The 57186-nt window shown below is 74.5% G+C and carries 55 protein-coding genes (2 of these 55 cut by a window edge); 12 read left to right on the forward strand and 43 right to left on the reverse strand.

Annotation, left to right across the window (positions count from 1 at the left end; translation table 11 throughout):
• The 5 genes from I598_RS05135 to I598_RS05155 form a co-directional block, all read left to right on the forward strand.
• On the forward strand, nucleotides 1-440 hold the 3' portion of the coding sequence (locus I598_RS05135; protein ID WP_068201858.1) for an AzlC family ABC transporter permease. It extends 274 nt beyond the left edge of the window; only the last 440 of its 714 coding nucleotides appear in the window; its start codon lies off the left edge, out of view; the stop codon is at nucleotides 438-440.
• Entirely contained in the window at nucleotides 437-757 is a 321-nt protein-coding gene (locus I598_RS05140) for an AzlD domain-containing protein (RefSeq protein WP_068201860.1), read from the forward strand. Before I598_RS05135 ends, I598_RS05140 begins: the two co-directional genes overlap by 4 nt.
• Before the next feature lie 2 nt (nucleotides 758-759).
• Entirely contained in the window at nucleotides 760-1962 is a 1203-nt protein-coding gene (locus I598_RS05145; RefSeq protein ID WP_232314267.1) for an MFS transporter, read from the forward strand.
• 23 nt (nucleotides 1963-1985) lie between these two features.
• Complete coding sequence (locus tag I598_RS05150) at nucleotides 1986-2492, forward strand: GNAT family N-acetyltransferase (protein ID WP_068201863.1); 507 nt, start codon at nucleotides 1986-1988, stop codon at nucleotides 2490-2492.
• Between the two features lie 109 nt (nucleotides 2493-2601).
• Nucleotides 2602-4902, forward strand: coding sequence for an aryl-beta-d-glycosidase (locus tag I598_RS05155; RefSeq protein WP_068201865.1), 2301 nt, complete (start codon nucleotides 2602-2604; stop codon nucleotides 4900-4902).
• A gap of 71 nt (nucleotides 4903-4973) precedes the next feature.
• Here the strand turns inward: I598_RS05155 and I598_RS05160 are convergent, their stop codons facing one another.
• Nucleotides 4974-5609 carry a TetR/AcrR family transcriptional regulator gene (locus I598_RS05160; RefSeq protein ID WP_068204965.1) on the reverse strand — a complete coding sequence of 212 codons (636 nt, stop codon included), beginning with the start codon at nucleotides 5607-5609 and terminating at the stop codon, nucleotides 4974-4976.
• A gap of 152 nt (nucleotides 5610-5761) precedes the next feature.
• On the opposite strand from I598_RS05160, the gene I598_RS05165 reads away from it, so the two are divergent.
• The gene (locus I598_RS05165; RefSeq protein ID WP_068201867.1) at nucleotides 5762-7027 is read left to right on the forward strand and encodes an MFS transporter; all 1266 of its coding nucleotides are present in this window, start codon (nucleotides 5762-5764) and stop codon (nucleotides 7025-7027) included.
• A complete protein-coding gene (locus tag I598_RS05170) occupies nucleotides 7027-8913 on the forward strand; it encodes a glycoside hydrolase family 3 protein (RefSeq protein ID WP_068201869.1) in 1887 nt (628 codons plus the stop codon). The genes I598_RS05165 and I598_RS05170 overlap by 1 nt, the downstream gene beginning before the upstream one ends.
• Before the next feature lie 25 nt (nucleotides 8914-8938).
• Here I598_RS05170 and I598_RS05175 read toward each other — a convergent pair whose 3' ends face one another.
• Nucleotides 8939-9805 carry an HdeD family acid-resistance protein gene (locus I598_RS05175; protein ID WP_068201871.1) on the reverse strand — a complete coding sequence of 289 codons (867 nt, stop codon included), beginning with the start codon at nucleotides 9803-9805 and terminating at the stop codon, nucleotides 8939-8941.
• Nucleotides 9806-9907: 102 nt separating this feature from the next.
• Here I598_RS05175 and I598_RS05180 point away from each other — a divergent pair, with 102 nt between their 5' ends.
• Nucleotides 9908-11110, forward strand: a complete 1203-nt coding sequence (locus I598_RS05180) for an MFS transporter (RefSeq protein WP_068201873.1) — start codon at nucleotides 9908-9910, stop codon at nucleotides 11108-11110.
• A gap of 67 nt (nucleotides 11111-11177) precedes the next feature.
• Nucleotides 11178-11693: a hypothetical protein gene (locus I598_RS05185; protein WP_068201875.1), complete on the forward strand. Its 516-nt coding sequence runs from the start codon at nucleotides 11178-11180 to the stop codon at nucleotides 11691-11693.
• A gap of 29 nt (nucleotides 11694-11722) precedes the next feature.
• Here I598_RS05185 and I598_RS05190 read toward each other — a convergent pair whose 3' ends face one another.
• From I598_RS05190 to I598_RS05250, 13 genes are all read right to left on the reverse strand, one after another.
• Complete coding sequence (locus tag I598_RS05190) at nucleotides 11723-12184, reverse strand: hypothetical protein (protein ID WP_068201876.1); 462 nt, start codon at nucleotides 12182-12184, stop codon at nucleotides 11723-11725.
• Nucleotides 12181-12906: a 4-hydroxy-tetrahydrodipicolinate reductase gene (dapB, locus tag I598_RS05195; protein ID WP_068204967.1), complete on the reverse strand. Its 726-nt coding sequence runs from the start codon at nucleotides 12904-12906 to the stop codon at nucleotides 12181-12183. The genes I598_RS05190 and dapB overlap by 4 nt, the downstream gene beginning before the upstream one ends.
• Before the next feature lie 38 nt (nucleotides 12907-12944).
• Entirely contained in the window at nucleotides 12945-14285 is a 1341-nt protein-coding gene (locus I598_RS05200; protein WP_068201879.1) for a M16 family metallopeptidase, read from the reverse strand.
• An 8-nt stretch (nucleotides 14286-14293) separates the two neighbouring features.
• Complete coding sequence (locus tag I598_RS05205; RefSeq protein ID WP_068201882.1) at nucleotides 14294-16534, reverse strand: polyribonucleotide nucleotidyltransferase; 2241 nt, start codon at nucleotides 16532-16534, stop codon at nucleotides 14294-14296.
• A 209-nt stretch (nucleotides 16535-16743) separates the two neighbouring features.
• On the reverse strand, nucleotides 16744-17013 hold the full coding sequence (rpsO, locus tag I598_RS05210) for a 30S ribosomal protein S15 (protein ID WP_068201884.1): 270 nt from the start codon (nucleotides 17011-17013) through the stop codon (nucleotides 16744-16746).
• 156 nt (nucleotides 17014-17169) lie between these two features.
• Complete coding sequence (locus I598_RS05215; protein WP_068201886.1) at nucleotides 17170-19212, reverse strand: peroxidase family protein; 2043 nt, start codon at nucleotides 19210-19212, stop codon at nucleotides 17170-17172.
• A gap of 295 nt (nucleotides 19213-19507) precedes the next feature.
• A complete protein-coding gene (locus I598_RS05220) occupies nucleotides 19508-20494 on the reverse strand; it encodes a bifunctional riboflavin kinase/FAD synthetase (protein WP_068201887.1) in 987 nt (328 codons plus the stop codon).
• 85 nt (nucleotides 20495-20579) lie between these two features.
• Nucleotides 20580-21527, reverse strand: a complete 948-nt coding sequence (gene truB / locus I598_RS05225; RefSeq protein ID WP_068201889.1) for a tRNA pseudouridine(55) synthase TruB — start codon at nucleotides 21525-21527, stop codon at nucleotides 20580-20582.
• An 83-nt stretch (nucleotides 21528-21610) separates the two neighbouring features.
• Nucleotides 21611-22042, reverse strand: a complete 432-nt coding sequence (gene rbfA, locus I598_RS05230; protein ID WP_068201890.1) for a 30S ribosome-binding factor RbfA — start codon at nucleotides 22040-22042, stop codon at nucleotides 21611-21613.
• 80 nt (nucleotides 22043-22122) lie between these two features.
• A complete protein-coding gene (gene infB / locus I598_RS05235) occupies nucleotides 22123-24990 on the reverse strand; it encodes a translation initiation factor IF-2 (RefSeq protein ID WP_068201892.1) in 2868 nt (955 codons plus the stop codon).
• Nucleotides 24991-25168: 178 nt separating this feature from the next.
• Nucleotides 25169-25516, reverse strand: coding sequence for a YlxR family protein (locus I598_RS17355; protein WP_083972901.1), 348 nt, complete (start codon nucleotides 25514-25516; stop codon nucleotides 25169-25171).
• A 54-nt stretch (nucleotides 25517-25570) separates the two neighbouring features.
• Nucleotides 25571-26608, reverse strand: coding sequence for a transcription termination factor NusA (gene nusA, locus I598_RS05245; RefSeq protein WP_068201896.1), 1038 nt, complete (start codon nucleotides 26606-26608; stop codon nucleotides 25571-25573).
• 2 nt (nucleotides 26609-26610) lie between these two features.
• Nucleotides 26611-27132 (reverse strand): ribosome maturation factor RimP, encoded by a 522-nt coding sequence (locus tag I598_RS05250; protein WP_068201899.1) that lies wholly within the window; start codon nucleotides 27130-27132, stop codon nucleotides 26611-26613.
• A 159-nt stretch (nucleotides 27133-27291) separates the two neighbouring features.
• Between I598_RS05250 and I598_RS05255 the strand changes: the two genes are divergently transcribed.
• Nucleotides 27292-28431 carry a DUF4439 domain-containing protein gene (locus tag I598_RS05255; protein ID WP_068201900.1) on the forward strand — a complete coding sequence of 380 codons (1140 nt, stop codon included), beginning with the start codon at nucleotides 27292-27294 and terminating at the stop codon, nucleotides 28429-28431.
• A 7-nt stretch (nucleotides 28432-28438) separates the two neighbouring features.
• Here I598_RS05255 and I598_RS05260 read toward each other — a convergent pair whose 3' ends face one another.
• The gene (locus I598_RS05260) at nucleotides 28439-30268 is read right to left on the reverse strand and encodes a proline--tRNA ligase (RefSeq protein ID WP_068201902.1); all 1830 of its coding nucleotides are present in this window, start codon (nucleotides 30266-30268) and stop codon (nucleotides 28439-28441) included.
• 116 nt (nucleotides 30269-30384) lie between these two features.
• Between I598_RS05260 and I598_RS05265 the strand changes: the two genes are divergently transcribed.
• Nucleotides 30385-31314, forward strand: coding sequence for an Fpg/Nei family DNA glycosylase (locus I598_RS05265; RefSeq protein WP_068201904.1), 930 nt, complete (start codon nucleotides 30385-30387; stop codon nucleotides 31312-31314).
• Nucleotides 31315-31335: 21 nt separating this feature from the next.
• Here I598_RS05265 and I598_RS05270 read toward each other — a convergent pair whose 3' ends face one another.
• The 11 genes from I598_RS05270 to rpsB all read right to left on the reverse strand — a co-directional run bounded on the left by I598_RS05270 (nucleotide 31336) and on the right by rpsB (nucleotide 42082).
• On the reverse strand, nucleotides 31336-32262 hold the full coding sequence (locus I598_RS05270) for a GNAT family N-acetyltransferase (protein ID WP_232314268.1): 927 nt from the start codon (nucleotides 32260-32262) through the stop codon (nucleotides 31336-31338).
• 11 nt (nucleotides 32263-32273) lie between these two features.
• Nucleotides 32274-33413, reverse strand: a complete 1140-nt coding sequence (ispG, locus tag I598_RS05275) for a flavodoxin-dependent (E)-4-hydroxy-3-methylbut-2-enyl-diphosphate synthase (protein ID WP_068204968.1) — start codon at nucleotides 33411-33413, stop codon at nucleotides 32274-32276.
• A 100-nt stretch (nucleotides 33414-33513) separates the two neighbouring features.
• Complete coding sequence (locus I598_RS05280) at nucleotides 33514-34779, reverse strand: M50 family metallopeptidase (RefSeq protein ID WP_083973540.1); 1266 nt, start codon at nucleotides 34777-34779, stop codon at nucleotides 33514-33516.
• 99 nt (nucleotides 34780-34878) lie between these two features.
• Nucleotides 34879-36048 (reverse strand): 1-deoxy-D-xylulose-5-phosphate reductoisomerase, encoded by a 1170-nt coding sequence (gene dxr / locus I598_RS05285; protein ID WP_068201909.1) that lies wholly within the window; start codon nucleotides 36046-36048, stop codon nucleotides 34879-34881.
• Nucleotides 36049-36139: 91 nt separating this feature from the next.
• On the reverse strand, nucleotides 36140-36691 hold the full coding sequence (locus tag I598_RS05290) for a DivIVA domain-containing protein (RefSeq protein WP_068201910.1): 552 nt from the start codon (nucleotides 36689-36691) through the stop codon (nucleotides 36140-36142).
• Entirely contained in the window at nucleotides 36688-37782 is a 1095-nt protein-coding gene (gene rlmN / locus I598_RS05295) for a dual-specificity RNA methyltransferase RlmN (protein ID WP_068204974.1), read from the reverse strand. Before rlmN ends, I598_RS05290 begins: the two co-directional genes overlap by 4 nt.
• A gap of 102 nt (nucleotides 37783-37884) precedes the next feature.
• Nucleotides 37885-38715 (reverse strand): phosphatidate cytidylyltransferase, encoded by an 831-nt coding sequence (locus tag I598_RS05300; protein WP_068201912.1) that lies wholly within the window; start codon nucleotides 38713-38715, stop codon nucleotides 37885-37887.
• Nucleotides 38715-39272 carry a ribosome recycling factor gene (gene frr / locus I598_RS05305; RefSeq protein ID WP_068201914.1) on the reverse strand — a complete coding sequence of 186 codons (558 nt, stop codon included), beginning with the start codon at nucleotides 39270-39272 and terminating at the stop codon, nucleotides 38715-38717. The genes I598_RS05300 and frr overlap by 1 nt, the downstream gene beginning before the upstream one ends.
• A 44-nt stretch (nucleotides 39273-39316) precedes the next feature.
• Nucleotides 39317-40081: a UMP kinase gene (gene pyrH, locus I598_RS05310; protein WP_083973542.1), complete on the reverse strand. Its 765-nt coding sequence runs from the start codon at nucleotides 40079-40081 to the stop codon at nucleotides 39317-39319.
• A gap of 159 nt (nucleotides 40082-40240) precedes the next feature.
• On the reverse strand, nucleotides 40241-41080 hold the full coding sequence (gene tsf / locus I598_RS05315) for a translation elongation factor Ts (RefSeq protein WP_068201915.1): 840 nt from the start codon (nucleotides 41078-41080) through the stop codon (nucleotides 40241-40243).
• A gap of 81 nt (nucleotides 41081-41161) precedes the next feature.
• Nucleotides 41162-42082: a 30S ribosomal protein S2 gene (rpsB, locus tag I598_RS05320; protein ID WP_068201918.1), complete on the reverse strand. Its 921-nt coding sequence runs from the start codon at nucleotides 42080-42082 to the stop codon at nucleotides 41162-41164.
• Nucleotides 42083-42555: 473 nt separating this feature from the next.
• Here rpsB and I598_RS05325 point away from each other — a divergent pair, with 473 nt between their 5' ends.
• Complete coding sequence (locus I598_RS05325) at nucleotides 42556-43110, forward strand: M23 family metallopeptidase (RefSeq protein ID WP_232314269.1); 555 nt, start codon at nucleotides 42556-42558, stop codon at nucleotides 43108-43110.
• A 17-nt stretch (nucleotides 43111-43127) separates the two neighbouring features.
• Here the strand turns inward: I598_RS05325 and I598_RS05330 are convergent, their stop codons facing one another.
• From I598_RS05330 to I598_RS05405, 16 genes are all read right to left on the reverse strand, one after another.
• Entirely contained in the window at nucleotides 43128-44072 is a 945-nt protein-coding gene (locus I598_RS05330) for a tyrosine recombinase XerC (protein ID WP_068201922.1), read from the reverse strand.
• 62 nt (nucleotides 44073-44134) lie between these two features.
• Nucleotides 44135-45406 carry a DNA-processing protein DprA gene (gene dprA, locus I598_RS05335; RefSeq protein ID WP_335583277.1) on the reverse strand — a complete coding sequence of 424 codons (1272 nt, stop codon included), beginning with the start codon at nucleotides 45404-45406 and terminating at the stop codon, nucleotides 44135-44137.
• Nucleotides 45399-46937, reverse strand: a complete 1539-nt coding sequence (locus tag I598_RS05340; RefSeq protein ID WP_068201923.1) for a YifB family Mg chelatase-like AAA ATPase — start codon at nucleotides 46935-46937, stop codon at nucleotides 45399-45401. Before I598_RS05340 ends, dprA begins: the two co-directional genes overlap by 8 nt.
• Nucleotides 46937-47290 carry a YraN family protein gene (locus I598_RS05345; RefSeq protein WP_068201925.1) on the reverse strand — a complete coding sequence of 118 codons (354 nt, stop codon included), beginning with the start codon at nucleotides 47288-47290 and terminating at the stop codon, nucleotides 46937-46939. Before I598_RS05345 ends, I598_RS05340 begins: the two co-directional genes overlap by 1 nt.
• Before the next feature lie 139 nt (nucleotides 47291-47429).
• Nucleotides 47430-47729 (reverse strand): DUF2469 domain-containing protein, encoded by a 300-nt coding sequence (locus tag I598_RS05350; RefSeq protein WP_068201927.1) that lies wholly within the window; start codon nucleotides 47727-47729, stop codon nucleotides 47430-47432.
• Between the two features lie 7 nt (nucleotides 47730-47736).
• A complete protein-coding gene (locus I598_RS05355; protein ID WP_068201929.1) occupies nucleotides 47737-48555 on the reverse strand; it encodes a ribonuclease HII in 819 nt (272 codons plus the stop codon).
• Complete coding sequence (gene lepB / locus I598_RS05360; RefSeq protein ID WP_083972905.1) at nucleotides 48552-49349, reverse strand: signal peptidase I; 798 nt, start codon at nucleotides 49347-49349, stop codon at nucleotides 48552-48554. The genes I598_RS05355 and lepB overlap by 4 nt, the downstream gene beginning before the upstream one ends.
• Nucleotides 49350-49477: 128 nt before the next feature.
• The gene (gene rplS / locus I598_RS05365; RefSeq protein ID WP_068201931.1) at nucleotides 49478-49828 is read right to left on the reverse strand and encodes a 50S ribosomal protein L19; all 351 of its coding nucleotides are present in this window, start codon (nucleotides 49826-49828) and stop codon (nucleotides 49478-49480) included.
• Nucleotides 49829-50071: 243 nt separating this feature from the next.
• On the reverse strand, nucleotides 50072-50887 hold the full coding sequence (gene trmD / locus I598_RS05370) for a tRNA (guanosine(37)-N1)-methyltransferase TrmD (protein ID WP_068201933.1): 816 nt from the start codon (nucleotides 50885-50887) through the stop codon (nucleotides 50072-50074).
• Nucleotides 50888-50889: 2 nt separating this feature from the next.
• Entirely contained in the window at nucleotides 50890-51444 is a 555-nt protein-coding gene (gene rimM / locus I598_RS05375; protein WP_068201935.1) for a ribosome maturation factor RimM, read from the reverse strand.
• 112 nt (nucleotides 51445-51556) lie between these two features.
• Nucleotides 51557-51796 carry an RNA-binding protein gene (locus I598_RS05380; protein ID WP_068201937.1) on the reverse strand — a complete coding sequence of 80 codons (240 nt, stop codon included), beginning with the start codon at nucleotides 51794-51796 and terminating at the stop codon, nucleotides 51557-51559.
• Nucleotides 51796-52212 carry a 30S ribosomal protein S16 gene (rpsP, locus tag I598_RS05385; RefSeq protein ID WP_068201939.1) on the reverse strand — a complete coding sequence of 139 codons (417 nt, stop codon included), beginning with the start codon at nucleotides 52210-52212 and terminating at the stop codon, nucleotides 51796-51798. The genes I598_RS05380 and rpsP overlap by 1 nt, the downstream gene beginning before the upstream one ends.
• A gap of 189 nt (nucleotides 52213-52401) precedes the next feature.
• A complete protein-coding gene (locus tag I598_RS05390; RefSeq protein WP_068201942.1) occupies nucleotides 52402-53514 on the reverse strand; it encodes an amidohydrolase family protein in 1113 nt (370 codons plus the stop codon).
• A gap of 37 nt (nucleotides 53515-53551) precedes the next feature.
• Complete coding sequence (gene ffh, locus I598_RS05395) at nucleotides 53552-55177, reverse strand: signal recognition particle protein (protein ID WP_068201944.1); 1626 nt, start codon at nucleotides 55175-55177, stop codon at nucleotides 53552-53554.
• Between the two features lie 45 nt (nucleotides 55178-55222).
• Complete coding sequence (locus I598_RS05400) at nucleotides 55223-57088, reverse strand: [protein-PII] uridylyltransferase family protein (RefSeq protein WP_068201946.1); 1866 nt, start codon at nucleotides 57086-57088, stop codon at nucleotides 55223-55225.
• Nucleotides 57089-57094: 6 nt separating this feature from the next.
• Nucleotides 57095-57186: the final stretch of a P-II family nitrogen regulator gene (locus tag I598_RS05405; protein ID WP_068201948.1), read on the reverse strand. It continues 247 nt past the right edge of the window; only the last 92 of its 339 coding nucleotides appear in the window; its start codon lies beyond the right edge, outside the window — the gene reads right to left on this strand; it ends in the stop codon at nucleotides 57095-57097.

Below are 57186 nucleotides of genomic sequence, written 5' to 3' on the forward strand. Positions count from 1 at the left end.
CCCCCCTCCTCGACGTGCGCGGGTGGCGGCGGCTCGCCGCCGCCCAGCTCACCATCGACGAGTCGACCGCCGTCGCCGTCGGCCAGCGCGACCCCCGCGCCACCCGGGCCGGGTTCTGGGTGACCGGCCTCGGGGTCTTCGTGCTGTGGAACGTGTTCACGCTCGTCGGGGCGCTCGCCGGGGACGCCCTCGGCGACCCGCGCGCCTGGGGCCTCGACGCCGCGGCGGCCGCCGCGTTCCTCGCGCTGGTCTGGCCGCGGCTCGCCGGGCGGCGTGCCCAGGGCGTCGCAGCGCTGGCCGCCGCCGTCTCGCTCGCGCTGGTCCCCCTCACCCCGGCCGGCATCCCCGTCCTGGCCGCCGCCGCGGTCGCGATCGTCGTCGGTCTCGCCACCAGCGGTCCCCCGAGGGCCGGTCGGACAGCCACCGGAGGTGCCCGATGACCCCCACCGTGCTCTGGGTCTGCGTGCTGGTGTCGTCGCTGCTCGCGTTCGGCCTCAAGCTCGCCGGCCACCTCGTGCCGCAGCACTGGCTCGCCACCGAACGGGTGCAGCGCACCTCCACGCTCGTCACCGTCGCGCTGCTCGTCTCGCTCGTCGTCGTCCAGACCTTCGCCGACGGCCAGGCCGTCGTCGTCGACGCCCGCGTGCCCGCCCTCGCGGTCGCGGCCGTCGCGCTCGCCCTGCGGGCGCCGTTCCTGCTCGTCGTCGTGCTCGCCGCGGCCACCGCGGCCGGCCTGCGCGCCCTCGGCTGGGGCTGACGGTGGTCGCGCGCGCCCGCTGGGCGCTCATGGCGCAGTTCGCCTTGTTCGGCGTCCTCGGGACGTCCTGGATGAGCCGGCTGCCGTCGATCCGCGCCGACCTCGGGCTCACCGCGGGAGAGCTCGGCGCGCTGCTGGTGGTCGGCGGCGCCGGCACCCTGGCCGCCGTCACCGTGACCGGCGTCGTCGTGGCCCGGCTCGGCAGCCGCACCACCCTCGTCGTCGCCACGGCGGGCAACGTCCTCGGGTTCGGGCTGCTCGCCGCCGCGACCCTCACCGGCGAGGTCGCGCTCTTCGCGGTCGGCGCCTGCGTGAACGGCATCTGCGGAGCGCTCGTCAACGTCCCCATCAACATCAACGCCGCCGCCGTGGAGCGCGCCGTCGGCCGCGCCGTCCTCCCCCACTTCCACGCCGCGTTCTCCGTCGGCGCCGCCGCCGGGGCGCTCGTGGCGGCCGCGTTCGCGTGGACCGGCACACCGGTCGCGGTCCAGCTCGCCGTCGTCACCGGTGTCGTCACCGTGGCCCGGCTGCTGCTCGTGGTGCCGGCCACGGCCCTCGGACCCGAGCGGACCGGTTCCGGGCCGCAGGCCCACCGGGGCGCCGGCGCCCGCGGTGCGCTGGGGGCGTGGCGCGAGCCGCGGACCCTGTTGGTAGGCCTCGTGCTGCTCGCGGCCTCGTTGTCGGAGGGTTCGGCCGGGACCTGGCTGGCCCTGGCGGTCGTCGACGGGTTCGACGCGCGCGAGTCCCTCGGCGCGGTGGCGTACGGCACCTTCGTGGGCGCGATGACCGTGGTCCGCTTCGCCGGCACCGGGCTCATCGACCGGTTCGGCCGGGTGGCCGTCCTGCGCGCGTCGGGCGCCTCCGCCCTGGTCGGGCTGCTGCTGTTCGGGCTCGCGCCGACCCTGCCGCTGGCCTGGCTCGGCATCGTCGCGTGGGGGTGCGGCGCCGCGCTGGCCAACCCGATCGCGATCTCCGCCGCGTCCGACGACCCCGTGCACGCCGCGGCCCGGGTGGCCGTCGCGTCGTCGTTCTCGACCGTCGCGATGCTCGCCGCGCCGCCCCTGCTCGGCCTGCTGGCGGACACGGTCGGCGTGCGCACCGCGCTGCTCGCCATCACCGGCGCCGTCGTCCTGAGCCTGGCCCTCGCCGGACAGGTCCGGCCCCCGACCGGCCGCCCGGACCCGGCACCGCGCACCGGGGCCTGACCCGCTGCCCCTAGGGTGGGCGCATGGCACTGTTCCGCGAGACGGCCGACGTCTCCGTCCGGCCCGCCGTCCCCGGCGACGAGGACGCCGTCACCCGCGTCCAGGTCGACGCCTGGCGCGCGACCCACGCCGGGACGCTCGGCGGCGCGACCGACCTGCTCGACGTCGACGTCATGCGGACGCGCTGGCACGACGCGATCACCGCGCCACCGGGACCCGGCTTCGCCGTGCTGGTCGCCCTCGACGGGAACCGCCTGGTGGGCTTCGCCGCCGTCGGGCCCGGCCAGCTCCTCGCCCTCGAGGTCGACCCCGCCGAGCGCCGGTCCGGCCACGGCTCGCGCCTGCTCGCCGCGGCCGTCGACCGGCTGCGCACCGACGGTGCGGAGGACGTCGTGACCTGGGTCCTGGAGGGCGACGTGGCCCGCGAGCGCTTCCTCGGCGAGTCCGGGCTCGGCCCGGACGGCACCGAGCGGGCGCTCGCGACCGGGGTGCGGGACGTCGTCGAGCGGCGCTGGTCCGCGACGATCTGACGCGGGCCGTGAGCCGCGCTGCCCGGGCCCGGCCCGACACTTACCTACCATCCGGTAAGAATTGAGCTAGGCTCGTCGTCGGAAGACCCCGACGCGAGGAAGTGCACCCATGACCGCCCTGCAGGAGACCCCCCCGACCCTCACCTCGACCCTCGACGTCGAGCGCGTGCTCGCCGACCTCACCCTCGAGGAGAAGGCCTCCCTGCTCTCCGGGCAGGACTTCTGGCACACCCAGGCCGTCGAGCGCGACGGCACGGTCGTCGTCCCGGCCGTCATGGTCACCGACGGCCCCCACGGGCTGCGCAAGCAGGAGGCGAGCGCCGACCACCTCGGTCTCGGCGGCAGCGTGCCCGCCACCTGCTTCCCCACCGCCACCGCCCTCGGCTCGAGCTGGGACCCCGGGCTGCTGCGCCGGGTCGGCGAGGCGCTGGGCCGCGAGACCCGGGCCCACGACGTGGCGGTGCTGCTCGGCCCCGGCGTGAACATCAAGCGGTCCCCGCTGTGCGGCCGCAACTTCGAGTACGTCTCCGAGGACCCCGTCGTCGCGGGGGACCTCGGGGCGGCGCTCGTCCAGGGCATCCAGTCCCAGGGGGTCGGCACGTCCCTCAAGCACTTCGCGGCCAACAACCAGGAGGCCGACCGCATGCGCGTCTCGGCGGACGTCGACGAGCGCACCCTGCGGGAGATCTACCTGCCCGCGTTCGAGCGCGTGGTCACCCAGGCCCAGCCGTGGACCGTGATGTGCGCCTACAACAAGGTCAACGGCGTCTACGCCTCCCAGCACGACTGGCTCCTGACCAGCGTCCTGCGCGACGAGTGGGGCTTCGAGGGCCTGGTCGTGTCCGACTGGGGCGCCGTGCGCGAGCGCGTCGCCGGCGTCGCCGCCGGGCTCGACCTCGAGATGCCCGCCAGCGGCGGGCGCACCGACGCCGAGGTGGTCGCGGCGGTGCGCGCCGGCGAGCTCGACGAGGCCGTGGTCGACCGGGCCGCACGCCGCGTCCTGCACCTCGTGGCCCGGTCGCTGCCCGCCCTGACCTCCACCGACGCCCGCACCGTCGACGTCGACGCCCACCACGCCCTCGCCCGCGAGGCCGCCGCCGCCGGCACCGTGCTGCTGCGCAACGACCCCGTCGACGGCTCCCCGCTGCTCCCCCTCGCCGGTGACGTCGCCGTCGTCGGCGAGCTCGCCCGGACCCCCCGCTACCAGGGGGCCGGGTCCTCGCAGGTGAAGCCCACCCGCCTCGACGACGCCCTCACCGCCCTGCGCGGGGCCCACGGCGAGGTGCCGTTCGCCCCCGGCTACACGGTGGCCGAGGGGCCCGCCGACGAGCGGCCCGCCGAGGCGCTCGTCGCCGAGGCCGTCGAGGTCGCCCGCGCCGCGGGGACCGTCGTGGTGTTCCTGGGCCTGCCCGCCGCGTACGAGTCCGAGGGCTACGACCGCGACCACATGGACCTGCCCGCCGACCAGGTGGCCCTGCTGCGCGCCGTCGCCGCGGCGAACCCCCGCGTGGTCGTGGTGCTCAGCGGCGGGTCGGTCGTCTCGGTGTCGCCGTGGCAGGACGACGTCGCGGCGGTCGTCGCGGGCTGGCTCGGTGGCCAGGCCGGCGGCTCGGGCGTCGTCGACGTCCTCACCGGCGCGGTGAACCCGTCCGGGAAGCTCACCGAGACGATCCCGCTGCGCCTGGAGGACAACCCGTCCTTCGGCAGCTTCCCGGGCGAGCTCGGCCACGTCCGCTACGGCGAGGGGCTGCTGGTCGGCTACCGCTGGTACGACGCGCGTCGCGCCGAGGTCGCCTACCCGTTCGGGCACGGGCTGTCGTACACCACCTTCACCTACGGCGACGTCGTGGCCGAGGTCACCGGTGCGGGAGCGCAGGCGGGCGTCCGCGTCCGCGCCCGGATCACCAACACCGGCGCCCGCGCCGGCGCCGAGGTCGTGCAGGTGTACGTGGGCGACCCCGAGTCCCAGGTCCAGCGCCCGGTCCGCGAGCTCAAGGCGTTCGCCAAGGTCGACCTGGCCCCGGGCGCGAACGAGGTCGTGACGTTCGACATCGACGCCCGCGACCTGTCCTACTGGCACCCGGTGCTGCGCCGCTGGGTGGTCGAGGGCGGCGAGTTCGTCGTCGCGGTGGGGGCGTCGTCCCGCGACCTGCGCGGCGAGGTCCGGGTGCAGGTCGAGGGCGAGGACGTGACGCTCCCGCTCCACGAGCTGTCGACCTTCGGCGAGGCCCTCGCCCACCCGGTGGTGGGCGGCGAGCTCCGGGCGGCCCTGGAGGCGAACCCGGTCGACCCCGGTCTGCTCTCGATGGCCACGGACATGCCGCTGGCCGTCATCGCGGACTTCGGCATGGCGGGGCTGGACCGCGCCGGGCTCGAGCACCTGGTCGAGGCCGCCGGCGCGGGCCGCTGACCGCACCCGCCCCGCGCCCACGCACGACGGCCGCCGCCCCCTCTCGGGGCGGCGGCCGTCGTGCGTCCCGCTCAGGCGGTGTCCCGGCCCCTGTCGGTGTAGACCATGGCCAGGAAGGCCTCCAGGTCGGCGGCCATGTCGACACGGTCCCCCTTCGGGCGGTCCAGCGAGTACAGCCACTGCACCTGCAGCCCGTCCATGAGCGCCACGATCGCGCGCGCCGCGGCGGCGGGCTCCACCCCCGGTCGCAGCCGCCCCTCGGCCGCGGCCCGCTCCAGGTCGGCCCTCGAGTCCGCCAGCGTGGTGGCATAGCGCCGCGCGAAGTACTCGTGCGCCGGGTGGTCGGGCGACGTCGCCTCCGCCGCCAGGACGGCGAAGACCTCGACGATCGGACGGCGCAGGGCGTTGCGCCGGACCAGGCGGACGAGCGACTCCGGCACCGACCTCCCCTGCTCGCGGTCGTCCTCGATGTCGGCACGGTCCACGGCGTCGCGGTGCTCGAGCACGGCCTCCAGCAGGGCGGCCTTGGTCGGGAAGTGGTGCAGGAGCCCGGGGTGGGAGATCCCCACGCGTCCGGCGATCTCCCGCAGGGAGGCGCCGTGGTAGCCGGTCTCGGCGAACAGGCCGATCGCGGCCTGGAGGATCTCCTCGCGCTTCGCGCGCCCCTTGGCGTAGCCGCGCCGGGCGGCGTCGGTCGTGGCGGTCATGCCCCCCATTGTCGCCCCACCGGGCCCGGTCGGGGGCCGTTGACGTGCAGGGTTGGCGTGAGACCTACCACTTGGTAACCTTTCGCTACCTACCACTCGGTAGGTATTGGTCGGTCGCGCAGAGCTGCGCGCCTCACCTCACCGGAGACCTGATGAGCCTGTCGCCCACCACCCCGAGCACCACCGGCGCCCCCACGCGGACGCCGGCGCGCTACGTCGTCGGCGTGAGCACCGCCGCGTTCGGCGTCTACTTCGCCCTCTTCACCCCCGTGATGGTGGCGATGGCGTTCAAGATCCAGCACATCGACCCCGAGAACGCCGTGGCGAGCCTCGGCCTGGTCCTCGGTGCCGGCGCCGCGTTCGCCCTCTTCGCGAACCCCCTGTTCGGTCGCCTCTCCGACCGATCCACCGCCCGCTGGGGCAAGCGACGCCCGTTCATCCTCGGGGGCACGCTCGTCGGCGCCGCCGCGCTCGTGCTCATCGGTGTCACCACGTCGGTGCCCGTCGTGCTCGTCGGCTGGTGCCTCGCCCAGGCCGGCCTCAACGCGGCGCTGTCCGCCGTCGTCGCGACGCTGCACGACCAGGTCGAGCCCGCCGGGCGCGGCAAGGTCTCCGGCCTCATCGGCGTGGGCACCCCGCTGTCCATCCTCGCCGGGTCGGTCGTCGCCAACGCGATCGCCTCCGACGTCCTGCGCTTCGCGATCCCCGCCGGAGTGGCCGTCGTCCTGGCCGTCGTGTTCTGCCTCGTGCTCGACGACAAGGTCCGCACCGTCCCCCCGGCGGAGAAGTTCGGCGTCAAGGAGTTCTTCGGCTCCTTCGTGTTCGACCCCCGGCGCAACCCGGACTTCGGCTGGACCTGGCTGACCAAGTTCCTCGTCATGTTCGGCTACGCCGGCATCGCCACCTACCTGCCGTACTACCTGACCTCCGACTTCGGCCTCGCGGAGCAGGAGGCCACGGGCGTCATCCTCACCGCCAACCTCGTGTCGACCGTCGCGATGGTCGTCTCCAGCCCGCTCGGCGGCCTGCTCTCCGACCGCATCGGCCGCCGCAAGCCGTTCGTCACCGCCGCCGGCCTCGTCATGGTCGTCGGCCTGCTGCTCCTGGCCCTCGCGCCGTCGATCCCCGTGCTGGTCGTCGCCCAGGGGATCATCGGCCTCGGCGCCGGCGCCTTCCTCTCGGTCGACCAGGCCCTCGCCACCCAGGTGCTGCCGAACCCGGAGGACGCCGCCAAGGACCTCGGCGTGCTCAACATGGCCAACGCCCTCCCCCAGTCCATCGCCCCCGCCATGGCACCCGCCGTCATCGGCCTCGGCACCGCCGCGGGCCTCGGCGGCTACACCACCTGGTACCTGTTCGGGGCGCTCGTCGCCCTCTCCGGCGCCGTCCTCGTCCACCGCATCAAGGGAGTCCGCTGATGACGACCACCGACCTCGGGCCCACCGCCCTCGACGCCGTGCCCGACGACGCCGCCTACCGGGACCCCGCGCGCCCCGTCGACGAGCGCGTCGCGGACCTCCTGGCGCGCATGACGCTCGCCGAGAAGGCCGGCCAGCTCTTCCACACCATGATCGAGGTGGGCCCGGACGGCGCCCTCGCCGAGGGCCCGTCGGCGATGGGCGTGCCCTCCACCACCGACATGCTGCTCGACCGCCACCTGACGCACTTCAACGTGCTGGCCGCCCCGGCCACCGCACGCGAGCTCGCCGCCTGGCACAACCGGCTCCAGGACCTCGCCGCCACCACGCGGCTCGGTATCCCCGTGACCGTGTCGTCCGACCCGCGCCACGCGTTCACCGACAACCCCGGCACGGCCCTGCTGTCCGGACCGTTCTCCCAGTGGCCCGAGACGCTCGGCCTCGCCGCCACGCGCGACGAGCGCCTCGTCGAGGAGCACGCCGACGCCGCCCGGCGCGAGTACCTCGCCGTCGGGATCCGCACCGCGCTGCACCCGCAGGTGGACCTCGCCACCGAACCGCGCTGGGCGCGCGCCAACGGCACCTTCGGGGAGGACGCCGCCCTCACCGGCACGATGGGCGCCGCCTACGTGCGCGGCTTCCAGGCCGGCGGCGACGTCGCCCGCGAGGCGGGCCTGGACGGCACGTTCGGCGCGGCGTCCGTCTCCACCATGACGAAGCACTTCCCGGGCGGCGGTCCGCAGCTCGACGGCGAGGACCCGCACTTCGCCTACGGGCGCGAGCAGGTGTACCCCGGCGGGCGCTTCGCCGAGCACCTGGCACCCTTCGTCGAGCTCCTGGCCGCCGGCACCCGGCAGATGATGCCGTACTACGGCATGCCGGTGGACCTCGTGGTCGACGGCGAGGAGATCGAGCCCGTCGGGTTCGGCTTCAACCGCCAGGTCGTCACCGGGATGCTGCGCGAGCAGCTCGGGTTCGACGGCATCGTCTGCACCGACTGGGGCCTGGTCAACGACGCCGAGATCCTCGGCCGGCCGTTCCCCGCCCGCGCGTGGGGCGTCGAGCACCTGAGCCCGCTCGACCGGCTCGCCCGGATCCTCGACGCGGGCGCCGACCAGATCGGCGGGGAGGCCTGCCCGGAGCTCGTCGTCGAGCTCGTCCGCACCGGCCGGGTCGCCGAGTCCCGGATCGACGCGTCCGTGGCGCGGCTGCTGCGCGAGAAGTTCGTGCTCGGCCTGTTCGACGAGGCCCGCACCGTCGACGTCGACGCCGCCGAGCGCGTCGTGGGGCACCCCGACCTCGTCGCCGCCGGGCGCCGGGCGCAGTCCCGCGCCGTGACGGTGCTGGCCACCGCGAGCGCCGGGCCGGCGGCCCTGCCGCTCGCACCGGGCCTGCGGGTCTACGTCGAGGGCGCCGAGGCGGACACCCTGCCGGGCGCGACCCTGGTCCCGAGCCCCGCCGAGGCCGACGTGGCGATCCTGCGCCTCAAGGCACCCTTCGAGGAGCGCGGGCCCGGTTTCGAGAGCTTCTTCCACGCCGGCTCGCTCGACTTCCCCGCCGAGGTGGTCGAGCACGTCGCCGAGGTCGCCGCCGCGGTGCCGACCGTCGTCGACGTCTACCTCGACCGTCCGGCGATCCTCGCGCCGCTCCTGGGCGCGCTCGGCGCGCGCGGCACGCTGGTCGTGGACTTCGGGGCCTCCACCGCGGCCCTGCACGACGCCCTCACCGGCCGGGTCGCCCCCGAGGGTCGGCTCCCCTTCGACCTGCCCCGGTCGTCCGCCGCCGTCGTCGCGTCGCGTGCGGACGTGCCGTTCGACACCGAGGACCCGTTGTTCCGGTTCGGCCACGGCCTGACGCCGGGGTCGCCCGCCCCCGCGGCGGGGTGATCCCCACCCGGGCCGGGGCGCGGCGTCACACGGTGCCGCGCTCCCGCCCGGACCCGTCCTCGCCGGAGGTCGTGGGCGGGGTCGCCGCCGACGGCGAACCCGCCGCCTCCGGCGCGGCCACCGTTCCCCCGGCGACGGCGACCGTAGCGCCCGCGGCGGGCACGGGACCGGTCGCGGAGGCCGGCCCCACCTGCGGGTTCGCCGCCCCGAGCACGGACCCGCCGGTGACGACCACCCCGGCCCGCTCCGCCTCGCGCCGCAGCCCCTGCAGCTCCCGGGCCACGGACCGCACCGCGAACCCCGAGACCAGGTGGATCGCCCCCGCGACGAACGCGAACAGCGCGAAGACGATCGTCACCAGCCGCAGCACGTCGAACGACTCCAGGGGCCGGGTGACGAGCAGGACTCCGAACAGCGCGGCCGTCAGGCCGAACAGCACCATCCACGGCCAACCCAGGTCGCGGTTGCGCACCAGCGCGACCCCGCCGACGACCGCCGTGACGCCCAGGACGATCGCCCAGCTCGCGAGCACGTAGTAGAGCGGCGTCGCCTCCAGGTCGGGCCAGAACGCGACCGCCGCCCCGAAGACGACGTTGACGCCCGCCTGCGCGAGCCACCAGGACGACCCGTCCTGGTGCCGGTGCACCAGCCACTGCACGCACAGCAGCACCGCGTCCAGCACGAGGAACGCCCCGACCAGCAGCCGCAGCACCCCGAGCTCGCCCAGCGGCTCGATCATGAGCAGCAGGCCCAGCACCACGAAGCTCAGACCGCGCACGACCGGCAGCCACCACACGCGCCGGAACGGGTTGCGGGCCGGTTCCTCCGGCGGCGGAGCGGGCTCCCGGGGCGGCGGGGCCGCGGCGTCGGACGGTACCTCGGACTGCGTCATGCGGACCTCCTGCGCTGGGCCGACCTGCGGCCATGCTAGGCAGCGCCACCCCGGAGCGCACGCGCGCCGGACCCGCGGCGCGGCGCGTGTGAGGATGACGGGGTGACCCAGCCCCCCGCCCCCGACCACCGGACCGTGCGGGATGCCGCCGCCGGGATCGTCGTGCTCGCAGGCGCCAACTTCGTCGCCATCACCACCGAGGTGCTGCCCGTCGGGGTGCTCCCCCAGCTCGCCCGCGGCGTCGGGGTGAGCGAGGCCACGGCCGGGCTGCTGGTCACCGTCTACGCGTTCGTCGTCGCGGCGCTGGCCGTGCCGCTCACGCTCGCCACCCGCCGCCTGCCGCGCAAGGGGCTGCTGCTGGCCACGCTCGGCGTGTACGTCGCGAGCAACGTCGTCGTGGCGCTCGCCCCGACGTTCGCGGTCGTCGCGGCGGCCCGCACGCTCGGCGGCATCGGCCACGCCGTGTTCTTCTCGGTGTCGATCGCCTACGCGGCGCGCCTCGTGGGCCCGCTGCACACCGGTCGGGCGCTCACCCTCGTCACCGGCGGCGGCACGCTCGGCTTCGTCCTGGGCGTCCCGCTGGGCACGTCCCTCGGCGACGCCGTGGGCTGGCGCTGGTCGTTCGCCGTGCTCGCCGCGGTCTGCCTGGTCACCGCCCTGCTCGTCGCGCGGCTGCTCCCCGCCGTCGTGGCGCCCCCGACCGGGCGTCGCGCGCCGTCCCCGGAACGACGGGCCGGCACCACGCGCCTCGTCGCCGTCGCCACGACCAACACCGCCGTCTTCGCCGGGCAGTACACCGTCTACACGTACATCTCGCTCCTGCTGCTGGCCACCGGCCTGGGCGAGAGCCTCGTGGGGCCCGCGCTGCTCGTGTTCGGCGCGGTCGGGCTGGTGGGGCTCTGGGCCGCCGGCCGGTTCCTCGACCGCAGGCCGCGCGACCTCACCGTCATCACCCTCGCCGTCGTCGTCGGCTCGCTCGTCGTCGTCGGCCTCACCCTGCCGGCCGTCGTGCCGGTGCTCCTCGCCAGCTGCGCCTGGCTGGCGGCGTTCGGCGCGCTGCCCGCCACGTTCCAGGCGGCGGCGCTGCGCACCCGGGGGGCGGGCGCCGACGTCGTCGGCGCCGTCGTCAACAGCACCGCCAACCTCGGCATCGGCGTGGGAGCCGCCGTCGGGTCGGTCGTCGTCGCGGCCGCGGGTCCCGCCGTCCTCTCGCTCGTCGGCGCCGGCGTCGTCACGGTCGCCCTCGGCGTGGTCCTCGTCGCGCGCGGCGCGTTCCCCGCGCAGCCCGACCGCCCGGCCGGGTGAGCCGCGCGTTCGCCGATGGTAACGAGTCGGTGACGACGCGGAAGCACGACCCTGGCACCCTGGGGACATGGGCCACGGCCATGCGGTGCGGCAGGAGCGCCGGCACACGACCACGATCGTCACCGACTACTTCGCAGCGCCGACCGATGCGCTGGCGGCCACTGTCGTGCACACCGAGGACGGCCCGTCGACGCCCGCCCGCGGGTCCGGCGAGCCCCTCTTCGACACCGTGCGCATGCCGTCCGTCGAACCGTTCGTCATGCTCGGCTCCCTCGCCGAGGCGGTGTGCCGCCGCCCGTACGGCGAGGTGACGGCGGACCCGCGCCACGGGTTCCTCGTCGGCGGGCAGGACGACGGCCCGTTCGTCGTCGCGGTGTCCGGCGAGCTGTCCGCCCGGCTCGCGGCGTCGGCACCGCACGAGCTGGCCGAGGCCGCCCGTCGGTGGGCGGCGGGCCGGGCCCTCGACGAGCCCGGGTCCCAGCGGCTCGCCACCGCCGTCGTCGCGCTCGGCGAGCTCGCCTGGCGGGCCGCGGACGTGCGGCACTCCCTGTACTGCTGGGCGAAGCTCCCCGGCCCGGGCTGAACGGACCCGGAAGCCGCACCGGGTCGCGGTCAGGCGGTGAAGAGCCCGGACGCCTTGCGCAGCGCCGCTCTCGCCCGCCGCCGGTCACCGGCCGCGTCGTAGGCGAACGCCAGGTGGTACCAGGCCTGCCAGCTCTCGGGGTCGGACTCGACCGCCTCGCGCGCCGGGCCGAACGCGTCGTCGGCGGCCGACCGGTCGATCCGGCCGCCCGGCGAGCGGGGCAGGTCGTCGACGGGCAGCTCGCCCGCCGCGGCCAGGGCGTCCGCCATGCGCTGCACCCGCGCGGCCAGCACGAACTCGCGGACGATCAGACCGACCACCAGCAGCGGGATGACCAGCACCGCCAGCCCGATGGCGACCAGCACCGGTTCGCCGGTGCGGACCATCGCGATCCCGCGCCCACCGATCGCCCAGACGTAGATCGCCAGCAGGGCGGTCACGACGACCGCCCCGAGCAGTCCTCGGGGCAGCCGCCGGCGCGTGTCGGTCACGACAGGTCCAGCACGTTCTCGAGCCCGACCGTCAGGCCCGGCCGCGACCCGACCTCGCGCACGGCGAGCAGCACGCCCGGCATGAACGACGCCCGGTCGAACGAGTCCTGCCGGATGGTCAGCTGCTCCCCCGCGTTGCCGAAGAGGATCTCCTCGTGCGCCACCAGGCCGCGCAGCCGCACCGCGTGGACGCGCACGCCGTCGACGTCCGCGCCGCGCGCCTCCCACCCGGTCTCGGTGGCGTCCGGCGACGGGCCCAGCCCGGCGTCGGCCCGGGCCGCGGCGATCGCCGCGGCCGTGTGCCGGGCCGTGCCGGAGGGCGCGTCGATCTTGTCGGGGTGGTGCAGCTCGACCACCTCGGCCGACTCGAAGTACCGGGCGGCCTTCGCGGCGAACGTCATCGCCAGCACCGCGGACAGCCCGAAGTTCGGGGCGATGAGCACGCCCTGACCGTCCGCGCGGCCGGCGTTGAGCCGGTCCAGGTGCTCCGTGACCCGGCCGCGCGACGCGTCGTCCCAGCCGGTCGTCCCGACGACGGCGTGCGCCCCGGCGTCGAGGATCGCGTGCACGTTCGCCTCGGTCACCGACGGGACCGTGAGGTCGACCGCCACCTGCGCCCCGGACTCGCGCACGCGGGCGCCCACGTCGTCGCCCGACGTGATCCGGGCGACGAGCTCCAGCCCGTCCGCGGCCTCGACGGCCGCGCACGCCTGGCTGCCCATCCGACCGGCCGCACCGACGACGGCCACCGCGATGCTGCTCACTGCTCTCCTCGAGGGTCGAAGGGGCCGACCTTGACGATGCTGCGCGGCCGCGACGCGAGGTCGGCGGCCAGGTCGCGCACGTCGTCGGCGGTCACGGCGCGGATCCGGTCGAGCGACTCGGCGACCGTCATGATCTCGCCGTGCACGAGCTCCGACTTGCCGAGCCTGCTCATGCGCGAGCCGGAGTCCTCCAGGCCCAGCACGAGGCCGCCCGACAGCTGGCCGACGGACCGCTCGAGCTCGGCAGCCGTGATGCCGTCGTGGGCCATCCGCTCCAGCTCGTCGACCATCATCGTGGTCACCTCGTCGACCTTGCCCGGCGCGCAGCCCGCGTAGAGCCCGAACAGGCCGAGCCCGCCGTGACCCTGCGCGAACGAGTACGTCGAGTACGCCAGGCCCCGCTTCTCGCGGATCTCCTGGAACAGGCGCGACGACATGCCGCCGCCGAGCACGGCGTTGAGCACCGTCATCGCGAACCGGCGGTCGTCGGTGGCGGACAGGCCCGTCGAGCCGACGACGACGTTCGCCTGCTCGACCTGGCGGTGCACGATGAGCCGGACACCCTCGGTGGGCAGCCCGTCGGTCTGGGGCTCGGACGCGCGCCGCGCCCGCGGGACGCCCGCGACGTCGAGCTCCCAGCCGCCCGCGACCAGCGCCTCGCCGACCTGCGCGACCAGGCGGTCGTGGTCGACGCCGCCCGCCGCCGCGACCACGAGGGTCTCGGGGCGGTAGTGCCAGGTGTAGTGGTCCCACACGGCGGCCCGCGGCACGGCACGGATCGTGTCGGCCGTGCCGCCGATCGGCCGGCCCAGCGCGTGGGCGCCCAGCACGGCCTCCGCGAACCGCTCGTGGACGACCTCGCCCGGGTCGTCCTCGGTCATGGCGAGCTCCTCGAGGATCACCCCGCGCTCGGTCTCCAGCTCGTCCGCGTCGAGGCGCGCCGAGGTGACCATGTCGGTGATGACGTCGACCGCCATCGGCAGGTCGTCGTCGAGCACCCGCGCGTAGTAGCAGGTGTGCTCCTTGCCGGTCGCGGCGTTGGCCTCGCCGCCCACGGCGTCGAACGCCTCGGCGATGTCCAGGGCGGTGCGCCGGGACGTGCCCTTGAAGAGCAGGTGCTCCAGGAAGTGGGTGGAGCCGTGGTGGCCGTCGGTCTCGTCGCGGGAACCGACGCCGACCCATGCGCCCACCGTCGCCGAGCGCAGGCCCGGCATCTCCTCGGTGAGCACACGGACGCCGCCGGGCAGGACGGTGCGACGGATCGTCGCACCGTCCTGCCCGGCGGTCAGCTCGGCACCCGGCTGGCCCGCTCCGACGAGCGGGAGGTGCTGGCTCATGTGGTCGATCAGGCCTCGGCGGGCTGCTCGGTAGCGTCGTCGGTGGCCGGCTCGTCCTCGGTCACGGCGACCAGCGAGAGCTTGCCGCGCGGGTCGATCTCACCGATCTCGACCTGGACCTTCTGGCCGATGGACAGCACGTCGTCGACGTTCTCGACGCGCTTGCCACCCACGAGCTTGCGGATCTGGCTGATGTGCAGCAGACCGTCCTTGCCCGGGGAGAGCGAGATGAACGCGCCGAACGACGTCGTCTTGACGACGGTGCCGACGAAGCGCTCGCCGACCTCCGGCACGTGCGGGTTCGCGATCGCGTTGATCGCGGCGCGCGCGGCCTCGGCCGACGGGCCGTCCGTGGCACCGATGTAGACGGTGCCGTCGTCCTCGATGGAGATGTCCGCGCCCGTCTCCTCCTGGATCTGGTTGATCATCTTGCCCTTGGGCCCGATGACCTCGCCGATCTTGTCGACCGGCACCTTCACCGAGATGACGCGCGGGGCGTTGGGGCTCATCTCGTCCGGGGTGTCGATCGCCTCGGCGATGACCTCCAGGATGGTCAGGCGGGCGTCGCGGGCCTGGGTGAGGGCCGCGGCCAGCACCGACGCCGGGATGCCGTCCAGCTTGGTGTCGAGCTGGATCGCCGTGACGAACTCGCTCGTGCCGGCGACCTTGAAGTCCATGTCGCCGAAGGCGTCCTCGGCACCGAGGATGTCGGTGAGCGCCGCGTAGCGGGTCTCACCGTCGACCGTGTCGGAGATGAGGCCCATCGCGATGCCCGCGACCGGCGCGCGCAGCGGCACACCGGCGTTGAGCAGCGACAGCGTCGACGCGCAGACGGAGCCCATCGAGGTCGAACCGTTGGAGCCGAGCGCCTCGGACACCTGGCGGATCGCGTAGGGGAACTCCTCGCGCGACGGCAGCACCGGCACCACCGCGCGCTCGGCGAGCGCACCGTGGCCGATCTCGCGGCGCTTCGGCGAACCGACGCGGCCGGTCTCACCGGTCGAGTACGGCGGGAAGTTGTAGTTGTGCATGTAGCGCTTGCGCGTGACCGGCCCGAGCGAGTCGATCTGCTGCTCCATGCGGAGCATGTTCAGCGTGGTGACACCCATGATCTGGGTCTCGCCGCGCTCGAACAGCGCCGAGCCGTGCACGCGGGGCAGCACCTCGACCTCGGCCGACAGGGTGCGGATGTCCGCGAGCCCACGGCCGTCGATGCGCACGCCGTCGGTGAGGACGCGCTGGCGGATGAGCTTCTTCTGCAGCGCGCGGTACGCGGCCGACAGCTCCTTCTCGCGGCCCTCGAACCGGTCGGCGAGGGCGGGGACCAGCTCCGCCTTGATCTCGTCCAGGCGGTTCTCGCGGTCCTGCTTGTCCGCGATCGCGAGCGCGTCGCGCAGCGTGGACGTGACCTCGGCCTCGACGGCGGCGAACGCGTCGTCCTGGTAGTCGAGGAAGACCGGGTACTCCTTGACGTCCTTCGCCGCCTGGGCGGCCAGCGAGGCCTGGGCGTCGCACAGCGCCTTGAGGAACGGCTTGGAGGCCTCGATGCCCTGCGCCACGACCTCCTCCGTGGGCGCGGTGGCGCCCTCGGACTTGATGAGGTTCCAGGCGTCGTCCGTGGCCTCGGCCTCGATCATCGCGATGGCCACGTCGGCGTTGCCGGCGGCGTCCTGCACGACGCGACCCGCCACGACCATGTTGAACACGGCGCGCTCGAGGTCGGAGTGCTTCGGGAACGCGACCCACTGGTCGTCGATCAGCGCGATGCGGACACCCGCGACCGGGCCGGAGAACGGCAGGCCGGAGATCTGCGTGGACGCGGACGCGGCGTTGATCGCCAGGACGTCGTACGCGTCGTCCGGGTGCATCGCCAGGACGGAGATGACGACCTGGACCTCGTTGCGCAGGCCCTTGACGAACAGGGGGCGCAGCGGGCGGTCGATGAGACGGCAGGCGAGGATCGCCTCGGTCGAGGGGCGGCCCTCACGACGGAAGAACGAGCCGGGGATGCGACCCGCGGCGTACATGCGCTCCTCGACGTCCACCGTCAGCGGGAAGAAGTCGAACTGCTCCTTGGGGTGCTTGCCGGCCGTCGTGGCCGACAGCAGCATCGTCTCGCCGTCCAGGTAGGCGGCGACGGAGCCGGCGGCCTGGCGGGCCAGACGGCCCGTCTCGAAGCGGACGGTGCGGGTGCCGAAGCGGCCGTTGTCGATAACGGCCTCGGCGAACTGGATCTCGGGTCCCTCCACGGGTGCCCTCCTTGTTCTCGAAGGCGCCGCCCGTCCGAGCGACGGTCTTCGATCGAGGCCCCCGGAGCCGTGTCCCGGCGCGAGCCGGGCGGATCGGGAGGCCACTACCGAGGACCGGACGACGGCCCGGTGGCGCGGTGTTGGTGGTACCAGGACATCACACCAGACCAGCCCGGACCCTGCGAGAGGGCCCGGGCTGGGCGGTGGTGTCAGCGGCGCAGGCCGAGGCGCTCGATGAGAGCGCGGTAGCGTGCGATGTCGACCTTCTGCAGGTAGCCGAGCAGGCGGCGACGCTGGCCGACCAGCAGGAGCAGGCCACGACGCGAGTGGTGGTCGTGCTTGTGCTCCTTGAGGTGCTCGGTGAGGTCCTTGATGCGCTGGGTCAGCATCGCGACCTGAACCTCCGGCGAGCCGGTGTCACCCTCGTGGGTCGCGTACTCGGTCATGATGGCCTGCTTGGTGGCAGAGTCGAGCGGCATGTGCTCTCCTTCGGTGTCGTTGCGCGGTGCTCCGGGACCAATTCACCGGGCGCTCTGGATCCGCGGCCGTTCTACGGCACCGTCCATGCTACCAGCGTGCCGCCCGCCGGGATCCGGCGGGCGGCACGAGGTGGCCCACGCCACAGCGCCGGAGGTTCAGTCCCCGTCGTGGCCGGCGGGCGTGCCGTCCGGCTCGGTGCGGAACGACCCGTCCGGCTGCCGGAGCACTCCCGCGAACCGGAGCAGGTCGGGCAGCGTGGTGATCATGCTCCCGTCCTCCAGCCGGACGCCGTCGGCAGGCGTCCACGGGTCCGGGGTGCGCAGGAACGAGTCGTCGTCCCGGCGCAGCAGGTAGACGAACGTCTCGGCCAGGATGCGGCTCCCCACCTCGCCGAGGAAGTTGCCGTTGCCGTGGACCTTCGCCTCCTGGAGCACGTAGAACCACAGCGGCGTGCCGCCGCGGAACGGCTCGAGCGCCGCCTCCATCGCCTCCACGCGGGCCGGCGCCGGGCCGTCGGCCGTCCCTGCGGGGAGCGCGGCCCGGCCGGTCAGCTGGTCGAAGGTCAGGGGCGTCAGACCCAGGTCCTCCGCCACCGCCTCCCCCGTCGGGACCGCCAGCATGTAGCCGCGCAGGAGGTTGCGGTGGGCGAGCTGCTTGAGCATGTCGCTCATCCGCCGGGTGATCGGGTCGCCGCTCGGGTCCTTCGGGACGAGCTCCGGGTCGACCGTGAGGCCGTCGGCGTCCACGACCGTGCCGCCGGGACCCTCGACCCAGCCCTCCTTCCATCCTTCCTTGAGCAGGGCGCGCAACCCGTCGGCGAGGAACGGGTCGATCCGGCGGGCCTTGTGCGCCCCGACCGGATCGCCCTTGTCGACGAGTCGTGACCAGTCGATCGGCCAGTTCGACGGAAGGGCGTCGAGCGGCTGGTCCGGGTCCGGTGACAGGCCGCCGCCCCCGGTGAACCGGAACAGGTCCACCAGCGACGCGAACGGCGCCACGATCGCCTCCGCGCCGAAGTTCTTGTTGTGGTCGTAGCCGTTGCGGATCTGGGAGTGCCCGAACCGGAACGCGGCCACGGCGAACTCCAGCGGCATCGAGACGCGGCGCAGCGGCCTGAACAGGAGCTGGTGCTCGTGCAGCACCTGGTCGAGCACTCCCGGCTTGGTGAGCGTCCGCAGGTAGTCGTGCAGCACCAGCCACTGGTAGTGGTGCCGCACCAGCGTGCGGGCCTCCTCGAAGACGGCTCGCCCGTCGTCGGCGAGCCACGGGCGGGTGCGGCGGACGTGGTCGACGACCGCGTTGTGGAAGCGGATGAGCGCGACGTGGAACTGCGCGACGACGAGGTTCTCGTCGTTGCGACCGTCCGGGATCTTCACCGTCCGGCGCAGCCCGGCGTTCCCGGCCGCCGTCGCCTCCTGCTCCGAGAACCTCGGCAGGTCCCGCTGGTCGTCCGTGCCGGGGTCGATCGGTTCGCCCACCGGCACCGGCGTGAGCCGACCGAGCGCGAGCTTGGCCGGGTCGGCGGTCGCGAAGGCGGTCTCGCTCCGGGTCGGCCCACCGTCCTCGCCCGGGAACCGCGGACCGCTGCCGTACATGCTGTCGATGTCGAGGCTGGGATGGCGGGCGTTGTGCAGGCCGGCGGTCACGTCGCCGGGAGAGAACACGGTGAAGGGCTCGACCACGATGTCACCGGCCGCGAGCGCGCCGAGGTCGGCGCCGTTCGTGTTGAGGGTGATGTCGTGGTCGATGAACTGGCCCCAGTAGGTGTAGACCGCCGGGACGGTCGAGTCCCCGGCGGGGTCGGGCCCGGGCGCCTCGATCATCGCCGTGCCGAGAGCCTCCAGAGCGGCGACCGTGTCGGCCTCGACCTGCGCACCGCCCGACGGCAGGTGCGCGCCCGGGAACCTGACGCGCAGGCTTCGGAAGAGGTAGTCGAACGAGGTCGTCGCGTCGAAGCGACCGGTGTCGTGGTCCTCCTGCACGCAGTACGCCGTGTCGGGCAGGAACGGGGCGTCGGAGGTCCGAGGGTCCGGCGATGCCGGCCGCGTGGTGCGGGGCTCGACGCGGCCGCCGTGGCCCACCCTGCGCACGGTGCGGCCCCGGGGGGAGCGGTTGAGGTCGACGCGGGTGTCCGGTGCGGGCGCGTCCGTGGGTGAGGCGGTGGTGTGCTGGCCGGCGCTGATGTCGTGAGCCGCCATGGCTCGTCCCTTCTCGCAAGGGCGATCGCACCGAGCTCACGCCCGGCACGAGGGGGATGCGCACGAGGTCCGGCCTCACGTGGACGACGGGGCCGGCGGTACGCAGGTGCGGCGCCCGGCTCGCCGTCGTTCGTGGGGCGTGCCGCGTCGCGACGTTCCTCGACCAGGATCACCCCGGCCCTGCCCACAGGGAACGCCACCGCCCCGACACGTGACCTCGTGCCACCAACTTCACCCGCACGGCGTGTCGCCGGTGCGGGCGTGTCGCTCCCGGCACCCGGCCCACCGGGTCGTCTCAGCCGACGTCGGCGGCCAGGATCCGGCGGGCCCGGGCGACGTCGTCGTGCATCTGCGCCACCAGGGGCTCCACGCCGTCGAACCGCAGCGTGGGTCGCAGGTGCTCGACCAGCTCCAGCACGACCTCCTCGTCGTAGAGGTCGAGGTCGCTGCGGTCCAGCACGTACGCCTCGACGCGCCGCTCGACCCCGTCGAACGTGGGGTTGGTGCCGATGGAGATCGCCGCCGGCAGCCGCACGTCCGGGTGCGCGGCGTCCGCGGCGCCCAGCTCCGGACGCACCAGCCAGCCCGCGTACACGCCGTTGGCGGGGACCATCCCCGCGATCGCGCCCAGGTTCGCCGTCGGGAAGCCGAGCTCGCGGCCGCGCGCGTCGCCGTGGACGACGGTGCCGCGCACGCGGTGCCGGCGGCCCAGGACGTCGGCCGCCTGGGCGACGTCGCCCTCGGCGAGCAGCGCGCGTGCCGCGGAGCTGGACCAGCGCTGCCCCGCGCCGTCCGCCGTGGGCAGGCACTCGCCCTCGTCGTCGATCGCCACGACCTCGAAGCCGTGCTCACCGCCGAGCTCGACCATCGTCGCGAGGTCCCCGGCGTTGTCCCGCCCGAACCGCACGTCGTGGCCGACGACGACGCTGCGGGCGCCCAGCGCTCCCGTGAGATAGCTCGTGACGAACTCGCGGGGGGTCTGCGCGGCGAAGTCGAGCGAGTAGGGCACCACCAGGACGGCGTCGAGGCCGGTCGCGGCCATGAGCTCCAGGCGGTCCGTGAGACCGGTGAGGAGCTCCGGCGCGGCCCCGGGCCGGTGCACGGTGGCCGGGTGCGGGTCGAACGTCACCGCGACGGCCGTGCGGCCGTCGGCCCGGGCGAGACGCACGAGGCGGCCCAGCACCGTCTGGTGGCCGCGGTGGACGCCGTCGAAGTTGCCGATCGTCACCACGGACGGGCCGTAGCCGTCGGGGACCTCGTCGATGTCCGTGAACACCTGCACCGGTTCGTGCTCCTCCGCTCGGGGTACGCCACGTCCGGCGCCGACCGTCCAGGATAGCCCCGGGTCGGGGCGACCACCGACGTCGTCAGGCCGGTGCCAGCACCAGCACGGGTCGCGCCAGGTGCTCGCCGCGTCGCGTCGCGTCCTCCAGGAGCGCCACGAGCGTGCCGTCCGGCCCGATCCCGGCGACCGTCCCGGCCGTGCCGGACGCCGGCACCCACTGGCCGTAGCCGAGCGCCCGGGCCTCCGGCTCCGTCAGCTCGCGCACCGGGAACGTCACCCGCGCGGCGTCCGCCGGCGGCAGCGTCGCCAACGTCCCGTCGGCGTCGGCCTGCGCGGCGAGCTCGTCGAGGGTGCGCGCGCCCGCGAGGTCGAAGCCGCCCACCCGGGTGCGCCGCAGCGCCGTCAGGTGCCCGCCGACGCCGAGCGCGGCGCCCAGGTCGCGGGCCAGCGCCCGCACGTACGTGCCGGACGACACCACGACGTGCACGTCCACGTCGAGCACCGGCAGCCCGTCGGCCGACGCCTCCCGGACGTCGAGCACGTCGAACGTGCTCACCGTCACCGGTCGTGCCGCCAGCTCGACCTCCTCGCCGGCCCGGGCACGCGCGTACGCACGCTTCCCGTCGACCTTGATCGCGCTGACCGTCGTCGGCACCTGCAGGAGGTCACCCGTGAGGACGGCGACCTCGCGGTGCAGCGCGGCGGCGTCGACCCCCGCACCCACGCCCGCCGCCGTGACGACCTCGCCCTCGGCGTCGTCCGTCGTCGTGCTCACGCCGAGCCGGATCGTCGCGTCGTACGCCTTGTCGGCCCCGACGACGTACGTCAGCAGCCTCGTCGCCCGCCCCACCCCGACCACGAGGACACCCGTGGCCATCGGGTCCAGCGTGCCCGCGTGCCCCACCTTGCGGGTCCCCGCCAGGCGCCGGCACCGCGCGACGACGTCGTGGCTCGTCCAGCCGGACGGCTTGTCGACGACCAGCAGGCCGTCGGCTGCCGTCGGGCGGCGCTCACCGCGTTGCTCGGCCATCGGGCCGCTCCTCTCGGGCACCCCGGAGCCCGGGGTCCAGGCCGCCGAGGCGTGCCGTGGACCCCGGGCTCCGGGAGGGTCGGTCAGGACTCGTCGTCGTCGTCGGCCCGGTACGGGTCGGCGTCACCGGCGAACTGCTTGCCCTCGCGCAGGGCGGCCAGCTCGGCGTCCCGACGACGGGCCTCGATCAGCGCCGCGTCGAGGTGGGCGGCGGTGTCCGGCACCGAGTCCAGGTGGAACTCGATGCTCGGCGTCAGCCGGATCCCCGTCTGCTTGCCGACCTCGGACCGGATCACGCCCTTGGCGCTCTCCAGCGCCGCGGCGGTGCCCGCCCGCTCCTCGTCGTCGCCGTACACCGTGTAGAACACCGACGCCTGCTGCAGGTCGCCGGTCACCCGCACGTCCGTCACCGTGAGGAAGCCGAGACGCGGGTCCTTGATCCGCGTGTCGAGCATGCTCGCGACGATCTCCTTGATGCGGTCGGCGAGCTTGCGTGCTCGCGGGTTCTCGTTCATCGCTCCTCCTTCTCCTCACGCCGACGGCGCCCGGCCCGACCGCTGCGGCCGGGCCGGGCGCCGTCGTCGCCCTGACCTTCTCAGGAACGCGGGATCTCGCGCATCTCGAAGGTCTCGATGATGTCGCCCTCGGTGACGTCGTTGAACGACCCGAGACCGATACCGCACTCGAAGCCCTCGCGGACCTCGGTGACGTCGTCCTTCTCGCGACGCAGCGACTCGATCGTGAGGTTGTCCCCGACGACCTTGCCGTTGCGCAGGACCCGCGCCTTGCTGTTCCGTCGGATCGTGCCCGAGCGGATGATCGAACCGGCGATGTTGCCGAACTTCGAGGACCGGAAGACCTGGCGGATCTCGGCGGTACCGAGCTGCGCCTCCTCGTACTCCGGCTTGAGCATGCCCTTGAGGGCCGCCTCGATGTCGTCGATCGCCTGGTAGATGACCGAGTAGAACTTGACGTCGACGCCCTCGCGCTCCGCCAGGTCCTCGACGCGCGGACCGAACTTCACGTTGAAGCCCAGGATCACGGCGTTGTCGACCGTGGCCAGGTTGACGTCGTTCTGGGTGATCGAGCCGACGCCGCGGTGGATGACCCGCAGCTGGACCTCGTCGCCCACGTCGATCTTGAGCAGCGCGTCCTCGAGCGCCTCGACGGCACCCGACACGTCGCCCTTGAGGACCAGGTTGAGGGTCTCGACCTTGCCCTGCTCGAGCGCCTTGGTGAAGTCCTCGAGGCTGATGCGCTTGCGGCGCTTCGCCAGGAGGGCGGCACGCTCGGCGGCCTGACGCTTCTCGGCGATCTGCCGGGCGGTGCGCTCGTCGGGCGCCACCAGGAAGTTGTCGCCGGCGCCGGGCACCGAGGACAGACCGAGGACCTGCACCGGACGGGCGGGGCCCGCCTCGGTGAGCGTCTCGCCGTGCTCGTCGAGCATGGCGCGGACACGGCCGTGGGCCGTGCCGGCGACGATCGCGTCGCCGACGTGCAGGGTGCCGGACTGGACCAGGACGGTCGCGACCGAGCCGCGACCCTTGTCGAGGTGCGCCTCGATGGCGACACCGCGTGCGTCCTTGTCCGCGTTGGCCCGCAGGTCGAGGGCCGCGTCCGCCGTGAGCAGGACGGCCTCGAGGAGCTCGGCGATGCCCATGCGGCGCAGCGCGGAGACGTCGACGAACATCGTGTCGCCGCCGTACTCCTCGGCCACCAGGTTGTACTCGGTGAGCTGCTGGCGGATCTTGGCGGGGTTGGCCCCCTCCTTGTCCACCTTGTTCACCGCGACGACGATCGGCACGCCGGCCGCCTGCGCGTGGTTGAGCGCCTCGATGGTCTGCGGCATCACGCCGTCGTCGGCGGCCACCACGAGGATCGCGATGTCCGTGACCTGCGCACCACGGGCACGCATGGCGGTGAACGCCTCGTGACCCGGGGTGTCGATGAACGTGATCGCCCGGTCGAGGCCCTCGTGCTCGGCGTGCACCTGGTACGCACCGATGTGCTGGGTGATGCCACCGGCCTCCCCGGCCACCACGTCGGTGGACCGGATCGCGTCGAGGAGCTTCGTCTTACCGTGGTCGACGTGACCCATGACGGTCACGACCGGCGGCCGCGCCACGAGGTCCTCGTCGGACTCGTCGGCCTCCTCGGCCTCCAGGTCGATGTCGAAGGACCCGAGCAGCTCGCGGTCCTCCTCCTCGGCCGAGACCATCTCGATGACGTAGCCGAGCTCGGCGCCGAGGGCCGCGAACGTGTCCTCGTCGAGCGACTGCGTGGCGGTCGCCATCTCGCCCAGGTGGAACAGGACGGTCACGAGCGACGCCGGGTTGGCGTCGATCTTGTCGGCGAAGTCGTTGAGCGAGGAGCCGTGACGCAGCCGGACGACCGTCTGGCCGTTGCCGCGGGGGACGGTGACGCCACCCAGCGACGGCGCCTGCATCTGCTCGAACTCCTGGCGCTTCGCCCGCTTCGACTTGCGGCCGCGGACGGGACGACCGCCCGCACGACCGAAAGCACCCTGCGTGCTGCCACGACCGGCACCACCGCGACCGCGGAAACCGCCGCCACCGGCCGGTGCACCGCCGGGACGCGCGCCGCCGCCGGCGGGGGCACCGCCGCCGCCGGGACGACCACCGGGACCACCCGGACGGCCACGACCGCCACCGCCGCCGCCACCGCGCGCGCCCGGAGCCGGGCGGTCACCCGGACGGGGCATGCTCGTGCGGCCCGGCATCATGCCGGGGTTCGGGCGCGGACCGCCGGGACGAGGGGCCGCCGCGGCGGGACGGGGACCGCCGGGACGAGGACCGCCCGGACGCTCGGCGGCCGGCTGGCCGCCCTCGCCGCGCTGCTGGCGCGGCATGCCCTGGTTGGACGCGTACGGGTTGTTGCCCGGACGCGGGGAACGCTGCATCCCCTGCTGCGAGGCGTACGGGTTGTTGCCCGGACGCGGCTCACGGCCGGGGCGCGACTCACGGCCGCCCTGACGCTGCTGCCCGGGCTTGGCGCCCGGCTTCGGGGCCGCGGAAGCGGCCGCCGGCTTGGGAGCGCCGCCCGGCTTCGGGGCCGCGGACTGCGCGGGGGCCGGCTGCGCGGGGGCGGCCGGAGCGCTCTTCTCGGGCGCGGGGGACTGCTCGGCCGCGGGGGACTGCTCGGCGGCCGGGGCCTTCTCCGCCGCCGGGGCCTGGGGCGCGGGGGTCGACCGGGGGCCGGGCGCCGGGGCCGCGGACTGCGGCCTCGCCGGAGCGGCCTTCGGCGCCGGCTTGGCAGCCGACTTCGACTTCTCGCCGGAGGCGCCGCCCGCCTGGACGCGGTCGCGCATCATGCGCTCGACCGGAGCCTCGAGGGTCGAGGACGCCGAACGGACGAACTCGCCTGCCTCCTTCAGCTCGGCCAGCAGGGTCTTGCTCTCCACACCGAGCTGCTTCGCCAGCTCGTGGACGCGGATCTTCGCCACATCTCTCCTGTCTCGGCCCTACCGGGACAGGCAGGACCGTCGTTAGTACCGAGTACTCATCGCTGGGGACTCATCGGGTGCCCATCGGCTTCTGACCCGCTTCCTTGTCGACGTAACTCAGGTGCGGCCGGACGTTGGCGTCCGGTCGCGACGGCGGTCGGCTCACGCCGACCAAGTCTCAACGGTCCTGACCCTCCAGATGATCCCGCACCCGCGTCAGGCTCACGGGGCCATCGGCGCGCAGCGCACGTCCGACGGCCCGCCGACGCTCGGCGAGGTCCAGGCAGGCGGGGACCGGATGGATCCATGCTCCCCGCCCCGGCAGGGTCCCCCGGACGTCCACGACGACCGCTGAACGGTCGCCCGACGTCGGGAGCACCAGCCTCAGGAGCTCCGACCGCAGGTCGCGGGCCCGGCAACCGACGCAGGTCCGCACCGGTCCCGTCGGGGACGGGGTGGTGGTGCGTGAGCGCACGGAGTCCAGGGTTCGCGACCCGGTCCCCTGCAGTCTAGCGCGCCTGTTCACGGCACTCGACCAATACTCGACCAAAATCGGGCAAACTCGACCCTCCCGGCGGTCTCAGGCGGCGTCGTCGGGCGTGCCGGCCTCGTCGCCGCCCGGCGCCTCGTCCGACCGGATGTCGATGCGCCAGCCCGTCAGCTTCGCGGCGAGGCGGGCGTTCTGCCCCTCCTTGCCGATCGCGAGCGAGAGCTGGTAGTCGGGGACGATCGCACGGGCGGCCCGCGCGTCGGCGTCCACGACCGTGACCGAGCTCACCCGTGCCGGGGACAGCGCGTGGCCGACGAACTGCGCCGGGTCGTCGCTGTGGTCGACGATGTCGATCTTCTCCCCGTGCAGCTCGGCCATCACGGCACGCACGCGCGCGCCCATCGGCCCGATGCACGCGCCCTTGGCGTTCAGACCGCTCACGTGCGAACGGACCGCGACCTTGGTGCGGTGCCCGGCCTCGCGCGCCACGGCGGTGATCTCCACCGAGCCGTCCGCGACCTCCGGGACCTCGAGCTCGAACAGCTTGCGCACCAGGCCGGGGTGGGTGCGGCTCAGCGTCACCTGGGCGCCCTTGGCGCCGCGGGCGACCTCGACGACGTAGGCGCGCAGGCGCTCGCCGTGCACGTACTCCTCGCCCGGCACCTGCTCGTGCGGCGGCAGCACCGCCTCGGTGCCGCCGACGTCCACCAGCACCACGCGCGGGTCGCGGCCCTGCTGGATGACGCCGGCGAGGACCTCGCCCTCCTTGCCGCGGAACAGCCCGAGCACCTGGTCGTCCTCCGCGTCGCGCAGACGCTGGACGATCACCTGGCGTGCGGTCGCCGTCGCGATGCGGCCGAAGTTCGCGGGGGTGTGGTCGAACTCGGGGCCGAGCTCCACGCTGTCCCGGCCCTCCGGGTCCTCGGGGTCCGGCGTACGGATCTGCTCACGCGCCCACACCGTGACGTGCCCCGACCGGCGGTCGACGTCCACCCGTGCGCTCGTGTAGGCGTCCGGGGTCCGGTGGTAGGCCGAGAGCAGCGCCTGCTCGATGGCCTCGACCAGGACGTCCAGGCTGATCTCCTTCTCGCGCTCCAGCAGCCTCAGCGTGCTCATGTCGATGTCCATCGTCAGCCCTCCTCGCCGTCGGCGGTGTCGTCCGCCTCGTCCTCGAGCCTGCGCAGCTCGACCTCGACCTTGCCCTTGCGCACCCGCGACACCGGCACCTGCGGGCCGTCCTCCAGCACTGCCGCCGGACCGTCCGCGGTGTCGACGACGTCGACCAGGCGGCCCTCGGCCGTCGAGCCGTCGTCGAGGACCAGCTTCACCAGCCGCGTCCGGGCGCGGCGGAAGTGCCGCGGCTCCGTCAGCGGTCGGGTCGCCCCGGGGGTCGAGACCTCGAGGGTGTACGCACCGGCCACCGCGTCCGTGTCGTCGAGGGCGGACGAGACCGCCTTCGAGACCTCGCCGAGGGTGTCCGAGTCCAGCGAGCCGACGACGTCCTCGTCGAGGTCCACCGTCACCCGCACCACCGTGGTGCTGCCCGTCCGGACCAGCCGGACGTCCTCGAGGTACAGGCCCGCGGCGTCCACCGCCGGCGCGACGACCGCCCGCACCCGCTCGTCCGCGGCCTGGCTCCGCCCTGCTGCCATCGCTGCCTCCCGTGGGTCTCTCCCCGCGCCGGGACGTCCCGCGGCCGGTGTGTCGTTGTGTGTCGTCCAGGGTAACGAACCCCGCCGGGCCCGCGTGCCGAACGACGCGTCCCCGCGGGTGGAGGAACGTCACACCCGGACGTGGCAAGATCAGCCACGATGGATCCGCACCGCTCCCCCGCCCGGGCTCGCCGTCGACGCGGCGCCGCGCTGGGTGCCGCCCTGCTCGCCCTGCTGCTGTCCGGGTGCGGGCTGCGGCTCGAGACGCCGCCGCCCGCCGAACCCGTGCCGGACGCCCTGGAGATCGTGCGCCGCACCGCCGTGTCGGACGCCCTGTACGTCGCCGACCAGGCGGACGCCGCGGTGGCCGCGCTCGACGGTCGGCGCGCCCGCCTGACCGCCGAGCTGGAACGCGTCGCGCAGGACTCCCGGGAGCAGGCCGACGAGCTCGGCGGGCGCTACGAGTCCGGTCTCGAGGTGCAGGCACCCGTCACGGGGTCGCCGGAGCCGAGCGAGGCCCCGGTCGATCCGACGGACGTCGTCACGGCGCTCGTCGAGGCGTCGGGCCGGAGCCGCATCGCGGCCGGGACCACGGTGGACGGGCCGCTGGCCCGCCTCCTGGCGTCGGTGGGGGCCGCCCAGGCGGTCTCCGCGGCCCGTGTCGGCGACTTCACCAGCGCCGGTGCCCCGGACCCGGTCGAGCCCGTCGTGCCGGAGCCCCGGCCCGTCCCGGAGACGGCGGGGTCGGGCTCGCCGGACGCCGCCGGGGCCGCCGGGGCGCTCACGGCGGCGACCGCCGAGGACGAGGGCGAGCCGGAGGACGAGCCGACCGAGGACGTGGTGTCCAGCACGGCCCCCGACTCCGGCGAGCCGACCGTGCTGCCCACCGGCCTGACGGCCGAGGACCTGCGGGTGCTGGTGGAGTCGGAGGACTCGGTCGGGTACGCCCTGCAGATCCGGGCCGCGCTGCGCGACGGCGACGCCCGGGACCGGCTGGCGGACCGCGCCGACGAGCACAGCGCCCGGGCGCGGGACTGGGCCGTCGTCGCCGGCACCGGCGCCACCGCCGACGACCCCCGGCAGGTCGCCTACACGGTGCCGCGCGGGACGAAGGACGGTGCGCTCGTCCGTCGGGTCGAGGGCGACCTCGGCACCACCTACGCGAGCCTCGTGGCGACGACCGCGGCGGGGACCCGCACCGTCCTGGTGGACCTCCTGGTGGAGTCCGCCCTCACCCAGGACGCCTGGGGCGCCGAGCCGGTGCCGTTCCCCGGCCTGCCGGAGCAGGCCGGGGACTGAGCACCCCTCAGGAGCCGCCGAGCAGCGCCCGCACCCGCTCGGTGGCGGTGGCGACGACCTCGCCCACCGGGACCTGGACGGCCTCGCCGGCGCGCGGGCGCAGCTCCACCACGCCGTCGGCGAGACCCCGGCCCACGACGAGCAGCAGCGGCACGCCGAACAGCTCCGCGTCCGCGAACTTCACGCCCGGGGACACCTTGGGGCGGTCGTCGTAGACGACCTCCACACCCTCGGCGACGAGGCCCGCGGCGATCTGCTCGGCCGCCTCGAACACCTCGGCGCCCTTGCCCGTCGCGACGACGTGCACGTGGGCGGGGGCGACGTGGGCGGGCCAGGCGAGGCCACGGTCGTCATGGTTGGCCTCGGCGAGCGCGGCGAGCACGCGCGTGACGCCGATGCCGTAGGAACCCATCGTCACGACGGCCTGCTTGCCGTTGGGGTCGAGGACCTTGAGCTCGAGCGCCTCGGCGTACTTGCGGCCGAGCTGGAAGATGTGGCCGATCTCGATGCCGCGCGCGAGCTCGAGCGGGCCGGAACCGTCGGGGGCGAGGTCGCCGGCGCGGACCTCGGCCGCCTCGATCGTGCCGTCGCCCGTGAAGTCACGACCGGCGACGAGGTCGAAGACGTGCCGGCCCGGCGTGTCCGCCCCGGTGATCCAGCGCGTGCCGGGGACGACCCGGGGGTCGAGGAGGTAGCGGATCGCCGACCGGGTCTCCCCCGCCTCGTCGGTGACCTGCGCACCCTGCGGGCCGAGCACGCCCGGTCCGATGTACCCCTTGACGAGCTCGGGGTGCGCGGCGAAGTCCGCCTCGGTCGCGGGCTCGGCCTCGGCCGGGGCGAGGGCCGCCTCGAGCCGCTTGACGTCGACCTCGCGGTCGCCGGGCAGCCCGACGACGAGCAGCTCGCGGCTGCCGTCGGGCTGCTTGACGGCCAGGACGACGTTCTTCAGCGTGTCCGCGCCCGTCCAGGCCCGGTCCGCGCGGGGGTGGTCGGCGTTCGCGCACGCGACCAGGCTGTCGATCGTCGGGGTGTCCGGGGTGTCCTCGACGTGGGCGGCAGGCGCGTCGTCGTACGGCAGCGCGTCGGGCACCGGGGTGACGACGGCCTCGACGTTCGCCGCGTAGCCCCCGGCGGACCGGACGAAGGTGTCCTCGCCGATCGGCGACGGGGAGAGGAACTCCTCGGAGCGCGAGCCGCCCATCGCCCCGGACGTGGCCGAGACGATGACGTACTCCAGGCCCAGGCGGTCGAAGATCCGCTGGTAGGCACCGCGCTGCTTCTCGTAGGCGGCGGCCAGCCCGGCGTCGTCGAGGTCGAAGGAGTAGGCGTCCTTCATGATGAACTCGCGACCGCGGATCAGGCCCGCGCGGGGCCGCGCCTCGTCCCGGTACTTCGTCTGGATCTGGTAGAGCGCGACGGGGAGGTCCTTGTACGACGAGTACAGGTCCTTGACCAGGAGGGTGAACATCTCCTCGTGCGTGGGGGCGAGCAGGTAGTCGCCGTCCTTGCGGTCCTTCAGACGGAAGATGTTGGGCCCGTACTCCGCCCAGCGCCCTGTCGCCTCGTAGGGCTCCCTGGGCAGCAGCGCCGGGAAGTGCACCTCCTGGGCGCCGATCGCGGCCATCTCCTCGCGCACCACCTGCTCCACCTTGGCCAGCACCCGCAGGCCGAGCGGAAGCCACGAGTAGACGCCCGGCGCGGCGCGGCGGATGTAGCCGGCGCGCACCAGCAGCTTGTGGCTCGCGACCTCGGCGTCGGCCGGGTCCTCGCGCAGGGTGCGGACGAACAGGGAGGAGAGCCGCAGCAGCTCGCCGCTGCGGGGGGGCACGATCGACATGACGCACAGCCTAGCCGCGCAGGGCACGGCACCCGGACGCTCCCCGGCGGAGGTCGGTCGCCCCGACGAGCCACGGTCGGGGTGCGCCGCCGGGACGCGGACGCGAGGATGGGACGGTGCCCGAGCTCCCCGAGGTCGAGGCGCTGGTGCGGTTCCTCGGCGAGCGCACCGGCGGACACCGCGTCGTCGCCGCCGACGTCGCGCAGATCGCCGCGCTCAAGACGTACGACCCGCCCGTGCAGGCGCTCGTCGGGCGGACGGTCGTCGGGGCGGCCCGGCACGGTAAGTGGCTGGACCTCGCCCTCGCCGCGGACGGCGCCGGGCACACGGGGCCCGACCGGTCCGGAGACGACGTCCTGCACCTGGTGCTCCACCTCTCGCGCGGAGGCTGGGTGCGCTGGTCGGACCGGGCGCCCACGACACCGGTGCGGCCCCGGCTCGGCGGCAGCGGCGGCGGCCGTGCGGCGACGCTCGCCCTGCGCGTGCGTCTCGACGACGGTTCCGGCTTCGACGTCACGGAGGCGGGCACGCGCAAGCGCCTCGCGGTGCACGTGGTGCGCGAGCCCGACGACGTCGAGCAGGTGCGCACGCTCGGCGTGGACCCGCTGTCCCCGGCGTTCACCCCGGAGGCCTGGCGCGCGCTCGTGCGGGCCCGGAACCAGCAGGTCAAGGGTCTGCTGCGGGACCAGCACGCCGTCGCCGGGATCGGCAACGCCTACTCGGACGAGATCCTGCACGCGGCCCGGACGTCGCCGTTCCGGCTCACCGGGTCCATGACCGACGCGGACGTCGCCGCGTTGCGCGACGCCGTGATCGACACGCTGCGGGCGGCCGTCGAGGTGTCGGCCGGGCGGCCCGCCGCCGAGCTGAAGGACGCCAAGCGCCGGCACCTGCGGGTGCACGGCCGCACCGGTCAGCCGTGCGAGGTCTGCGGCGACACCGTGCGCGAGGTCAGCTTCGCCGACAGCTCGCTCCAGTACTGCCCGACCTGCCAGACCGGTGGCAAGCCCCTCGCGGACCGCCGGCTGTCCCGTCTCGTCCGCTGACGCCGCTCCGGCGCACCACTGTCAGAACAGGATCGTGGCGAACGTGCCGACCTGCTCGAAACCCACCCGTCGGTAGGTCGCCAGCGCCGGCGCGTTGAACGAGTTCACGTAGAGGGAGACCACCGGGGCGACCTGGCGCCGGGTGAGCTCCACCACCGCCGCCATGCCGGGCGCCGCGAGGCCCCGTCCCCGCAGCTCCGGATCGACCCACACGCCCTGGACCTGCGCCACCGGGCCCGCGACCGCGCCCAGCTCGGCCTTGAACGCGACCCGCACGGGGTCGTGGTCGTCCGGTTCGAGCCGGACGAACGACCGGTTCTCCGCGATGAGACCGCGCACCCGGGCGGCGTAGGCGCCGCCGCCCCCGCTCAGCGGCGAGTAGCCGACCTCCTCGGTGAACATGCGCACGCAGGCCGGCAGCACCAGGTCGAGCTCGTCGGGGCGCGACAGCCGCACCCCCGGGTCCGGCTCGACGTCGGGCGCACGGTCGATGGCGAGCGACGGCTGGTCCGCACGGATCTCGCGCGGCGCGGGCCACACCCGCGACAGCAGCTCCCACAGCCGCAGCACGACCTGCTGCTCGCCGACCACCGAGCTCGACCGTCGGCCGAGGCGGCGGGCCGCCGCCGCGAAGGACGCGACCGCGTCGTCACGCTCGGCGCGCCCGAGTGACGACGGCACGACGGGCACGATGTTGGCGCCGGCCCAGCACACGGCCTCGACCGGGCCCGTGCGCGGGTACCCCCACAGCTGTCCCCCGGACGCCGCGAGGCCGGCGCGCGCGGCGACCTCGACGCGCGCGGCCGCGAGCACCGACGCCACGGGGTCGGACGCGCACACCCGCCGGGCGTCCGCCAGGTCGGTCGCGCCGAGCACCCGCGCCGCGCCGCCGTCGGGTTGGTCCGCGAGCATCGCCCTGTGCCCCCAGCTCGTCGGTCGCCAGCTCATCCGCCGCCCCTTCAGGACACCGTGACGACGGGCGCTCCGGCCGCACCGCCGTCCGGCGCGGGCATCGACCCGGCGAGGCGCATCGCCTCGTCGATGAGCGTCTCCACGATCATCGACTCGGGCACGGTGCGCACCACCTCGCCCTTGACGAAGATCTGCCCCTTGCCGTTGCCCGACGCCACCCCGAGGTCCGCCTCGCGCGCCTCGCCGGGCCCGTTGACGACGCAGCCCATGACGGCGACGCGCAACGGGACCTCCATCCCCTCCAGGCCCGCCGTGACCCGCTCGGCGAGGGAGTACACGTCCACCTGGGCGCGCCCGCACGACGGGCACGACACGATCTCCAGCTTGCGCTCGCGCAGGTTGAGCGCCTGCAGGATCTGCAGCCCGACCTTGACCTCCTCGACCGGCGGCGCCGACAGCGACACCCGGATCGTGTCGCCGATCCCCTGGCTGAGCAGCGCACCGAACGCGGTCGCCGACTTGATCGTGCCCTGGAACGCCGGCCCCGCCTCCGTCACCCCCAGGTGCAGCGGCCAGTCGCCCCGCTCCGACAGCAGCTCGTAGGCGCGCACCATCACCACGGGGTCGTTGTGCTTCACGGAGATCTTGAAGTCGTGGAAGTCGTGCTCCTCGAACAGCGACGCCTCCCACACGGCGGACTCCACGAGCGCCTCCGGCGTGGCCCGGCCGTGCTTCTCCAGCAGCCGCGGGTCGAGGGAGCCCGCGTTGACGCCGATGCGGAGCGACACCCCCGCGTCGGACGCGGCACGCGCGATCTGGGCGACCTGGTCGTCGAACTTGCGGATGTTGCCCGGGTTGACGCGTACCGCCGCGCAGCCGGCCTCGATCGCGGCGAAGACGTACCGCGGCTGGAAGTGGATGTCGGCCACGACGGGGATCTGCGACTTGCGGGCGATGGCGGGCAGCGCCGCCGCGTCGTCCGCCGTCGGCACCGCCACGCGCACGATGTCGCAGCCGGCGGCCGTGAGCTCGGCGATCTGCTGCAGGGTGGCGTCGACGTCGTGCGTGGGCGTCGTCGTCATCGACTGGACGCTGACGGGGGCGCCGCCGCCCACCTCGACGTCACCGACGCGGATCCTGCGGGTCGGTCGTCGAGGCGCCAGCACCGGCGCCGGCGCGGCGGGCATGCCCAGGTTCACGGACGTCACCGACCCAGTATCGCCCGTCGTGGCCGGTGGCACACCCGCGCACACCCGATCGGCGCACGCCGTCGCACGTCCTTCACGATCAGAACAGCCGGACGGGATCGACGACGTCGGCCACCATGAGGACGGCACCCACCCCGATCAGCAGCACGAAGACGACGTAGGCGACGGGCATCATGCGCGCGACGTCCGCCGGGCCGGGCCGTTCGGCACCGCGCACCCGGGCCACCGTGCGCTTCGCGCCCTCGTAGAGCGCGTTCACCACGTGCCCGCCGTCGAGCGGCAGCAGCGGGATGAGATTGAACATGAACAGGGCGATGTTGAGCGACGCCAGCAGCATGAGCATGAGCTGCACGCGGGCGATGACCGTGTAGTCGTCGGCGCCCGCGGTGTCCACGGCGGCACGCCCCACCCCGACGACCGACATCACCGAGTCCTGCGAGCGCGGCTCGTCGGTGAACGCCTGGTAGGCGGCGTCGTAGACGCGCACCGGCAGGGTGACGATCGCCTCGGCCGTGCCGGACACCTGGAGCCACACCGCCTCCGGCACGGTGGACACCGGCAGGGGCTGCCGCTCGACCTCGGACGTCACGCCCAGCAGGGCGCCGTCGATCATCACCGGCTCCCCCGCGTCGTCCGTCACGGCGTAGCCCTGGTCGTCCGTGAGGGGACGCTCCGCGGGGGTCGGCGTGACCTCGAGGGCGACCTGCTCGCCGTCGCGCTCCACGACCATCTCGACCGTCTCGCCGGCGCGGTCGTTGACCATCCCGACGAGCTGCGTCCACTCCTCGACGGGCGCGCCGTCGAAGGAGACCACCTCGTCGCCGGGGAGCATCCCGGCCGACGCGGCGGCCGAGTCGTCGCCCACGGACTCCACCGTGGTGGTCGCCGCCGGCATGCCGATGCCCAGGAACACCACCGCCAGCAGCACCACGGCGATGACGAGGTTCATCACCGGGCCGCCGAGCATGACCACGAGCTTCTTCGGGGTCGAGAGCTGGTAGAAGGCGCGGTGCTCCTCACCGGGACGGATCTCGCTCACGCTGGCGTCCCGCGCGTCCGCCACGATGCGGGAGAAGAACCCGTCGCGCGGCCGCGTCCCCGCCGGGGCGGGCGGCATCATCCCCACGAGCCGGACGTAGCCGCCGAGCGGGATCGCCTTGAGGCCGTACTCGGTCTCGCCCTTGCGCCGCGACCACAGCGTCGGGCCGAACCCGACCATGTACTCGCTGACCCGGACCCCGAACTTCTTGGCCGGCACCATGTGCCCGACCTCGTGCAGCGCGATCGAGACCAGGATGCCCAGCACGACCACGACGATGCCGACGACAGCGGGAAGGATGTCCACGGGTCGAGCGTAGGACACCGCGGGGGCGCCCGGCACCGGTCGGGTCGACCGCCTGCGCAGATGCGGTGAAGGGTTGCGGGACGCCCCGCCCGCGCCGTCTCAGCGGGCCAGCAGCTCGTCCGCCCGCGCGCGGGCCCACCGCTCGACGTCCTCGACGACGTCCACCGTCACGACGTCCGCCGCGAGGCCCTCGTGCTCGCCCAGCACCTGCGCGACGACGTCGACGATCGCGGCGAACCCCGCCCGGCCGGCGAGGAACGCCGCGACCGCCTGCTCGTTCGCGGCGTTGAGCACCGCGGGATGGGTCGCGGACGCCGCCAGCGCCGCGCGCGCCATGCCGACGGCCGGGAAGGCGTCGTCGTCGAGCGGCTCGAACGTCCACGTGGCGGCGCGGGTCCAGTCGCAGCCCGGGACGACCGCGTCGAGCCGCTCCGGCCACGACAGCCCCAGCGCGATGGGCAGCCGCATGTCCGGGGGCGACGCCTGGGCGAGGGTGGAGCCGTCGCGGAACTCGACCATCGAGTGCACGACGGACTGCGGGTGGACGACCACCGTGACGTCCTGCGCGGGGACGTCGAAGAGCAGGTGGGCCTCGATCAGCTCTAGCCCCTTGTTCATCAGGGTCGCGGAGTTGACGGTCACCACCGGCCCCATCGACCAGGTCGGGTGCGCCAGGGCCTGAGCGGGCGTCACGTCCCGCAGCTCGGCGCGGGTCCGGCCGCGGAACGGCCCGCCGGAGGCGGTGAGGACGAGCCGGCGCACCTCGTGGCGGGCCCCGCCGCGCAGCGCCTGCGCGATCGCCGAGTGCTCGGAGTCGACCGGGACGACCTGTCCCTCGCGGGCCGCGGCACGCACGAGCGCGCCCCCGACGACGAGGGACTCCTTGTTCGCCAGCGCCAGGGTCGAGCCGGCCGCCAGCGCGGCGAGGGTCGGCCGCAGCCCGACCGACCCGGTGATCCCGTTGAGCACCACCGCGCTGCCACGCCCCGCGAGGTCGGCGGCCGCGGACGGACCGGTGACGACCTCGACGCGGGCGGCCGCGGGCCCGAGCCGGGCGGCCAGGGCGTCCCGCAGCGCTGGGCCGGCGTCCGGGTCCGCCAGCCCCACGACCCGGACGCCGAAGCGCGCGGCCTGCTCGGCGAGCACGGCGACGTCGGAGCCTGCGACCAGGGCGTCCACGACGAACCGCCCCGGGTGCGCGGCGACGACCTCCAGCGCCTGCGTCCCGATGGAGCCGGTGGAACCGAGGACCGTCACCGTGCGCGTCATGTCCGCCATCCTGGCAGCATCCGCGCCGCACGCCGCGGCGTCCCGCCCGGCACGCCGTCGACCGGCCGCCGGGCCCGCACCGCGACCGGACTCACTCCACGCCGAGCAGCACCTCGATCGCCCGGGCCAGGAACCTGTCCACCGACGCCTCCGCGTAGGCCTCCGCGCCCTTCGCCCGGCCGAACGTCGCGGACCGGACCTCGGCGGCCGTCAGCGGCTCCTGCCGGTCGAAGTAGCCGACGAGCCGGTCGCACAGCGCGTCGACGTCGTCGATGTCGTAGCCCTGCTGGCCGCGCTCCGCCGGCGCGAACTTCTGGCCGTCGCGCCGGCCGAGGCGCGGGTACAGGGTGCGGGCCCGCTCGGCCAGCGCGCCCATCCACGCGTCCTGGCCGTGCTGGTTCACGAACTCCGCGCGCTGGCGGGCGATGAACGCGCCCTCCAGGCGGTCCAGGGCTGCGTCGACCTCGTGCGTGTTGTACCCGCCGCGCACCAGCTCGAACGTCGAGCTCGCGATGTCGGCGTTCGTCATCGGCTCCGGCGTGCGGCCCTCGTAGGCCTGCCGGGCGTGGTCGAAGAAGTCGTCGACCTCGTCGGGGTCGTACCCGGTGCTGATCTTCGACACGGTCGAAAAGAGCGTGCTCACTCGTCGTCCTCCTCGGCGGCCAGCTGCCCGCAGGCGCCGTCGATGTCGCTCCCGCGGGTGTCACGGATCGTGGTGGGGATGCCGTGCCCGCGCAATCGTGCCACGAACTCGTCCTCCACGGAACGCTCGCTGGCGGTCCAGATCGACCCGGGCGTCGGGTTCAGCGGGATCGGGTTGACGTGCACCCAGCCGCGGCCGCGCTCGTTGAGCTTGCGGCCCAGGAGGTCGGCGCGCCAGCCGTGGTCGTTCATGTCCTTGATCAGCGCGTACTCGATCGAGACGCGACGCCCCGTGACCTCGAAGTAGTGGCGCGCGGCGTCCAGCACCTCGTCCACCGAGAACCGGGTGTTGATCGGCACCAGCTCGCTGCGCAGGTCGTCGTCCGGGGCGTGCAGGCTCAGCGCGAGCGTCACGGGGATGCCCTCGTCCGCCAGCCGGCGCATCGCCGGCACCAGGCCCACCGTCGACACCGTGACGTTGCGGGCCGACATGCCGAAGCCCTGCGGCTCCGGGGCGACCAGGGCGCGCACCGTCTCCATCACCGCCCGGTAGTTCGCCAGCGGCTCGCCCATGCCCATGAAGACGAGGTTGTTCAGGCGCGCCCGGCCCCCGGGGACCTCGCCGCGGTCCAGGGTGCGGAACGCGGCCCGGACCTGCTCGAGGATCTCCGCCGTCGACAGGTTGCGGGTCAGGCCGAGCTGCCCCGTCGCGCAGAAGGGGCACGCCATGCCGCAGCCCGCCTGCGACGACACGCACAGCGTCGTGCGGTGCGGGTAGCGCATGAGCACCGACTCGACCTTCGCGTCGTCGAACAGGTGCCACAGCGTCTTGACGGTCGTGCCGCCGTCCGCCTCCATCCGGCGCGTCGGCCGGATCAGGGGCGGGAACATCGTCGTCGCCAGGGCGTCACGGGTCGCCTTGGGCAGGTCCGACATCTCGGCCGGGTCGGACGTGTAGTGGGTGAAGTAGTGCGCCGCGAGCTGCTTGGCCCGGAACGGCTTCTCCCCCATCTCCACGACGGACGCCGCCCGCTCCTGGGGCGTGAGGTCCGCGAAGTGGCGCGGCGGCTTGCCGCGACGGCGCGGGGCCATCTGCAGCGGGATCGCCGGCGTCTCGTCGGACGGCCGCACGGCGGGGACGCCGAGGGCGGTCGTGGTCGGGTTGTCGTGGGGTGCCACGGGAGGCTCCTGAGGTCAGACGGTGGTGGCCAGGACGAGGTACACGAAGGGCGCGGTGACCACCAGGGAGTCCAGGCGGTCCAGCACGCCGCCGTGCCCCGGGAGCAGCGAGCCCATGTCCTTGAGGTCCAGGTCGCGCTTGATGAGGGACTCGGCGAGGTCGCCCGCCGTGGCGGTGACGGCCGTGAGGACACCGAGGGCGACGCCCAGCAGCCACGACGAGTCCAGGACCCACAGCGAACCGCCGACGCCGACGACCACGGCCAGGACGATCGACCCGGCCAGGCCTTCCCAGCTCTTCTTGGGACTGATGGACCGGGCCAGCGGGTGCCGGCCGAACATCACGCCGGCGACGTAGCCGCCGACGTCGTTCGCCACGGCCAGCAGCACGAACAGCACGACCCGCAGCTCGCCGCGCGGCTGGTCGAGGATCAGCAGGACGAAGCCCGCCAGGAAGGGCAGGTACGTCGCGGCGAAGACCGCCGCGGCCGCGTCCCGCAGGGCCCGCGGACCCGAGCCGTCAAGCACGCGCCAGACGACGACTCCCGCCACGGTCAGCACGAACGCGACGAGCAGCGCCTCCGGCCCGGCCGCGTACGCGGACACGGCCATCCCCGCCCCGCCGACGAGCAGCGGCGTCAGCGGGACGTGGATCTCGCGGCGGGCGAAGGCCGCCCGCAGCTCCCACAGCGCGGCGCTCTGCGCCACCACCACGAGGGCGACGAACGGCTCCGGCCGGAACCAGAGCGAGGCGGCGAGCAGCGCGAGGAGCCCGACGCCCACCGCGATCGCCGCCGGCAGGTTGCGGCCGGCACGGGAGGTGCGCTGCGCGTCGACGGGTGCCATCAGACCTCGAGCAGCTCGCTCTCCTTGCCGGCGAGCAGCTGGTCGACCAGCTCGACGTGCTTCTTGGTGAGGGCCTCGAGCTCCTTCTCCGCCCGGGCGCCCTCGTCCTCGCCGACCTCGCCGTCCTTGACCAGACGGTCGATCTGCTCCTTGGCCTTGCGGCGCACGCCGCGCACCGAGACGCGCGCGTCCTCCGCCTTGCCCTTGGCCATCTTCACGTAGTCACGACGCCGCTCCTCGGTGAGGGCGGGCATGACGATCCGGATCGCGTTGCCGTCGTTCGACGGGTTCACGCCGAGGTCCGACTCGCGCAGGGCCTTCTCGATGGTCGTCATCGAGCTCTTGTCGAACGGCGAGATGAGCACTGTGCGCCCGTCCGGGATGTTGAACGACGCGAGCTGCTGCAGCGGCGTCGGGGCGCCGTAGTAGTCCACCATGAGGGAGGAGAACATCCCCGCGTTCGCCCGACCGGTGCGGATCCCGGCGAACTGTCCCTTGGCGACCTCGATCGCCGTGTCCATCTTCTCCTCGGCCTCGAGGAGGGTCTCGTCGATCACCCGGTGCTCCTTGTTCGTTCGCGGTTCGTGGTCTGGATGGTCGGTCAGCGCGTGGTGATCGAGGTGCCGATCTGCTCGCCCAGCAGCGCACGGGTCACGTTACCCGTCTCCTCGAGCCCGAAGACGCGCATCCGCACGTCGTTGTCCCGGCACAGGGCGAGCGCGGTGTCGTCCATGACGCCCAGTCGCTGCACGAGCGCGTCGGTGTAGGTGACGTGCGCGAGCCGCTGCGCGTCCGGGTTGGTGCGCGGGTCGGCCGAGTAGACGGCGTCCACGCCGTTCTTGCCCATGAGCACCTCGTCGCAGTGGGTCTCCAGCGCGCGCTGCACCGAGACGGTGTCCGTCGAGAAGTACGGCATGCCGGCCCCGGCGCCGAAGATGACGACGCGGCCCTTCTCGAGGTGCCGGATGGCCCGCAGCGGGATGTACGGCTCGGCGACCTGACCCATCGTGATGGCGGTCTGCACGCGGGTCTTGATGCCGTCCTGCTCGAGGAAGTCCTGGAGCGCGAGGCAGTTCATGACGGTGCCGAGCATGCCCATGTAGTCGGCGCGCGCCCGGTCCAGACCGGCGCGCGACAGCTCGGCGCCGCGGAAGAAGTTGCCGCCGCCGACGACGATCGCGACCTGCACGCCCCGGCGGACCGCGTCACCGATCTCCTGCGCGACCCGACGCACCACGTCGGTCGCCAGCCCCACGGCGCCGCCGCCGAACGCCTCGCCGGAGAGCTTCAGCAGCACCCGGCGGGTGTCGGCGCCCTCGAGCACCGGCTGCGGGCTCAGGGCCTCGGTCTGGTCGATCTGGGTCATGCCACCGTCCGTCTCTGTCGACGCCCGGGACCGCACGACCCGGGACGAGGTCTCCTGGCGCATCCTGACACCGGATGCCCGGACCCGCCCCCGCAGCCACGGCCGGGAGCGAGCATGCGACGGCCCGGCCGCACCGCGGTGCGACCGGGCCGTGACGCGTCAGTTGCCGACGCGGAAGCGGACGAAGCCCTTGAGCTCGCCACCCGTGGCGGCGACGTGCTTGCCCACCGTGGTCTTGGTGTCCTTGGCCAGCGGCTGGTCCACCAGGACGGCGTCCTTGAAGAAGCCGTTGAGGCGACCCTCGACGATCTTCGGCAGCGCGGCCTCGGGCTTGCCCTCGGCGATCGACACCTCGCGGGCGATCTCGCGCTCCTTCTCGACGACGTCCGCCGGGACGTCCTCACGGGTGAGGTACGTCGGGGACAGCGCGGCGACGTGCTGCGCGACGTCCTTGGCCGCGGCCTCGCCGGCCTCGTCGGTGACGACGAGGACACCGATCGACGGCGGGAGGTCCTTGGCCGTCTTGTGCAGGTACGCGGTGACCTTCGGGCCCTCGACGCGAGCGACGCGACGCAGCACGACCTTCTCGCCCATCGTGGCGCCCTGCGCCGCGATGGTGTCGCCCACAGTGCCCTCGGCGGCCGGGGCGGCCAGGGCCGACTCGGCGTCGGTCGCGCCGGCGGCGTCGGCAGCCTCGAGGACGGCCTCGGCGAGCGCGATGAACTTCTCGTTCTTGACGACGAAGTCCGTCTCCGCGTTCAGCTCGATCATCGTGGCGGTCTGGCCGCCGTCGACGTCGGAGACCTTGACGGCCACGAGGCCCTCGGAGGTCGCGTTGCCCTCACGCTTGGCGGCGCGGGCGAGGCCCTTCTTGCGGATGATCTCGACGGCCTTCTCGGCGTCGCCGGCAGCCTCGTCGAGGGCCTTCTTGACGTCGAGCATGCCGGCGCCGGTGCGCTCGCGCAGCGCCTTGATGTCAGCGGCGGTGTAGTTCGCCATGGGGGTGTCCTCCGTGCAGGTGGGTCGGGATGCGGTGGGCGGGGTGCGGGCCGGCCGACGTGCGGCCGGCCCGCACCGGGCTCACTCGGACTTCTCGGTGCCCTCGGCCTCGGCCTCGGCCGGAGCGGCCTCGACGGTGGCCTCGGCCTCGACCGGAGCCTCCTCCGCGGGAGCGGCCTCGGCCTCGGCCGGAGCGGCCTCCGCGGGGGCGGCCTCGGCCGCGGCGTCCGCCTCGGCACCGGCGAGGAGCTCGCGCTCCCACTCGGCCAGCGGCTCGGCCTCGGCCTCGGCGGCGTCGCCCTTCTTGCCGGAGGCGCGCTGCATGAGGCCCTCGGCGACGGCGTCGGCGATCACGCGGGTGAGCAGCGTGACGGAGCGGATCGCGTCGTCGTTGCCCGGGATCGCGAAGTCGACCTGGTCCGGGTCGCAGTTCGTGTCGAGGATCGCGACGACGGGGATGCCCAGCTTGCGAGCCTCGTCGACGGCGAGGTGCTCCTTGTTGGTGTCCACGATCCACACGGCCGACGGCGTCTTGGCCATGTCGCGGATACCACCGAGGGTGCGGGCGAGCTTGTCCTTCTCGCGACGCAGGACCAGGAGCTCCTTCTTCGTCAGGCCCGAGGCCGCGACGTCGTCGAAGTCGATCTCCTCGAGCTCCTTGAGGCGCTGGAGACGCTTGTGCACGGTGGTGAAGTTGGTCAGCATGCCGCCGAGCCAGCGGTGGTTCACGTAGGGCATGCCGACGCGCGCCGCCTGGTCCGCGACGGGCTCCTGCGCCTGCTTCTTCGTGCCGACGAACAGGATGGTGCCGCCGTGGGCGACGGTCTGGGAGACGAACTCGTAGGCGCGGTCGATGTACGACAGCGACTGCTGGAGGTCGACGATGTAGATGCCGTTGCGCTCGGTGAAGATGAAGCGCTTCATCTTCGGGTTCCAACGGCGGGTCTGGTGCCCGAAGTGGACACCGCTCTCGAGGAGCTGGCGCATGGTCACGACGGCCATGACACGTCCTTTCGCCGCACACCCCGGGATCAACCCGGTGGCGTGCGCGTCGGCGGCCGCCCCGGCAGGGCGGACCGCGGTTCCGGTTGTCGGCAGCGGGCATCGGGCCCGTCACCCCTGGCGTCACCCCGCGTCGGCACCGACCGGGGCAGGACGCCTCGGGCGGACCGCTGCCGACGCGACCGCGCCGCCGACGCCGGGTGGCCCCGGCTCCTGCGGCACGTCCGTGACGCGCGATGTCGACCGGTACCCGCACGTCTCCCCGGGGACAGGCCGGAGGCCTGGACAGGGGTGGGTGCGGACACGGTTGGTCGCACCGGAGAGTCTACCCGACCGTCCCGAACGCCGGGACCGGACCCCGACGTGGCGTACGGCACCCCTGCGGGCGTCCACCGCCGCCGCGACGACGACCCCGTCCACCGACGCGCCGGACGCTGCGCCGGCAGGCCGCGACCTGGACCATCGTGGCCGTCGTGAGCCGATCCCGCACTCGTCCCCGGCCCGGCCGTGCCGTCCGTGCCGTCCGCCTGGCGGCGGCCGCCGTGGCGGTCCTGCTGCCCGTGACGGTCGCCGTCGCGACCGAGCCCGCCCCGCCGGACGGCCCCACGACCCGGACGTCCGTCGCCGGCTGGCGCGCGCCCGTCCCCGGCGCCGTCGCCGCGCCCGCCGACCTGCCCGCCCAGCGGTGGCTGCCCGGCCACCGCGGAGTGGACCTGGCCTCGACGGCGGGCGAGCCGGTGGTGTCCCCGGCCGCCGGGACGGTCACCTTCGCCGGCCCGGTCGCCGGACGCCCGCTCGTCGTCGTGACGCACGGCGAGCTCCGCTCCACCCTCGAGCCCGTGGACGCCACGGTGGTGGTCGGCACCGTCGTCGCGGCAGGGCAGGTGGTGGGGACCACCGGTGCCGTCGGGTCGCACTGCGGGCCCGCCGTCTGCCTGCACTGGGGCGTGCGGCGGGGCGAGACCTACCTCGACCCGCTCACCCTGCTCGGGCGCTCCGCGCCGATCGTGCTGCTCCCCCTCGGCTGACACCGCGTCACGGGGGCCTACGCCCGCGGGAAGGCCTGCTCGAAGACCGTGCGGAGACGCTCGGCGTCGACGTGGGTGTAACGCTGCGTGGTCCCGAGGTCGGCATGGCCGAGGACCTCCTGCACCGACCGGAGGTCCGAGCCGCCGGCCAGCAGGTGCGTGGCCGCCGAGTGGCGCAGCGCGTGCGGGGCGACGTCGTCGACGCCCGCGAGCGCGGCCAGCGCGTGCACCGTCTCGCGGGCCTGGCGCTGGCCCCACCGGCCGCCGCGGTCACCGAGGAACAGCGCGGCGGGCGATCCCGCCCGGACCAGCTCCGGTCGGCCGTGCGCCGACCAGGCGCGCAGGGCCCTGGCCGCCGGCACGCCGAACGGGACCACCCTCTCCTTGCCGCCCTTGCCGAGGACCTTCACCAGCCGCTCGTCGAGGTCGAGGTCGCCGACGTCGACCTGGACCAGCTCGCCGACCCGCACCCCCGACCCGTACAGCAGCTCGGCCGCCGCCCAGGCCCGCAGGGCGGCCGGTCGACGGTCCGGCTCCGCCTCCTCGACGCACCGTTCCGCGGACGCCAGGAGCTGCTCGGCCGCCACGACCGACAGCACCGTGGGCAGGGTCCGCGCGACCTTCGGTGTGGCGAGCCGCGCCGACACGTCGGTGGCGACCAGACCCTCGGCGTGCGCCCAGCGCAGGAAGGCGCGCGCGGACGCGCCTCGGCGGGCGAGCGTGGCCCGGGACAGGCCGCGGTCCGCCTGCGCGGCGAGCCATCCGCGCAGCACCGTCAGGTCGACGTCGTCCAGCCCGGACGCGCCGTGCCGCACGGCGTGGCGCAGCAGCCCGGTCACGTCCGCCCGGTACGCGCGACGGGTGTGGCTCGAGTGCCCCTGCCGGGTCGCCAGGAACCGCGTGAAGCCGTCCACCGCGGTCGAGAGCGCGGTGGGCAGCGGGGGCAGGTCCGGGTCCGGCATCGTCGTCCAGTGTGGCGGTCGCCACGGCGACGACGTCGCAGGTCGTCCGGCGATTCGCCGCATCACGCGCGGCGCCAGCGGCCCCCCTCCCGGCGCACCAGGTCCTGCCGCTCGAGCCCGCCCAGCAGGGTCAGCACCCGGCGCGGCGGCAGGCCCGCCGCGCGCGCCAGGGAGTCCACCGACGCAGCGGCGCGCACCGGCAGCGCGTCCCGGAGCAGGCGCTCGTCCGGCCCGAGCCGGTCCAGCACGGTGTCCGCCGACGGCGGCGGGGGCGCCGCCTCGCGCCCGAGGTCGCCCGCGAGGTCGGCGACCTCCGCCGCGCCGGTGACGCAGACGGCCACCGCGTCCCGCAGCAGCCCGTGGCACCCGGCCGACGCCATCGACGTCACCGGGCCCGGCACCGCACCCACCGGCCGCAGCAGCTCCGCTGCCCGTCGGGCGGTGGACAGCGCCCCGGAGCGGTGCGCCGCCTCCACCACGACCGTCGCGGCCGTCAGCGCCGCGATCACCCGGTTGCGGGCGAGGAACCGCTGCCGGAACGGGGCCGAGCCGGGAGGGACCTCGCTGAGCACGGCTCCCGTGCCGGCGACCCGGCGCAGGAGGCCGTCGTTGCCCTGCGGGTAGAAGCGGTCGACGCCGCTCGCCAGGACCGCGCACGTCATCCCCTCCGCCGCCACGGCACCGCGGTGCGCGGCCGCGTCGATGCCGTACGCACCGCCGGAGACCACCGTGAAGCCGCGCTCGGCCACGCCTGAGGCGAGCTCCGCGGCGACCCGCTCGCCGTACGCCGTGGCCGCCCGCGCCCCGACGACCGCGACCGATCGCCGCGACCAGCCCTCGACGTCCGCCCGGCCCCGCACCCACAGGGCGAACGGTGCGGCGACGCCCAGGTCGTCGACCCGGCGGGGCCAGTGCTCGTCGCCCGGGACCAGGAGGGTGCCGTCGCAACGTTCCAGCACGCGCAGCTCACGACGCGGGTCCAGCGACGCGAGCCGCGGGGCCCAGCGCCCCACGGCCGACAGCAGGCGGTCGGTGGCCGCCCGCCGCACGGGAGGGACGTCCGTCCCGTCCTCGTCCGCCCGGCGCAGCCCGCCGAGAGCCCGGTCGGGGTCGACGGTCGCGTCCACGAGCCACCGCAGCGCCCCGGACGCGCCGAGCTGCGCCACGAGGGCGCCCGCCACCGCGTCGCCGGGCTCGGCGAGGCGGCTCCACGCGGCCGCCGCCAGCCGCGGGTCGTCGGCGTCGAAGACCAGCGGCGCCCCGGCCGACCGGGCGACGGTGCGCGGCATGGCGGCCGCACCGGCGGGCGGGCGGGAGGCGACGCCGTCAGCCACGCTGCTCACCGGTCCGGAGCACGAGCGCCGTGTCCACGTCGTCGACGGACGGGACCTCCCGCCCGTCCAGGTCCGCCACCGTGCACGCGACCCGCAGGAGCCGGTCGGCGCCGCGCAAGGTCAGGGCGCCGGCGTCGATCTGCCGCTCGACGCGGGGCAGCACGCCGGCCTCGCCCCGCAGCCGGTCCCGCAGCCAGGGCCCCGGGAGCTCGGCGTTCGTCGTCCAGGCCGAGCCGGAGAACCGGGCCCGTGCCGCCTCCCGGGCGGCGAGGACGCGGGCCGCGACGACCGACGACGGCTCGCCGACCGACCCGAGGACCCGGTCGGCACGGGTCAGGCCCTCGAGACGCACGTGCAGGTCCACGCGGTCGAGCAGCGGGCCCGACAGCCGCCCCAGGTAGCGGCGCCGCGCGATCGAGGTGCAGCCGCACTCCGACCCGGCGTCGGTCCCGGCCATCCCGCACGGGCAGGGGTTCGCGGCGAGCACGAGCTGGAAGCGGGCCGGGTACCGGGTGGCGCCGCCCGCCCGGTGCAGGACGAGCTCGCCCGCCTCCAGCGGTTGGCGCAGCGTCTGCAGGACGCGCGGCGTGAACTCGGGCGCCTCGTCGAGGAACAGCACGCCGCGGTGCGCGCGGGAGACGGCCCCCGGACGAGCGAGACCCGACCCGCCGCCGACGACGGCGGCCGGGGTGGCGGTGTGGTGGGGGTCCTCGAACGGCGGGCGCCGCACCAGGCCCGCCCCGGGGTCGAAGGTGCCGGCGACGGAGTGGACGCTGGTGACCTCGACGGCCTCCGCGTCGGTGAGGTCGGGCAGGATGCCCGGCAGCCGGGCCGCGAGCATCGTCTTGCCCGCGCCGGGCGGGCCCACCATGAGCAGGTGGTGCCCGCCGGCGGCCGCGATCTCGAGCGCGAGCCGGGCCTCGTGCTGGCCGACGACGTCCGCGAGGTCGCCGACGGGGCGGCGGGCGAGGCCGGGCCGGGCGGGCACGACAGCTCCCCCGGCGGCCTCGTGCTCGACCGTTCCCCCGTGCAGCCGCACGACGTCGGCGAGGTGCGCGGCGCCGTGCACCCGCGCACCGGGCACCAGCGCCGCCTCGGCGGCGTCGGCCTCGGCCACCACGACCTCCGTCCGGCCGGCCTCGACGGCGGCCGCCACGGCCGGGAGCACGCCCCGCACGGGCTGCAGCCGGCCGTCGAGACCGAGCTCGGCGAGGTGCACCACGCGGTCGAGCCCGGCGGCGGGGAGCAGCCGGTGGCCGGCCAGCACCGCCACGGCGACGGCGAGGTCGAACGCGGAGCCGGACTTGCGCAGGGAGGCGGGCGACAGGTTGACGGTGATCCGCCGGTGCGGCCACTCGATGCCGGTGGACAGCACGGCGGCACGGACCCGGTCGCGGGACTCGGCGAGCGCCGCGTCGGGCAGGCCGACGAGGGTGAAGCCGGGCACGGACGCCGCGAGCTGCGCCTGCACCTCGACGACGTGCCCCTGCATCCCGGCGAGGGCGACGGCGGTGGTGGTGGCGTACCCCATCACGACACCCCGACGAGGTGCTCGAGCCGGGCGGCGCCGGAGCGCGGCAGGACGACCGCCACGACGTCGATCCGCACGTCGCGCGCCCCGGGGTGGGCGTGCAGCCACTCCCCCGCGAGCCGTCGCAGCCGGCCGAGCTTGGCCCGGGTCACGGCCTCGGCGGGATGCCCGAACCCGAGCCCCTGGCGGGTCTTGACCTCGACCACGACGACGGTCCCGCCGTCGCGGACGACGAGGTCGATCTCGCCGGCCGCCCCTCGCCAGTTGCGGTCGAGCAGCTCGTACCCGAGACCTGTCAGATGCCGGGCCGCCAGCTTCTCGCCGTAGCGCCCGACGGCGTCCTTCGCCTGCACGGAACCACCTCCGCGCAGCACGGTGCCGCGCGGAGCCCGCCGGACGCCATCAGCACCGGCGCGATCTGTGGACACCCCCGCCTGCCGCGGCCCTGTGGACGGCCCGGCGTGGCGGCGCGGCGTGGCGGCGCGGCGTGCGTCAGAGCGCCATCTCCGCCTTTGCGAGCTCCTCGACGTTGACGTCCTTGAAGGTCACGACGCGCACCGACTTCACGAACCGGGCCGACCGGTAGACGTCCCACACCCAGGCGTCGGAGAGCCGTACCTCGAAGTACACCTCGCCCCCGGCGGACCGGACCTGCAGGTCGACCTGGTTGGCCAGGTAGAAACGTCGTTCGGTCTCCACCACGTACGAGAACAGCCCCACGACGTCCCGGTACTCACGATAGAGCGCGAGCTCCATCTCGTTCTCGTAGTTCTCGAGGTCCTCAGCGCTCACGCGGCCATCATCCCACCCGGGAGCGGAAGGACACGTCGAGCGGGTCGCCGAGGCGCGTCTGCTCGGCCCGCGCGTCGCCGGCCCCGCCCGCGACGGGCTGCGGCTCCACCGCGGCCGGGGCCTCCTCCAGCACCCGCAGGTTCCACGACCGGCGGTGCTGGGGCGTCGGCCCCAGCCGGCGGAGCGCGTCGAGGTGCGCGGGGGCCGAGTAGCCCTTGTTCTGGTCCCACGCGTAGTGCGGGTACTGCGCGGCGAGCCGGGTGAGCAGCCCGTCGCGCTCCACCTTCGCCAGGACGCTGGCCGCGGCGACGGACGAGCACTGCAGGTCGGCCTTGACGAGGGTGCGCACGCCGGGCTCGGGTGCGTCGAGGCCGCTGCCCGGGTCGAGCGCGGCAGCCTCGAACAGGTCCCGCTGGGGTCGGCTCAACCAGTCGTGGGAGCCGTCGAGCAGCACGACGTCCACGTCGCCGAGGCTGCGCCGCACCTGCGACAGCGCGCGGCGCCCGGCGAGCCGCAGCGCCGCGACGATGCCGTGCGCGTCGATCTCCGCCGGGCCGGCGTGACCGACGGCCCACGTGACCGCCCAGTGCCGCAGGGGCTCCACCAGCGCCTCGCGCGCCGCCGGGGACAGCAGCTTGGAGTCGGTGAGCCCGCGCGGTGCCGTCCGGGTCCCGGTGTCGACCACGACCAGCCCCACGCTCACCGGCCCGGCCAGGGCCCCGCGACCGACCTCGTCCATGCCGCCGACCAGGCGGGCACCCTCCCCCAGCAGCGCCCGCTCGGTGCGCAGCGTCGGGCTGCGTCGACGGGTGGCGGCGGTGGTCACGGCTCCGGGACCTCGGCGAAGACGTCCGACGGGTTGCGCAGCAGCGTCATGTCCGCCAGGGGCCACACGATGACGAAGGCGTTGCCCACCACGTTGTCGATCGGGACGAACCCGCCCCCGGGCTTGCCGGTGTTGTACCGGGAGTCCTGGGAGTGCTGGCGGTTGTCGCCCATGACGAACAGCATGTCGTCGGGGACCACGGTCGAGAACTCGGACTGGCTCGGGACCGAGCCGGGGGCGATGTAGGTCTCGTCGATCGGTACGCCGTTGACGCTGACCCGACCCTCGGCGTCGCAGCACTCGACGGTGTCGCCGGGCATGCCGACGACACGCTTGATGAGGTGCTCGCCGGTGTCCTGCGGCAGCAGGCCCACGAACGTCGCGGCGTCACGCACCGCGTTGCCGACGGGGCCCCGGTCGGGCGCCTCGTACGGCGGGAGCCAGCCGCCCGGGTCCTTGAAGACGACGACGTCACCACGGTGCACGTCCAGCACGTCCGGGACGAGACGGGACACCATGACGCGGTCGCCGATCTGGAGCGTCTCCTCCATCGACGAGCTCGGGATGAAGAACGCCTGCACCAGGAACGTCTTGATCAACCACGACAGCACGAGCGCCGAGACGACGATGATGACGGTCTCGCGCAGCAGGCTCAGACCTCGCCCGCCGCGGGGCTCCGCGGGGGCCGCGGCGTGCGCGGGCACCGACTCCGCACGGGCCGCGACCTGCTCGTCCGTGGGGCGGACACCGGGGGCGTCGTCGTCGGGTCCGCGCCGATGGTCGGAGGACGTCATGGGGTCGGAGTCTGCCACGAGCACACCTTCCCACGGTGCCCCCGGGAAGGCGAAACGCCGACGGGCGGCACCTCCCGGCTGGGAGGTGCCGCCCGTCGGCGTGGCGGCGGCCGGTCAGGCCGCACGGCTCACTTGGCGTCGCGCTTCTCGCGGATCTTCGCCTTCTTGCCGCGCAGCTTGCGCAGGTAGTAGAGCTTCGCGCGGCGGACGTCGCCGCGGGTCACGAGCTCGATCGACTCGATCGTCGGGGCGTGCACCGGGAAGGTGCGCTCCACGCCGACGCCGAAGCTGATCTTGCGGACGGTGAACGTCGAGCCGACACCGCTGTTGCGGCGGGCGATGACGATGCCCTGGAAGGCCTGCACGCGCGAGCGGCTGCCCTCGATGACCTTGACGTTGACCTTGACGGTGTCGCCGGCACGGAAGTCCGGCACGTCGGAACGCAGCGAGGCTGCGTCGACGAAGTCGAGCGTCTTCATGTTCTCTCCCCACACTGCCACAGGTCAGAGCAAGCATCGGAGGGCCGGCACGGCGGCGCGGACCCTGGTGTCGTCAGTGGTGGTGCGCCGTACCTCGGCCCGATGGTCTCCCCTGTGGCAGAGTCCGGGCTGCAGCACACCGACGCACCATTCTGCCACACGGCTTCGCGCCGCACGACAGCCCGGAGCCCTCGCCGTCCGTGACCCGCGCCACCACCGGCCGCCGAGGCTCTCGCCCTGGCCTCAGACCTGGTCGTCCCGCCGCACCCCGTCGGCGTCCACCGTCCACCCGAGCCCCGCCAGCACCTCGCGGTCCCGCCGGTCCAGCACCGCCGGCTCCAGCGCGGCCAGCATGTCGGGCCGGCGCCGGGCCGTCCGCTCGAGCGCCTGGTCGCGCCGCCACCGCTCGACCCGCCCGTGGTGGCCGGAGAGCAGCACGTCGGGCACGTCGTGCCCCGCCCAGGCGGGCGGCTTGGTATAGACGGGGTACTCGAGCAGCCCGGCGGCGCCGTGCGACTCCTCGACCAACGAGTGCGGGTTGCCGACGACGCCCGGCAGCAGCCGCCCGACGGCCTCGACCATGACGAGCGCCGCGACCTCGCCCCCGTTGAGCACGTAGTCGCCGATGGACAGCTCGCTCACCGGGTGGCCGGCCGCACGGTAGTGCTCCACCACGCGGGCGTCGATGCCCTCGTACCGCCCGCACGCGACGACCAGGTGGTCGGCGCCCGCCAGCCGCTCGGCGTGCCGCTGCGTGAACACCTCGCCCGACGGCGTCGGCACCACGAGGTGGGCGCCCGCCGGGACCTCGTCGGGTCCGCCGACGGGCGGCTCGCCCATGAGGTCGTCGAGCGCGCGACCCCACACGTCGGGGCGCATGACCATGCCCGCGCCGCCGCCGAAGGGCGTGTCGTCGACCGTGCGGTGCCGGTCGGTCGTCCAGTCCCGCAGGTCGTGGACGCGCAGGTCCAGCAGCCCGGTGCGCCGGGCCTTGCCCACGAGCGACAGGTCGAGGGCGGCGAGGTAGTCGGGGAAGATCGTGACGACGTCGATCCGCACGCTCAGTCCTCGCCCTCGGCAGGGCCGTCGGGGCGGTCCACGACGGCCGCGTCGGCGTCGCGGGCGAGCAGCCCGCCCGGCGGGGTGAGCACGACGCGACCTCCCGCGACGTCGACCTCGGGGACGATCTCCCGCACGAACGGCACGAGCGTCCGCTCGCCCCCGGTCTCCCGCACGACCAGCGCGTCCTGGGCGGGCAGGTGCTCGAGCCCGACGACCTCGCCCACGACGGTGCCGTCGGCGAGCTCCGCCCGCAGCCCGGCGAGCTCGTGCGGGTACCAGGCGTCCTCCTCGTCGGAGACGTCCTCCTCCACCACCAGCGCGACGCCGCGCAGCGCCTCGGCGGCGCTGCGGTCGGCGACCTCCGCGAACCCGACGATCCACTTGCCCTGGTGGGTCCGCGCGCCGGTGACCGTCAGCGGCCCGGCGTCGGCGGGGTCGGTGGTGAGCACCGCGCCGACGGCGAACCGCTCGTGCGGGACGTCCGTGCGCACGTCGAGCCCGAGCTCGCCGCGCAGTCCGTGGGCCCGTCCGATGCGGGCGACCACCAGGTCCATGTCGTCTCCTTGGTCGTGGGCCGTCGGCCCGTCGGCACCGCTCGGTGCCAGTGAACACGACGAGGCCCGGTCCCGCGGGGGGACCGGGCCTCGTCGGCGTGCCCGTGGTGGGTCAGCGGCGGTCGACGTCCACGACGTCGACCCGCACCGGGCCCTCGGCGGACAGCGCACCGACGACGGTGCGCAGCGCCTTGGCGGTGCGGCCTCCCCGACCGATGACCCGCCCGAGGTCGTCCGGGTGGACCCGGACCTCGAGCAGGTCGCCCCGGCGCTGCGTGCGGGCCGTGACCCGGACGTCGTCCGGGTTGTCGACGATGCCGCGCACGAGGTGCTCGAGGGCGTCGGCGAGCATCAGGCCCCGGCCTCGTCCTCGGCGGACTCCGCCTTGGTCTCGGACTTGGCCTCGGAGGCCTTCGCCTTGGCCTTCTCGGCCTCGGCGTGGACGGCCTCGACCGCGGCGGCGGTGTCGGTCGTGGACTGCTTGGTCCGCAGGGTGCCCTCGGCGCCCTCGAGGCCCTTGAACTTCTGCCAGTCGCCGGTCACCTTGAGGATGGCGGCGACCTGCTCGGTCGGCTGCGCGCCGACGCCGAGCCAGTACTGCGCACGCTCGGAGTCGACCTCGATGAACGAGGGCTCCTCGGTCGGGTGGTACTTGCCGATCTCCTCGATGACGCGACCGTCGCGCTTGGTGCGCGAGTCCGCGACGACGATGCGGTAGTACGGGGCCCGGATCTTGCCGAGACGCTTCAGACGGATCTTGACGGCCACTTAGGTGGTCTCCTGGTTCTGGTGGGTGCGACCCTGGCGCCGTGCCGGTGGGGTCCGGCGGACGATCGGGTCAGGACCGGGCACGCGCAGGAGAGAGGGGCCTGGGCACGCCGAGTACCCGGACATTGTGCCAGACCGCGGGCCCGGGACCCAACCGCGCGTTCGTCACACGTCCTCCCGCGGGGGCGGTCACGGGGCGACGATGCGGCCGCGGAGCACCACGGCCGTCGGGTGCCGCAGCACGGACACGTCCAGCCGGGGGTCGGCGGGATAGACGACGAAGTCGGCGCTGGCGCCCTCGACCATCGATCCGTGCCCGAGGAAGGCCCGCGCCCGCCAGGTGGCCATCGCGACGACCTCGGCGTCGGGGATGCCCGCGGCGACCAGCTCCGCGCACTCGTCCGCGATCCGACCGTGGTCGATCGTGCCGCCGGCGTCGGTGCCCACGAGCAGCGGGACGCCGGCCTCGTACAGCTCGCGCACCTGCTCGTACCGGCGGGCGTGCAGCCGTCGCATCCGCGCGGCGAACAGGGGGTACCTGCCGTCCGCCTGCGCCGCGATGTTCTCGAACTGGCCCACCTGGAGCAGCGTCGGGGTCACGTGCACCCCGCGCTGGGCGACCTCGCCCATGAGCTCGGGCGGGATGCCGGTACCGTGCTCGATCCCGTCGACGCCGGCGGCGAGGAGGTCGGGCACGACCTCCTCGGAGAAGGCGTGGACGGTCACGCGGGCGGCCTCGGCGTGCGCCGCATCGACCGCCTCGGTGAGGACGTCGCGCGGCCACAGCGGCGTGAGGTCGCCCTCGTCGCCGAGGTCCCGGTCGATCCAGTCCCCGACGAGCTTCACCCAGCCGTCGCCGGCGCGCGCCTGCGCGCGCACGGCCTCCGGCAGCTCTGCGACGTCGTCGAGCTCGAGGCCGTAGTGGCGCAGGTAGCGCTTGGGCCGGGCGAGGTGCGCCCCTGCCCGCACCAGCCGCGGCAGGTCGGCACGCGCGTGCACCCAGGAGGTGTCCAGCGGCGAGCCGGCGTCCCGGACGAGCAGGACCCCGCTGTCCCGGTCGGTGAGGGCCTGCTTCGCGGCCGTCTCCGGCGCGGTGGCTCCCCCGGCGTCCAGACCGACGTGGCAGTGGACGTCGACCAGCCCGGGCAGCACCCAGCCGTCGAGCTCCGTGGCAGGGCTGCCCTGCGGCGTGGGGCGCAGCAGGCTGATGCGGCCGTCACGGACCCACATCTCGCCGACCTCGCGGTCGCCGTCCAGCAGGACGTGACCCGTGACGTGCAGGGGGACGTGCGGCACCGACATGAGCGCAAGCGTAACGCCGCTTCGACCCCCCGTGCGGTCAGCGTCCGCCGAGGAGCTTGTCGAAGCCCGCGGGGAGCTGGAGGTCGTCGACGTTCGCGGGCTCGCCGTCCTGCGCGCCGACGCCGAACGCCGACCCCGCCGGCGCGGCCGACCGCGCGCCCCCGCCGAGCGCCCGCTGCATGGCCTCGCGCTCCTGCTGCGCCCGCTTGGCGGGGTTGCCGGACTTGCCCTTGACCTTGCGGGCGGGGGCCTGCTTGCCGCGGGCCTTCTTCCCGCCGCCCGGCATCCCCGGCATCCCGGGCATCCCGCCCGGCATGCCCGGCACGCCGCCGCCGCGCGCCATCTGGCGCATCATCTTCTGCGCCTGCGTGAACCGGTCCAGCAGTCCGTTCACCGCGGTCGTGGTCTGCCCGGAGCCGCGGGCGATCCGGGCCCGGCGGGACCCGTTGATGATCTTCGGGTTGTCCCGCTCCGCGGGCGTCATCGACTGGATGATCGCCTGCACGCGGTCGACCTCGCGCTCGTCGAAGTTCTCGAGCTGCTCGCGCATCTGCGCCATGCCCGGCATCATCCCGAGCATCTTCTTCATCGAGCCGAGCTTCTTCATCTGCTGCATCTGCACCAGGAAGTCGCCGAGGGTGAAGTCCTCGCCGCCGGCGACCTTCGCGGCCATCTTCTCGGCCTCGTCGGCGTCGAAGGCACGCTCGGCCTGCTCGATGAGGGTGAGGACGTCACCCATGTCGAGGATGCGCGACGCCATGCGGTCGGGGTGGAACACCTCGAAGTCGGTGAGCTTCTCACCGGTCGAGGCGAACATGATGGGGCGGCCCGTCACCTTCGCGACCGACAGCGCCGCACCACCACGGGCGTCGCCGTCGAGCTTGGACAGCACGACGCCCGTGAAGTCGACGCCGTCGAGGAACGCCTGCGCCGTGGTGACGGCGTCCTGGCCGATCATCGCGTCGATGACGAACAGGACCTCGTCGGGCGTGATCGCGGCACGGATGTCCGCGGCCTGCTGCATCAGCAGCCGGTCGACGCCCAGGCGGCCGGCGGTGTCGACGATGACGACGTCGTGCTGCTTGGCGCGCGCCTGGGCGACACCCTCGCGGGCCACCGACACCGGGTCGCCGATGACCGTGTCGTCGGCGGGGTCCGTCGCGCCCGTGTTCCCCGGGTGCGGGGCGAAGACCGGGACCCCCGCGCGGTCCGCGACGACGGAGAGCTGGGTCACGGCGTTCGGGCGCTGGAGGTCCGCGGCGACCAGGAGCGGCGTGTGCCCCTGCTCCTTCAGCGCGAGGGCCAGCTTGCCCGCGAGCGTCGTCTTGCCGGCACCCTGCAGGCCGGCGAGCATGATCACCGTCGGCGGCGTCTTGGCGAGCTGCAGGCTGCGGGTCTGCCCGCCGAGGATCTCGACGAGCTCGGCGTTGACGATCTTGACGACCTGCTGCGCCGGGTTCAGCGCTCCCGAGACCTCGACACCGAGCGCGCGCTCGCGCACCGCGGCGGCGAACTCGCGCACCACGGGGACGGCGACGTCGGCGTCGAGCAGGGCGCGACGGATCTCGCGGACGGTCGCGTCGATGTCCGCCTCGGAGAGCCGACCCTTGCCGCGCAGGTTCTTGAAGGTCGCGGTGAGCCGGTCCGACAGGGAGTTGAACACCAGGTGGTCCTCTTCACGGGGATGGATGACGTGCGGTGCACCAGCCTACCGGCCGTCGGCGGCGGGACCCGCGTCGCCCTCCGGGTGCTCGGCCGCCAGCACCGCCCGGGCCCGCACGGTGAGCTGGTCGACCAGGCTCGCCCGCCAGCCCGTCCAGCCGGCCGGGCCGAGGGACGACGCGTCGCACTCGGTGAGCGCGCGCAGCGTCTCCAGCAGGTCCCGGCGGTGGTCGACGGCGTCGAGCAGCCTCGCCACGGTGGCCGGGTCGTCCGGGTCCGACGTCGTCGCGAGCCCCGCGAGCGTCAGGTGGTGCCGCACCAGCAGCTCGACGTCGGCGACGAAGTCCTCGTCGAAACCCATGCGGCGCACGATCGGCCCCACCACCCGGGCTCCCTCGGTCGAGTGGTCGCTGCTCTGCGCGCCCCGGCGCTTGCCGATGTCGTGCAGGATCGCGGCGACCCCCAGCAGGTCCGCGCGCAGGAGCTCCGCCGGCACTCCCCGGGCGATCTGCCGCTTGCGCACCGAGGCCACCAGCGCGGCGGTCTCGACGAGGTGCCGGTCGACGGTGTGCCGGTGGATCGCGGCCCGCTGCGGCTTGTTGCGCACGTCCGCCCACTCGGGGATCCAGGTGGTCACGGCGCCCGCGAGGTCGAGCGCCTCCCAGACGTGCACCTGTGCCGCACCCGAGCCGAGGAGCGTCAGGAGGTGCCCCCGGGCCGTCGCCGGCCAGGGCGCGGGCACGGGCGGGCACTCGGCGAGGGACTGCATCGTCACGGGTGCCAGCGCGAGCCCGGTGCGGGCCGCGGTGGCGGCGGCCCGCAGGGACAGCGCCGGGTCCCGGGACGGCACCGCGCTGACCGCGAGCACCAGCTCGCCGTCGTGCTCGACCAGCCCCTCGCCCACCGACCGCAGCCGGGGCGGCTGCCGGCGGCCCCGCACCAGCACGGGCCTCTTGGCGGCCGGCCGCTGGAGCGCCTGCCGGGCGCGCCGGATCGTCGAGTCCAGGGCGAAGGAGATCTCCCGGCCCGCCTCGGCGAGGCTGGCCAGCAGCTCGTCGGGGTCGTCCACCCCGCACAGCGCCGCCACCTCGTCCAGGTCCGCCAGCAGCAGCTTCGTCGAGCGGCGACCGGTGACCGCCTGCAGCGCGTCGCGCACGTCCAGCAGGTGCGCGTACGCGGTGTCCACCCGACCGTGCGGACGGTCGGTCAGCCAGGTCGCGGCGAGCGCGGACAGCACCACGGCGTCACGGATGCCGCCGCGCGCGTCCTTGAGATCGGGCTCGATGAGGTACGCCAGGTCACCGGACCGCTCGGCCCGCTCCTTGACGCTGGACAACAGCTCGGGCAGGCGCCGGCGCGAGGCCGAGCGCCAGTCCGTGAGGATGCCCGACGCCGCCCGGTGCACCACGACGGCGTCACCGGCGACCGGCTTCACGTCGAGCCAGCCGACCGCCGCCGGCAGGTCGCGCATCGCGAGCTGACGCGTCTGGTTGAGGGACCGCACCGCGTGGTCGATGTCGACCCCCGAGTCCCACAGCGGGTACCAGAGCCGCTCGGCGATCGTCGCCAGCTCGTCGGGCTTGTGGGTGCGGCCGTCGTGGACCAGGACGAGGTCGAGGTCGGACAGCGGCCCCAGCTCGCCGCGGCCGAGCGAGCCCACGGCGGCCAGCGCCAGGCCGGTCGGGTCGACGTCGGCCGTCGCCTCCGCGTAGAGCGGGCCGAGACGGTCCACGACGAGCTGCTGGAGGGTGGCGCGCCGCGCCACCCCGGAACGCCCCGGACCGGTCAGGTCCCTGGCCGTGGCGAGAAGGTCCTCGCGCAGCCCCACGACAGGGCCCCGCACCCCGGTTCCGGGGTGCGGGGCCCTGTCGTGAGGCCGTGCAGGACCGCCCGTGGGAGGAAGGTCGGTCATCGACGGTCAGAGAGCGGCGTCGCCGTGCTCGCCGGTGCGGACGCGGGCGACGTCGTCGACCGGGACCGTCCAGACCTTGCCGTCACCGATCTTGCCCG

Origin of the sequence: Isoptericola dokdonensis DS-3, from assembly GCF_001636295.1 — a bacterium.
Taxonomy (GTDB): domain Bacteria; phylum Actinomycetota; class Actinomycetes; order Actinomycetales; family Cellulomonadaceae; genus Isoptericola; species Isoptericola dokdonensis.

Coding starts and splice junctions, on each gene's coding strand:
- rlmN (WP_068204974.1), bottom strand. CDS start 37,782: ATGGCCCCGCGCCGTCGCGGCAAGCCGCCGCGCCACTTCGCGGACCTC.
- rpsB (WP_068201918.1), bottom strand. CDS start 42,082: ATGGCCGTCGTGACCATGCGCCAGCTCCTCGAGAGCGGTGTCCACTTC.
- I598_RS05260 (WP_068201902.1), bottom strand. CDS start 30,268: ATGTCGATCGTGCCCCCCCGCAGCGGCGAGCTGCTGCGGCTCTCCTCC.
- I598_RS05255 (WP_068201900.1), top strand. CDS start 27,292: ATGGATCCGCACCGCTCCCCCGCCCGGGCTCGCCGTCGACGCGGCGCC.
- I598_RS05140 (WP_068201860.1), top strand. CDS start 437: ATGACCCCCACCGTGCTCTGGGTCTGCGTGCTGGTGTCGTCGCTGCTC.
- nusA (WP_068201896.1), bottom strand. CDS start 26,608: ATGGACATCGACATGAGCACGCTGAGGCTGCTGGAGCGCGAGAAGGAG.
- rpsO (WP_068201884.1), bottom strand. CDS start 17,013: ATGCCGCTCGACTCTGCCACCAAGCAGGCCATCATGACCGAGTACGCG.
- I598_RS05390 (WP_068201942.1), bottom strand. CDS start 53,514: ATGTCGGTGCCGCACGTCCCCCTGCACGTCACGGGTCACGTCCTGCTG.
- I598_RS05175 (WP_068201871.1), bottom strand. CDS start 9,805: ATGACGCAGTCCGAGGTACCGTCCGACGCCGCGGCCCCGCCGCCCCGG.
- I598_RS05150 (WP_068201863.1), top strand. CDS start 1,986: ATGGCACTGTTCCGCGAGACGGCCGACGTCTCCGTCCGGCCCGCCGTC.
- pyrH (WP_083973542.1), bottom strand. CDS start 40,081: ATGACCCAGATCGACCAGACCGAGGCCCTGAGCCCGCAGCCGGTGCTC.
- rbfA (WP_068201890.1), bottom strand. CDS start 22,042: ATGAACGAGAACCCGCGAGCACGCAAGCTCGCCGACCGCATCAAGGAG.
- dxr (WP_068201909.1), bottom strand. CDS start 36,048: ATGACGCGCACGGTGACGGTCCTCGGTTCCACCGGCTCCATCGGGACG.
- rimM (WP_068201935.1), bottom strand. CDS start 51,444: ATGGACCTGGTGGTCGCCCGCATCGGACGGGCCCACGGACTGCGCGGC.
- I598_RS05380 (WP_068201937.1), bottom strand. CDS start 51,796: ATGCTCGCCGACGCCCTCGAGCACCTCGTGCGCGGCATCGTCGACAAC.
- I598_RS05200 (WP_068201879.1), bottom strand. CDS start 14,285: ATGAGCCAGCACCTCCCGCTCGTCGGAGCGGGCCAGCCGGGTGCCGAG.
- I598_RS05340 (WP_068201923.1), bottom strand. CDS start 46,937: ATGGGGTACGCCACCACCACCGCCGTCGCCCTCGCCGGGATGCAGGGG.
- I598_RS05330 (WP_068201922.1), bottom strand. CDS start 44,072: ATGCCGGACCCGGACCTGCCCCCGCTGCCCACCGCGCTCTCGACCGCG.
- I598_RS05165 (WP_068201867.1), top strand. CDS start 5,762: ATGAGCCTGTCGCCCACCACCCCGAGCACCACCGGCGCCCCCACGCGG.
- I598_RS05185 (WP_068201875.1), top strand. CDS start 11,178: ATGGGCCACGGCCATGCGGTGCGGCAGGAGCGCCGGCACACGACCACG.
- truB (WP_068201889.1), bottom strand. CDS start 21,527: ATGGCCGAGCAACGCGGTGAGCGCCGCCCGACGGCAGCCGACGGCCTG.
- I598_RS05250 (WP_068201899.1), bottom strand. CDS start 27,132: ATGGCAGCAGGGCGGAGCCAGGCCGCGGACGAGCGGGTGCGGGCGGTC.
- I598_RS05155 (WP_068201865.1), top strand. CDS start 2,602: ATGACCGCCCTGCAGGAGACCCCCCCGACCCTCACCTCGACCCTCGAC.
- lepB (WP_083972905.1), bottom strand. CDS start 49,349: ATGACGTCCTCCGACCATCGGCGCGGACCCGACGACGACGCCCCCGGT.
- I598_RS05270 (WP_232314268.1), bottom strand. CDS start 32,262: ATGAGCTGGCGACCGACGAGCTGGGGGCACAGGGCGATGCTCGCGGAC.
- I598_RS05300 (WP_068201912.1), bottom strand. CDS start 38,715: ATGGCACCCGTCGACGCGCAGCGCACCTCCCGTGCCGGCCGCAACCTG.
- I598_RS05215 (WP_068201886.1), bottom strand. CDS start 19,212: ATGGCGGCTCACGACATCAGCGCCGGCCAGCACACCACCGCCTCACCC.
- tsf (WP_068201915.1), bottom strand. CDS start 41,080: ATGGCGAACTACACCGCCGCTGACATCAAGGCGCTGCGCGAGCGCACC.
- I598_RS05170 (WP_068201869.1), top strand. CDS start 7,027: ATGACGACCACCGACCTCGGGCCCACCGCCCTCGACGCCGTGCCCGAC.
- rplS (WP_068201931.1), bottom strand. CDS start 49,828: ATGAAGACGCTCGACTTCGTCGACGCAGCCTCGCTGCGTTCCGACGTG.
- I598_RS05160 (WP_068204965.1), bottom strand. CDS start 5,609: ATGACCGCCACGACCGACGCCGCCCGGCGCGGCTACGCCAAGGGGCGC.
- I598_RS05400 (WP_068201946.1), bottom strand. CDS start 57,088: ATGACCGACCTTCCTCCCACGGGCGGTCCTGCACGGCCTCACGACAGG.
- dapB (WP_068204967.1), bottom strand. CDS start 12,906: ATGGGCAGCCAGGCGTGCGCGGCCGTCGAGGCCGCGGACGGGCTGGAG.
- ispG (WP_068204968.1), bottom strand. CDS start 33,413: ATGCCCGCCGCGCCGGCGCCGGTGCTGGCGCCTCGACGACCGACCCGC.